Genomic DNA, 57,671 nt, shown 5'->3' on the forward strand with positions numbered 1-57,671 from the left:
CAATCGTTATAATGTTAACGCCAGAAGGCACCCTCGAGCCTAACTTTGGCACTGGCGGAAGTATCATAGGCTCAGCCTTTGAGTACTATAACCGCGTACATACCGACAATGCAGATATTTTCATTGGTGGTAAATCAGTATTAAGTGGCACTTCAAAGCTAATTGCATTGAAGCTAAGCTCAAACGGTACTGAGGTCTTTAAATATGTAGGTGAAGAAACCACAGATACCGACAATAAAATAGTGCGGATTTTAACTGACACAACCGGGAAGTTATATTTAATAGCAAACCTTATTGATTCGCCAAATAAAGCCAATGTTATTAGGTTGCTTGTTACGGGTGCGCTTGATACTAGCTATGCTGTAAATGGTGTCGGTGAATATACCTTGGCATCCAGTGGTGACACTGAGCTAAATGGTGCAGCGCTCAATAGCAGCAATCAACTTATTTTAGCCGGCAAGGCTAACGATAAAGGAATGTTAGCGCGTATTTTAACTAACGGTACTTTAGATAATACGTTTGGAGCCAGTGGTGCCGGATTTTATGAAGCAAGCCAATGTGCTAGTACACATGTATTTACTTCAATCATTCTGCAAAATGATACCCAAGTTGTTGTAAGCAGCACCTGTAATGATACTAACTCTAGCAATGTTAGTATTTCTAAATTCAATTTTGTAGAAGATGGAGCTTAGCCTTAAATTATGAAAGTTGAATTTTTTGGTGTTAGAGGCTCAATGGCTTCAGCTGGAAGTAATACCCACATTTTTGGGGGAAATACCTCATGTGTGTACATTGAACAAAATAATGGCAAAGATCTTATTTTAGATTCTGGTACCGGTATTGTAGAACTCGGTACACGTTTATTAGAAACACAAAGCCCTATCAATATTTTGCTAACACATAATCATTGGGATCATATTCAAGGGTTTCCTTTTTTTAAACCTATATACCAACCCAATCGCGATATAACTATTGCTGTGGGTAACGTTGATGATAAAAAAAGCCAAGATGCCATATTAAAGCAAATGAGTGGTTCGTACTTTCCGGTGTGTTATCAAGATTTACCTGCCAACATTACGCTTAATACTGATTTATCGTCTCAAAAGCAATTTACACTTAATGGTTTTTTGGTTTCGACTGCTCCACTAAATCACCCAGGTGGTGGTACTGCTTATTGTATTAAAGCGGATGAAAAAAAGGTGGCTTACGTTACCGACAATGAGCTAAACCCGCCAGAAAAAGCAAAAACAAGCATTAGCGAATGGGTCAACTTTATTGAAGGCGCTGATTTACTGATTCATGATGCTCAATTTATAGATGCAGACTTGCCTCTTAAACATGGTTGGGGGCATAGCACTATAGATCAGGTTGCTGAGCTGGCTATAAAAGCGAGTATTAAAAATGTGGTTATTATTAGCCACGACCCATCAAGAACCGATGAGCAGTTATCAGCTATAGAAAAATACCTACAAATAAATTACGCAAAACAAGTAACGATTGAATGTGGTCGAGAAGGACGAGTTTTTGATTTTTAGCCTATCAAGGAGCGTTACTCATTAGTTCCTTAAAACCAATTACTTCAAAGCACTTTTTCATTGGCGCTGTTATTACATTATTAATCGCATCAATAGAGCTATTTTCAACTGGGTCGCTCGCAAAGTTAGTTAACCGCGTAGAAGGTATAATATACGACTCTCGGCTTTTACTAACACTTTCAGAGGCGCCTAGGCGTATTGATGAAACCGTTGTAATAATTGATATCGATGAAAAGAGCATGCAAGAACAAGGACGCTTTCCTTGGAGTCGCTCAAAAGTAGCTGACCTTGTTACAAAGCTTACCGATGCAGGTGTTATTGTTATTGCATTCGATATATTTTTTTCTGAGCCGGAAGAAAATCCTGTTACAAAAATCATGTCCGAAATACCCAATTTATCAAAAAAGTACACTATACCCTTTGCTGAAATTACTAAACAAGTCGATGCAGACTCAAAGCTAGCAAGCGCATTATCTAAAAATGATACTGTTCTTGGTTTTTTATTAATTGATGAACAACTCACAAATCAAAACTTGCCAGCTAAAAGCAGTGTTGTATGGGCAAATGCGGATCATACTAATTCACAAATAAACCACTTCCCTGGTGCTATTGTAAATATTCCTCAGTTACAAAATGCGACAACGGGTACCGGTTTTATCAATGCACATAGCGATGAAGATGGTTTTATACGTAAAGCAGCTCTTGTAAATCGAGTTGGCGATAAGCTCTACCCTTCTTTAGCACTTGAAGTTGCTCGGCTGTATACCCTTGCTGAAAACATAGAAACCCGTTCCAATATGTTAGATGGTATAACCTTATTCGAAGGTATAAAGTTTCAAGATAAGTGGATTCAAACTGATGAGTATGGGCAAGTATTAATTCCTTACAAAGGCCGTGCGCATAGCTTTCCTTATTATTCGGCTACCGATATTTTGACCCAGCGAATTGGCTCAGAGGAATTAGAAGGCACTGTAGCGTTTATTGGCACATCGGCAATTGGGCTTGCAGATTTAAGATCAACACCGGTTGGTTTGCAGTACCCTGGTGTTGAAGTACATGCCAACATATTTGAAGGGTTAATGCACCCAGAACTACTTCCATCTAAACCTAATTGGTCACTGGGAGCAAGCTTACTCATCATTGCATTAACTGGTAGCGTATTGTCGTTTTTTAGCCACGGTAAGAGCGCACGTTTTATTATTATTTTGTCTCTTATAGTCACAAGTGTCGTTATATTTTCAAACGTTTATTTATGGTCAGTACAAAAAATTAGTTTACCTTTATTAATGCCTCTTTTACTCATCATTATATTAGCGGGTTACTATATCATTGTTGGATCTATCGCTGAGATGAAGCACAGCCGAAAAATAAAATCGATGTTTGACCAATATGTACCTCCTGAGCGTATAGACCAGATGATATTACAAGGCAAAAGTTTATCTCAAAAAAGTGAGCGAAAAAATATGACGGTACTATTTGCCGACATCCGTAGCTTCACTTCTTTATCCGAAAGTATGTCACCTCATCAATTAAGCGACTACTTAAACGAATACCTTACAGCTATTACCAAAATCATATTTGATCATAACGGAACTATTGATAAGTACGTAGGCGATATGGTGATGGCATTTTGGAACGCCCCACTAAAAGATGAAAACCACGCTCGCCATGCTGTTGAAGCCGCAATGGCTATGATAAACGGGTTAACGCAAATAAATCAGTTATTTGCAAAAAGCAGCCAGCCTGCAATAAAAATTGGTATAGGCTTAAGTACTGGCGACATGAATGTAGGTGATATGGGATCGGTTTACCGTAAAGCCTATACAGTTCTTGGTGATACTGTTAATTTAGGTGCTAGAGTAGAAAGCTTGACCAAATTTTACGGCGTAGCTATTCTTGTTACAGAAGAGACTATGAAGGAATGCCCTCATATTTCATTTCGTTTAATAGATAAAGTGCAAGTTGTCGGAAAAACAACGGCGGTACAGTTGTTTGAGCCTATAAATTTTATAGATAAGCTCGATGAAGAGCAGTTAAATGAAGTTGAAAAATCACAGCAAGCCATAACTCTTTTTTATAATAAAAAATGGCCACAAGCACTTAGCTTATTTAAAGAACTACAAAGCACGACCGTATTTAGCTCTGACGTTTATAGTATTTTTATCGAACGTATTAAGGGCACTGATTTGCAAACACTCGCTAAGGATTGGAATGGTGCCTTCAAACATACTAAAAAGTAGTAAACATATGCGACAGCACATTATAGATAAAACAAATCTTCAGCATTTTATCGATATTAGCATTAGGCTAACAACAGAAAAAAATTCGTCTAAGTTACTTGATGAAATACTGCAAGTTGTGATGTCGATAGCAAATTCTGATGCTGGCAGCATTTACTCGATTACCCCAAACAAACAACTCAAGTTTGAAACGGTAATAAATAAATCATTGAATCTCTATTTAGGTGGCACTTTAGGGAGCCCTGTTGATTTTCCTAATATAGATCTTTTTATTGATGGCAAACCAAATGAAACAGCTATTGTTGCTCACTCCGCGAACTCTGGCGAAGTGATTAATATTCCTGACGTGTATGATGCCCTGCCCTTTGATATGAGCGCAGCTCGCAAAATGGATGCACGCACGGGTTATCGCTCTGAGTCCATGCTAACAATCCCCTTGAAAGATCATGAAGATGATATTATTGGTGTCATTCAGCTTATAAATGTTAAAGACGAGCAAAATAAAAATATTCCTTTTAGTGAAGAACTCGCCACTTTAATTCGATCTTTTGCCTCTCTAGGCGCTATTTCATTAACTAACTCAACACTGATTAAGGGAATGGAAGATCTTTTTTCTACCTTTGCTGAAACAATTGCAATGGCAATAGATGAAAAATCACCTCATACCGGCGGCCATTGTAAAAGAGTGCCAGCGCTCACATTAATGTTAGCTGATGCAGTCCATGATATAGATAAAGGTCCATTGGCTTCATTTTCGATGAGTGAAGCTGACCGCCATGAACTTGATATAGCAGGCTGGTTACATGACTGTGGGAAAATCGCGACTCCCGATCACATTATGGAAAAGTCGACAAAACTAGAAACTATTTTTGATCGAATAAAATATGTAGATGCTAAATTTGAAATAATTAGCCGAGATTTAAAAATAGCGTATCAGCAAAAAATCATCTGTGCGATGAAGCTGCAAAAACCTATCGAAGTTCAACAATTTGAACGACTACTTGATACCGAACTTAAACAGTTGGCATTAGACCGTGCATTATTACAGCGTGTGAATGTAGGAGGCGAGTTTTTAGGTGATGCAGAACTTGAGCACATTGAACGCATTGCAAACAAATACCAACTCGTTATAAATGATATTAATACACCATTGCTCTCAGCTGATGAAGTTGAAAACTTAACAATACGAAGAGGCACGTTAACCGAAGCCGAACGTGAAGTAATGAAGCGTCATATGGATGTAACTAAAAATATTTTAGATGCCCTACCGTTCCCTAAACACTTAAGCAATGTTACTGAATATGCTTTAGGTCATCATGAAAAACTTGACGGTACTGGTTACCCTAGAGGTTTAACCAAAGAGCAAATGTCGGTGCCTGCAAGGTTAATGGCTATTACGGATATTTTTGAAGCGCTGTCTGCGGTAGACAGACCTTACAAAAAAGCAAAACCGGTCAGTGAATGTTTGTTTATTTTGGGGTCAATGGTTGCTAAAAACCATCTTGATGCTGACATTTTTGCTATTTTTATTGAGTCACAAGTTTATAAAAATTACATCAATGAGTATGCAAATCCTGAGCAGTTAGATGAGATAGATTTTGATAACTTACCAGGCTACACACCTATAAGTTAATAGTTATAAAAGCGCATTTCCATCTAAAAAGCTTTATTGCAAACAAAACTATTCAAACAAAAAAATGCCACCTTACGGTGGCATTTACACACGGGGTTATTTCTACTTATAGAAATCCTTTTACTTTTTATTTGTTTTTTAGTGTTGTTTTATTAACAAAAAATATGGTCATAAAGGTAGCATTAAGCGCTTTATGTAGCAACCGTAAAAGAAAAAGTTCATTTTTCTGCCATATTTCTGAAATAAACCAAAACGCAATTAAATTCGCTTCTAAAAAATAGCTATATCTTTATACACACGTATTTTTCTTCTAGGTATTCATCAAGCCCTTGATGCCCGCCTTCACGGCCTAAGCCCGATTGCTTAACGCCACCAAATGGTGCAACTGGGTTGGATATAACACCTTCATTTACGCCGACCATACCAAATTCAAGCCCTTCACTAACTCGGTAGACTTGCTTAATGTTTTGGCTGTAAAAATAAGCTGCTAGACCAAATGGTACATCGTTAGCCAAGGCAAGCACTTCGCTTTCTTCGTCAAAAGGAATAACCGTTAATACTGGACCAAATACTTCTTCGTGGTAAATATCCATCTCGGTAGTTACGTTATTTACTATTAATGGGTTTTGAAAGCTGCCACCTAAGTCACTATTATCGCCAATCAACGTAGCGCCTTTATCGAGTGCGTCTTGTACTAACTGTTGTACTTTCTCTTTGGCTTTAGGATAAATGAGTGGACCAATATCGACATCGTCTTCAAAACCATTTGCCACTTTTAACGCTGCAACCTTAGGGGTGATTTTTGAAAGTACCTTATCGAGAATATTACGCTGTATAAAAATACGGTTTGCTGCAACACATGCCTGCCCACTATTTCTAAATTTAGCCGCCATTAATCCTTCAACTGCTTCATCTAAATCTGCATTATCAAAAATAATAAAAGGAGCATTACCACCGAGCTCCATTGATGTACGTTTAATTGTGTCTGCACATTGCGATAGTAACTGCTTACCTACACCGGTAGAGCCGGTAAATGTAAACTTACGCACGATTTCTGAATCAGTCAGCATTTTACCGACTGTTTTGGCATCTTGTGAAACCAATACATTAAATGCACCTTTAACAAAACCAGCTTGGTCGGCTAGATGAGCAAGCGCAATAGCACATAGTGGCGTGTGTTCAGAAGGTTTAAGTATAAAACTACAGCCCGCAGCGTAAGCTGGAGCTACTTTACGAGTAACCATAGCAACAGGAAAGTTCCACGGCGTTATACCCGCTACAACACCTACAGGCTGCTTAAAACTAGTTAAACGATGCGAGTTATCTGTTGGCGGAATTACATCACCGTAACTGCGCTTGGCTTCTTCTGCAAACCATTTGATAAAACCAGCACCGTAATCAATTTCGCCAAGCGATTCTTTGAGCGGCTTGCCTTGCTCTTTGGTCATTAGCTCTGCAAGAGTTTGTTTGTGCTTTATAACTAGCTCATACCAGCGCATCAACGTTTCGCTTCGCTCGGTCGCATTCGTAGTTTTTAACTTAACAAAAGCCCCTTGAGCTGCAGTTATTGCGCTATTTATCCCCTGCTCGTCAATATCGCTTACATCAACAATACTTTTTTCGGTCGCGGGATCGTTAACGCTAAAGTGCGTATCAGTTTTATAAAATTCGCCGTTAATAAATGAGTCTGAGAAAGTTAAATTATTCAAAATAGATCTCCTAAAGGCTACGTATAAAAATTACAGGTACGTGTTAATTTAGTAACAAGCGAGGTGTAAAACCTCACCTACATCAACACACGCCAAACTTGTAGGTGCGAATTTATTTCGCGCTTATGCAACATAGCGAGGTATAAAACCTCACCTACATCAATACATATACCAAACTTGTAGGTGCGAATTTACTTCGCGCTCATGTAATTTGGTTTTAATGCAGCTTTAATGCAAAATAAAGCGAGATATAAAACCTCACTTACAAAAATGAACGCATACAAACAAAAAAGCCGCTGTATCAAACAGCGGCTTTTAATATATACATCGTTAAAAACTAGTGCTCTTCATTAACGATATTGAGATTGTACTTAGGTATTTCAACCACCAAGTCCTCATCTCTTATAATTGCTTGGCAACCAAGACGTGACTCAGGCTCTAAGCCCCATGCTTTATCTAGCATGTCATCTTCTAGCTCATCACTTTCTTCAAGTGAATCAAATCCTTCACGAATCACTAAATGACACGTAGTACATGCACACGACTTTTCGCAAGCATGCGCAATGCTAATACCATTTTTAAGCGCAGCGTCGAGTACTGTTTGGCCTGTAGGTGCTTCGATTGCAGCGCCGTCAGGACATAATTCAGGATGTGGAAGAAAAACAATTTGTGGCATTCTAATCTCTCTTAAATGTTGTCTACTGACTGCCCTGTAAGGGCCTTTTTAATTGATGCATCCATTCTGCGCGATGCAAAGTCGCTACTCGCATTATCGACTTTTTCGATAGCTGCTTTAATTTCGCCAGGCTCTTGTGCATTTTCGCGCACTTTTACCAGTTCTGCAATTTCAGTGCGTAAGTTAGCTAGTTGCATATCATCAAGCAATGCACCATCAGCTGCAAGTGATGCATTAAGCGCTTCTATTACACGCAGTGCTTCTACTTGTTGCTCTTTAAGCATACGTGCTTGCATGTCGCCTTTCGCGTTACTCATTGACTCTTTTAGCATGTTAGCTACTTGGTCGTCAGATAAACCAAACGAAGGCTTAACTTGAATTTCAGCTTGTACGCCTGTTGATTTTTCCATTGCAGATACACTTAATAAACCATCTGCATCTACCTTAAAGGTTACACGAATATGCGCAGCGCCTGCCGCCATTGGTGGAATGCCTTTTAAGCTAAACTTAGCAAGCGATCGACAATCATCAACAAGCTCACGCTCACCTTGCAGCACATGTAATGACATGGCTGTTTGGCCATCTTTGAACGTTGTAAACTCTTGCGCGCGTGCTACCGGAATCGTCGTATTGCGTGGAATGATTTTTTCAACCAAACCGCCCATAGTTTCAAGGCCTAGCGACAACGGCAATACATCAAGTAACAACATATCAGAATCAGGCTTATTGCCAATTAACACATCAGCCTGAAGCGCAGCACCTAGTGCAACAACACGATCGGGGTCGATTGAAGTCAGTGGCTCTTTATCAAAAAAGCTTTGTACTTGGCTACGTACCAGTGGCATACGGGTTGAACCGCCTACCATAATAACTTGCAGTACTTCGTCGTTTTCTATGCCAGCATCTTTTACAGCACGACGACACGAACGCAGCGTTTTTTTAACGAGTGGCATAGCCATTTCGTCAAGCGTTTCGCGCGTTACTTCTACTGTGTATTTTTGATCGTCAAACTCAAGACCTACGTTTACTTTAGCGTATTGGCTTAATGCTTCTTTACAGGCCTTTGCTTTATTGATGAATAAACGTAAAACTGAAGGTGACAACGCTGACACACCCGTTTGCTGCTTAAAGTAATCAACAAGTAGTGAGTCAAAGTCATCACCACCGAGGCTTGAGTCGCCGCCAGTTGCCATTACTTCAAACACACCCTGGTGTAATCTAAGTACTGATATATCAAATGTACCACCGCCTAAGTCGTAAACAGCAATAATACCTTCTTGGCCAGAATCTAAACCATAAGCAACCGCTGCTGCTGTTGGCTCATTTAATAAACGTAGTACGTTAATACCAGCAAGTTCTGCGGCATCTTTAGTACTTTGGCGCTGCGCGTCATCAAAGTACGCAGGCACTGTAATTACAGCCCCTAAAATTTCTTGATTACCAAAGCTTTGCTCAGCACGTGATCTTAATGCAGCTAAAATATGGCTTGATGCTTTAATTGGGCTGATTTTGCCAGCCGCAGTTTCTATTGCTAGCGCACCATTGTCTTCACAAAACTCATACGGTAATTGGCCATAACTTTGCTCTATTTCAGCCTGAGTTTTGCCTAAAAAACGCTTAACCGAAATAAGTGTATTAGCAGGATCTTGCGTTGCTGCTTGTGCAGCCTCTGCGCCAACAGTAATACCGCCTGCTTGATAACGAACAACCGACGGTAACATAGCCGCGCCAAGATCATCAGTTAACGTGCGGGCTTCGCCACTTTGTACTGTTGCAACTAATGAATTGGTTGTACCAAGGTCAATACCAATAGCTAGTTTATGTTCGTGTGGTGCCGCGCTCTGCCCCGGCTCAGCAATTTGCAATAATGCCATAATGCTCTTTAAACTCGTGTTGCTCGCTTTGCAGCAAGTAATTAATCGTCAAATAAACTGTCTTCAATGCGCTCTAGTTCGTCACGCAACTTATAAACAAACTTCAGTTTACGAATATTATCTGCGGCAAGTTGATATTGCTGCTCATCGTTACTCGCTAGTTGCTCGGCAAGTTGTGCACTGTACTGCGCGTTTAGTTGCTTAATTTGTTTTTCAAAATTTGCAATCGCAGTATCAGGATCGCTTGATGATGTTAGCTCTTCAAGCTCTTCGCGAAGTTCCATTTGCTGCATTAAAAACATTGGATCTTGCAAGGTTTGCTGCTCTGCACGAATATCAACACCTAGCTCACTCAACATATATTCAGCACGCTTTACTGGGTGCTTTAATATTTGTAGCGCATCGTTAATTTCGGCGGCGCTTTGCACAGCCATTAACTTATCGCGGCTGCTCGCATTCGCGTGGCGATCTGGATGTACAGTACGTTGTAATTCCAAGTAGTGCTTGTTAACTGTTACTAAATCAATATTGTAGTCAACTGGTATTGCAAATAACTCAAAATAGCGCATAACTTCAACCAATAAAATTCAGAAATTAATTTCAAAAATAACAAAGCCCTACATTAACTGGCAGGGCTTATTTATACTACAAAGATATTTAAATCTTAAACGGTAAAGCTTTCGCCACAACCACACTCGTCTGCTTGGTTAGGGTTTCTAAATTTAAACCCTTCATTTAAGCCTTCTTTAGTGTAGTCGAGCTCTGTGCCGTCGATGTAAACTAAGCTTTTAGCGTCAACAATTAAGGTAACACCTTTAGCCGCAAAAGTTTCATCGTCTTCGTTTAAATCGTCAACAAACTCAAGTACATAAGCAAGACCTGAACAGCCCGTCGTTTTAATGCCAACGCGCAGGCCTAAACCTTTACCGCGGTTTGCTAAAAATGATTTTACGCGGTTTGCTGCCGCATCTGTCAATGTCACTGCCATGAGTTTCTCTTCTTACTTCGCTTGTTTGCTTTTGTAGTCTGCAATTGCTGCTTGAATTGCATCTTCGGCTAAAATTGAACAGTGAATTTTCACTGGTGGTAATTCTAGCTCTGCACTGATATCAGTGTTTTTGATTGTCGCTGCTTCGTCTAGCGTTTTGCCTTTAACCCACTCTGTTACAAGTGAAGATGAAGCAATTGCGCTACCACAACCGTAGGTTTTGAATTTTGCATCTTCAATAACGCCAGTGGCAGATACTTTAATTTGCAATTTCATTACGTCACCACATGCTGGTGCGCCTACCATACCCGTTGCCACTGACGGATCGTTCTTATCTAGAGTACCTACGTTACGTGGGTTTTCTACGTGGTCGATTACTTTATCACTATAAGCCATTATTCTATCCTCATTACCTGCTAGGGTATGTGCTCACACTATTAGTGGTGAGCCCATTCAACTGAATCTAAATCAATACCTTCTTGATGCATCTCCCAAAGTGGAGACATCTCACGTAGGCGACCGATAGAGTTTTTCATTAATTCGACGGTGTAATCAATCTCTTCTTCGGTAGTAAAGCGACCAATACTAAAACGAATTGAGCTATGTGCTAATTCGTCGTTACGGCCAAGTGCACGTAATACATAAGAAGGCTCTAAGCTTGCAGATGTACAGGCTGAACCTGACGATACTGCAATGTCTTTTACTGCCATAAGTAACGACTCACCTTCAACAAAGTTAAAGCTGATGTTTACAATGCCAGGTACTGATTGGTCTTGTGTGCCGTTAAAGTATACTTCATCCATATCAGCCATAATGCCGTCGATTAAACGATTGCGTAAGGCGCTGATGTGTGCGTGATCTTTTTCGAAATCTTGCTTAGCGATTTTAAACGCAGTACCCATACCCACTAATTGGTGAGTTGCTAGTGTACCTGAACGCATACCGCGTTCATGTCCGCCACCGTGCATTTGCGCTTCAAGGCGAGCACGTGGTTTACGACGAACGTAAAGTGCGCCAACACCTTTAGGGCCATACACTTTATGTGCAGAGAACGACATAAAATCAACTTTAAGCTGTTGCACGTCAATTAATACTTTACCCGCGCTTTGCGCTGCATCTACGTGGAACATAATTTTACGTTCGCGACACATTTCGCCAATAGTCGCGATATCTTGAATTACACCTAGCTCGTTATTAACGTGCATGATGCTTACAAGTACTGTGTCGTCACGCATTGTGTCGGCAAGTTTTTGTAAATCAAGTAGGCCGTTTTCTTCAACGTCCATGTAAGTTACTTCAAAACCTTGGCGCTCAAGCTCACGACATGTGTCGATTACAGCTTTATGCTCAGTTTTAGCGGTAATAACGTGCTTACCTTTTTTCTTGTAAAACTGTGCTGCACCTTTAATAGCAAGGTTATTTGATTCTGTTGCACCCGATGTGAAAACAATTTCACGTGGGTCTGCATTAATTAAATCAGCAATATCTGTACGCGCTTGGTCAACAGCTTCTTCTGCTTGCCAACCAAAACGGTGTGAGCGTGACGCAGGATTACCAAACTTACCGTCCATTGTCAGGCATTGCATCATTTCTTTAGCAACACGTTCGTCAACAGGCGTGGTCGCTGCGTAATCTAAATAAATCGGTAACTTCATTTCTCTCTCCGCTGCAGGTCAACCTTAAAGTTGACAGCTTACTTGAATGTTTTCCAACTGCTTAATTGCATTATTGATACTGTTATCTTGGCGCGATGCTATTTCTTTCACATCTGATTTTTCCACCAATTCAGCAAGGGTAATATTATTCAAAAATTCTTCTATGCGTGCGCTTAAGTCTGACCACAAATTATGTGTTAAACAGCGCATACCACTCTGACAGCCGGTATCGGCACCTTGGCAACGTGTTGCATCGACCGATTCATCTACGGCGCTAATAATATCGCCAACAGAGATAACGCTCGCTTCACGTCCTAGTAAATAACCACCACCAGGTCCACGAACAGAACTTACTAGGCCATTTTTACGTAAACGAGCAAATAATTGTTCAAGGTAAGACAAAGAAATTTCTTGTCTTTGTGAAATATCAGCAAGGGCTACAGGACCTACACCTGTGTGTAGTGCAACATCCAGCATAGCTGTAACGGCATATCTGCCTTTTGATGTTAACTTCATAACGCCCCCTGCACAAAAGAGTGCAAATTTTAATTACCAGAGTAAATTAGTCAAGTATTATCACTTGATAAAAATTTGATTTAGAAACTCATACTTTTAAATTGTAGAGTAAACAAATTTTCAATACTTGACCTCTTTGGTCAAGTATTACAGCTATTGTAATTACCTGAGTATTTTAGTCAAGTATTAGCTAGTTATTTACCTATTGGTTTTTATAACTAATAGCTATACCTAAGTTACTTAGGGATAGCCTTATTAATTGAGGTGAGAATACCGCGTAAAATATTCATTTCGGCATCTTCAGGGTGAGCTCGGTTAAACAAACGGCGTAATTTAGTCATAACTAAACCAGGGTGTTGTTTGATGATAAAACCTGTTTTGAAAAGTGTATCTTCAAGGTGATCATAAAACAGCTCTGTTTGCTTTGAGCTTGGGTAAACAGCATCGTCCTCTTCAACCTTTTTAGGTTGTTGATTTAAAAATGCCATACGCGTTTCGTAGCTAAGTGTTTGTACGGCCATTGCTAAATTAAGCGAGCTGTATTCTGGATTAGCAGGAATACATACATGGTAATTACAAAGCTGTAATTCTTCGTTAGTTAACCCACTGTTTTCACGACCAAATACTAGCGCTACAGGGCCATTTACCGCTTCAGCAACGAGTTTTTCACCACATTCACGTGGTTCAACCATTGGCCACGAAAGCGTACGAGAACGCGCACTTGTGCCAATCGTTAATGTACAGTCAGCGATAGCTTCTTCAACGGTACCTACAATAACTGCATTGCCTAAAACATCAGTTGCGCCTGCAGCTAATGCACTTGCTTGGCTGTCTATTTCGCAAGCAGGATCAACTAAATAAAGTTTTGATAAACCCATGGTTTTCATGGCGCGAGCCGCCGAACCAATATTGCCGGAATGTGACGTGTTAACTAAAACAATGCGAATATCATCTAAGATCATTACTGTGCTACTTTGCTATGCCAAAAAATTGCGCAAATTCTAACATGAAAGTGCAATAAGATCCTAGATTCAAAAGGCTAGATCCTAAGATCTAGCCCAATATAACAATTCTTACATGGATCAGTTCTCGGGATATAACGCCGATTTGTTTTGATGCTTAAACCATTGCTGCCTTTACATAGACATCAAAACGGTTCTTTTTGGTTTTGATCTGCATGCTTGGGGTTTTGTCATTTAAAAATGGGGCGTAATCGGGGCGTTTTACTACTACGCGCTTACTGGCGAGTGGGTAGGCGAATTCGAGTAAATCGTCAGCGTCGGTATCTGCACCAACAAGTTCTTGGAATACGCGCATTTCTTTTTTAACTAATGCTGATTTTTCGCGGTGCGGGAACATGGGATCTAAATAAACCACATCGGGCATGCTTTCACATTGCGATAGTAGGGTATGGCTTGAACCAAATATTAGGCTCATATTTTCTTTCATCCACAAACCAATTTCAATATCGCTATAGGCTCGCTTTAAGCCATCGTATAAAAGTGCAGCTACAACCGGGTGACGTTCATGTAATATAACTTTGCACCCTAGCGAGGCAAGTACAAAACCATCTCGCCCAAGGCCTGCGGTAGCATCGAGTACAACAGGCGTTGCACCTTTATTTAAGCCAACCGCTTTGGCAATTGCTTGCCCTTTACCACCGCCAAACTTACGCCTATGGGCGGCAGCACCGGTTACAAAATCAACGTTAATTGCACCTAGTTTAGGCTCGTCGGTTTTAAATAGGCTTAACCCTTTATCGTCGTAATGTAAGCTAAAGCCACTGCAATTTTGCGCCCATTGGGCTAAACCAAAGCGTGTTTCTAATTCATTTAAATAAGGGCGTAACTCTTTAAAAGCACACTGAATAACCACAATAAACTCCGACGATAAAATACGCCTGTAGTATATCAACCGCTTTACTTTAAAGCACTAAAATAGCTCTATATCACTATGATGATTAGTATTAACCTTTACTGCTTCCGCTTTAGTACGTAAATTAGATATAAGTTCATTGCGGCTTTCGGCAACCTGTTTAAGCTGATATTTGATAAAGGCTAAATCACTATTAGCCGATACAAATAACTGCATCGTTTGATCCAGTTGGGATATATATAAAGTGAGATCCGCGGGATTTGCTTGTGTTTGTTGTAGCTTAATGGCGCAGTCAAGTTCATGTAGCTGTTCTATAAATATTTTAGTACTTTTGTTTTGCTCTACATTTTGAGTAGTTAACTGCTTAACAATGTCTTGAAGGGCTGTACTTATTTGAGCTGCCTGCTCATAACTGCTTTCGCTTCTTTCCATGGTAACAACCTTCTCGTTGGTCACTTCTAATATATGCGGGAAAAGATCTTTGTAGCGCCCGTACAAAGCATCGTTATCAACAGGCATATTTTTTATCAAAAGGGATACTTTGGGATAATTAATAATAGTACTGCTACCAATATCAACAAATCGTTGAGCATGTCGATGCTGCTCTAGCAGCTCTTGCTCTAGCGGGCAAACACCACTTTGCTGGCTGTAAAAAATACCTTTGCTTTGATACCAAAACACAACCACAACATCTAAATTTAAAGGTGCAAAAAAAGTAAAAAAGTATTCACTCAACGATTGAAAGTTATTAGCGTGATAACTTTGTCCAACGTAGCGCATTATACGCCCCATATCGCCCGACTCTGTCATTGCTATTTCAGCTGTTTTATTCGCTTTTGCTATATCCAATTTAAGTTTTGCGCATTTTTGCCTATATTCGTAAAGTACCTTTATTCGCGCTATTAACTCTTCTGCGTTAAAAGGTTTTGTAATGTAATCGGATGCGCCGACGCTGTAACCTTTTACCCGATCGCTTAGCTCTATTTTAGATGAGAGAAACATAACGGGAATATCTTGAGTATTTTGACTTTGCTTTATTGTTTTACATACGTCATAACCTGACATACCTGGCATTTCAATATCGAGTAAAATAATATCTGGGTTGTATTTATTGGTTAGCCTTAATCCTTCATCGCCATCTTTTGCATGAATTATTTTACAAAACCCTGCTAAAGACTCTTCAATTATATGATGAACATACTTGTCGTCATCAATTGCCAATACCAACTTTGCCATGCCTTAGTCCATTTTATTAGGTGTGCTAAAAGCATAGTACGGTAGGATGAAATTACTAAAAATTATTAGATAATAATTTTAAAATAATAAAAAAGCGCCATTAAGGCGCTTTAATTTGGTTTGTGCTAAATATTAATTTTTAAACAGCAATACCGCTATGACGTAGTAACGCGTCGACATTTGGCTCACGACCACGAAACTTTTTAAATAATTCCATTGGCTCTTCGCTACCGCCTTTTTCTAAAATGTTTTGCATAAAGGCTTGCCCTGTTTCGGCGTTAAAAATACCTTCTTCTTCAAATTTAGAAAACGCATCTGCAGAAAGTACTTCAGCCCATTTATACGAGTAATAACCTGCACTATAACCGCCGGCGAAAATATGACTAAAACCATTTTGAAAACGGTTAAACTCAGGCGGTTTAACGATTGATGTGCGGCTACGTACATCGTTTAGTACTGCTTGAATTTGGCATTGCTCACCCACTTTGTAATCGTTATGGATTTTAAAGTCGAATAACGAAAACTCAATTTGACGTAGCATTTGTACGCCTGAGTTATAGTTTTTAGCAGCAAGTAACTTATCAAGTAACTCTTTAGGTAACGGCTCACCCGTTTCATAATGACCTGAAATAAAGCTCAGGGCTTCTTCGTCATAACACCAATTTTCTAAAAACTGACTAGGAAGCTCTACCGCATCCCATGCAACACCATTAATACCCGCAACAGGAGCAGCATCAACTTGTGTCAGCATGTGGTGAATACCATGACCAAACTCATGAAATAAAGTAGTTACTTCGTCATGAGTAAACAGCGCCGGTTTATCGCCAACCGCCTTATTAAAGTTACACACTAAATAAGCCACTGGAGTTTGTAGTTCGCCGTTAGCACGTACTTTACGACCCATACAGTCATCCATCCACGCACCACCACGTTTGTGGTCGCGTGCATATAAATCTAGATAAAAGCGTCCACGAAGCGTATTGCTACTATCTACAATTTCAAAAAAGCGTACATCTTTATGATAAGTATCAAAATCAGTAACTTCTTTTACGCTAATACCAAATAAGCGATTAACGGTTTCGAATAATCCACTTAATACTTTATTTGCAGGGAAGTAAGGACGTAGTACTTCGTCTGAAATTGCATACTTTTCTTGCTTAAGCTTTTCGCTGTAGTAACCAAAATCCCATGCTTCTAATTCAGAAATACCGTGTTTTTGCTCAGCATACGCCTTTAGCTCGGCCACTTCTTGCTCTGCTTGTGGTTTTGATTTAGCTGCTAGGTCTTCTAAAAATGAGAATACTTGTTCTGGTGACTCTGCCATTTTAGTCGCGAGTGACTTTTCAGCGTAGCTGTTGAATCCTAGTAACTGTGCAAGTTCATGACGAAGCGCAAGCTCCTCTCTCATAATATCTGAGTTATCAAACTCACCGGCGTTAGGGCCTTGATCTGATGCGCGCGTAGAAAACGCAGTGTAGGTTTCCCTGCGTAGTTCGCGGTTATCTGCATAAGCCATTATTGGTAAATATGATGGAAAATCGAGTGTAAATAACCAGCCATCTAATTCTTTACTTTTTGCGGTATCGGCTGCAAGTGCAAGAGCTGATTCTGGCAAGCCAGCTAAGTCGCTCTCATCAGTAATATGCTTGTGCCACGCTAAAGTCGCATCCATTACATTGTTGCCAAATTTTGAGGCAAGCTCAGATAAACGTGCGCTTATTTCACCATAGCGTTTTTGTTGTTCTGGCGCTAAAGCAATACCCGATAATTTAAAATCACGCAGCGCATTAGTAATTGTTTTTTGCTGTGCTGTAGTCAGCGTTTTAAATTCGTCGCTGTTATAAAGCGTATTATACGCGTTGTATAAACCTTGATGCTGACCTACAAATGTTGAATATTCAGATATTAACGGTAAGCATTGCTCGTAAGCTTCGCGTAATTCGTCGTTATTCATTACTGAATTTAAATGCGATACAGGGGAAAACATGCGCGATAATTTATCGTCAGCTTCTTCAAGGGGTAATACTAAGTCATCCCACGTGTACGAACCTTTAGCTAACACGTCATCAATGGCTTTACGACAAAGCTCAATACCGTCTTTTAGTGCGGGCACTACATACTCAGGCTTTATTTTTGAAAATGGTGGTAAGCCTTCAAGGCCAATTAGTGGGTTGCTCATAAATACTCTCTTTGCGTTAATGCATTACGTTTTAAATTGGGTCTAAAAGTAAAAAAACAACTCAACTGCTTTTAAGTTGTGTAATTTTAATAGGGTTGCTCCAGAGCAAAACACAAATAACCCATTAATGAGTCAGCCACTTTATAGCGCTCTAGTACCGTATCAACTAAATTATTGCTACATACTTGCTTTTGAGTCAGAGGGCTAATAGCTATAAAGTCTTTTCGCTTGAGCTCATTTATTAATGGGTGCTCTTTTTCAAAACCCCTTGGTGGGCGTTTTAGCGACTCTCCTGACATTTCAAAAATAGATTTAAATTGCTCATCATAAATTGCTTTTTTATAGCTATTTGGGTTTTCATCTATGCAGGTTCTAATTGCGTTAAGCGCCTTTGATTCTGGTCGCCAAATACCAGCACCTATAAAACATTCGTCATTTGCTAAGTGAAAATAAAAACCCGGGGCGTGTACGTTTTTTCCCATAAAATGGCGAAACTGAATCCCTACATTAATTTTATATGGGGTTTTATCTTTACTAAAACGCGCATCCTTATGGATTCTCATTAAACTACCGCCCACTTTTTTATCTGATGCGACAAAATGGCTAGAAACCTCAGTAAGTGGCGCTTGCATTTGCCTAATGAAATCTAAAGCAGGCTCTCTTACGTATTCCTCATACTGTGATTTATGGTCGTTAAACCAGTCTCTATTATTGTTTTGATCAAGCTGAGCAAGAAATTCGAATGTTTTTTTACTAAACATAGGTCACCTAAACACTCTTTATTTTTAAAACTTAATGTTATGCTAATGCGCATAAAACTCAACGCCTAAGGACATAAAATGACACAACACTTTGATTATATTGCAATCGGTGGTGGCAGTGGTGGTATTGCCTCTGCAAATAGAGCGGCAATGCGTGGCGCTAAAGTAGCACTTATAGAAGCAAAACACATGGGCGGCACGTGTGTAAACGTAGGCTGCGTACCTAAAAAAGTAATGTGGCACGGTGCTCAGGTTGCCGAAGCTATTAATTTATACGCCCCAGATTACGGCTTTAATGTTGAAGTTAAAGGCTTTGATTGGAGCAAGTTAGTAGAAAGCCGCGAAGCCTACATAGGCCGAATTCATCAAGGTTATGACAGTGGTCTTGCTAGCAATGGCGTTACTGTAATTAAAGGCTTTGCTAAATTTGTAGATAATAAAACAGTTGAAGTAAACGGCGAGCATTACACAGCCGATCACATATTAATTGCAGTAGGCGGGCGCCCAAGCATTCCGCATATTGAAGGTGCTGAGCACGGTATCGATTCTAATGGCTTTTTTGAATTAAAAGAGCAACCTAAACGCGTTGCAGTAATAGGCGCAGGTTATATAGCTGTAGAACTTGCTGGTGTATTACATGGTTTAGGTACTGAGACGCATTTATTTGTTCGTAAGCATTCTCCGCTTCGTAACTTTGACCCGTACATTGTAGATACGCTTGTTGATGTTATGGCTGCTGAAGGCCCTACTCTTCATACAGAGTCTGTACCCCATAAATTAGTTAAAGAAGACGATGGCTCAGTAACGCTTCATTTAGATAACGGCAAAACTCACAACGTTGATCAAGTTATTTGGGCTATTGGCCGCGAGCCAACAACCAATGCTATTAACGTTGCTGCAGCTGGCGTAGAAGTAAACAGCAGTGGTTTTGTAAAAGTTGATGAGTATCAAAATACCACAGCTAAAAATGTATACGCGGTAGGCGATATAATCGAAAACGGTATTGAACTTACACCGGTAGCAGTTAAAGCAGGGCGTACTTTATCTGAGCGTTTATTTAATAAAGAACTCCCAGATGATTTAAAAATGGATTACAGCTTAGTTCCTACGGTTGTATTTAGTCATCCACCGATTGGTACTATTGGTTTAACTGAGCAAGAAGCTATTTCTCAGTATGGCGAAGAAAACGTTAAAATTTATCAATCTGGTTTTACGGCTATGTACACAGCGGTAACTAAACATCGCCAGCCTTGTAAAATGAAACTTGTATGTGCCGGCCCAGACGAAAAAGTAGTTGGCCTACATGGGATTGGTTTTGCGGTTGATGAAATGATTCAAGGTTTTGCAGTCGCCATGAAAATGGGCGCAACTAAAGCTGATTTTGATGCCGTTGTTGCGATTCACCCAACAGGTTCTGAAGAATTTGTAACGATGCGCTAGGCGCTAAACTCTAAGTTCTTAATTATAAAAAGCCTTTGCTAAGTAATTAGTAAGGGCTTTTTAATGCTTGTTATATTTTGCACAACAAACCACTTAAAACGTCACATTAAAAACATCCATTCAACATTAAATAAATATCTAAGCCATTATTTTAACAGCAAAAATTTTAGACCAATAAAAATATTAAAAGTTTAAATTTTGTTTTGGCTTTAAGGCATTTTTACAATTAGAATCTCGCGCATTTATAGTTTCTCTTGGTTATTTATGTTTTTACTGCGATCTTTTATTTATTTATTATGCCTAGCCGGTGTTGCTTATTTAATTCAACTTGAAGGCTTTGAATTAAAACAGTATGCACTTTACAGTGAAGAAACTCTTACTGAACATATGCAAGATGTTTTAACTTTTTTAAGCTGTATTTTGTTTTTTTACGCTTCGCGAATTAACTTTCAACTCAAAATACCGGCAGTATTACTTGCTGCGTTATCGGCAATGATGTTTGTAAGAGAGTTTGATACCTACCTCGACTTATACTTTTTTGATGGCGCTTGGCAAAGTATCGTCTATTCAATTTTAGCTGGCGTGTTTGTTTATTTAATAACAAAGAGAGGAAGTATTTTTGACTCTTTAAAAGCCTATAGCCTCACTCCTAGTTATGGAATTTGCTTATCAGGCATGGTTACTTTACTCGCATTTTCGCGAATGATGGGCAAAGGTGCATTTTGGCATTCAGTAATGGGCGATGACTACGTACGTGCGGTAAAAAACATTGTTGAAGAGGGTATAGAAACGCTTGGCTATACTCTAATCTTTATTTCAGCCATTGAGCTTGTACTCATATGCCGAAAAAAAATGGCTAAAAATCACAAACATTGCACTGATGAAGTAACTCAATAGCGTCGCTCGATTTTTATTGGTTACTTTTTTGCGCTAAGTTTGCTAATTGGTTTAATAAATCAATATACTTAGCCTGTTTTTATCAACTCGCGTTTAATTGGATATTATGACTAAAGATATATTGCTGCATCCGTTTCTTCTTTCAATTGTAATGATCACAATTGCATTTGTACTAAAAGTGCTTGTTGATAAGCTCGCTAAAAATCGCGCAGAAAAAAAAGAAAAAGATATTCGCTACATCGCACACAATATTAAGCACTTTATTAATTTTGTAATGATGATATCGCTGCTATTTGTGTGGTCTACCGAAATTCAAAACTTTGCACTTTCTATTGCTGCCTTTGCTGTGGCGATTGTGCTTGCAACGCGCGAGTTTATTCAGTGTGTAATAGGCTTTTTTTACCTCGTAACAACTCGCCCGTTTAGAGTCGGTGATTGGATACAAGTAGGTGATTACTTTGGTGAAGTAGCTGAAACTGATTGGATAAAAACAACCATGCATGAAATTGATATACATACTTATCAATTTTCAAGAAAAACCATATACATACCTAATAATAAGCTGATTACCAGCTCTATTAAAAACTTAAACTTTGTAAAACGCTTTGTTACACATCATTTTATTATTGTTCGTCGAGAGAGCTTTAACCCGTACCCTATTCACGACACACTCACTGAACAAGCTAAACTGTACTGTGAAGAATTTCAAGAAGTAGCAAGTCGTTATAATTCAATGATTGAGCGTAAACTCGATGCAAAAATATCTGGTCCAGAGCCGGTAATTCACTTTGGTACAACCGATTTAGGTGAATTTAAAGCAAGCTTCACCTTGTTTTGTCCGACAGAAAAAGCGCTTGAGATAGAGCATAAATTAACAGAGTGCTTTTTTGCGTTATGGTATAAAGAAGCTGAAAAAAATAAAGAGGATGAAGGAGAAGTATAAACCCCGCCTTCATTAAAACAAAAAGCGCGAATTTACTTCGCGCTTGAGTAATATTTAAGCTGTACCACCGACCGTTAACTGATCAATTTTAAGGCTTGGTTGGCCTACGCCTACCGGTACGCTTTGACCATCTTTACCACAAACACCCACACCTTTATCAAGTGCTAAGTCGTTACCAACCATAGATATTTGCTGCATTACTTCTGGGCCATTACCAATAAGCGTTGCGCCTTTAATTGGTTGGGTAATTTTACCATTTTCGATTAAATACGCTTCTGATGCGCTAAATACGAACTTACCTGACGTGATATCAACTTGTCCGCCGCCAAAATTAGGCGCAAATACACCTTTTTTAACTGAGCTGATAATATCGGCTTGGCTGTGCTCACCACCTAACATGTAAGTATTAGTCATGCGAGGCATTGGTAAATGTGCATACGACTCACGACGTGCGTTACCGGTAGGATTTACACCCATTAAACGCGCGTTTAGCTTATCTTGCATATAGCCTTTTAAAATACCGTTTTCGATGAGTACGTTGTAAGCGGCTGGTGTGCCTTCATCATCCACATTAAGTGAGCCACGGCGATCAGCCATTGTGCCATCATCAACCACAGTACACAGCTCAGATGCTACTTTTTGGCCCACTTTACCACTAAACGCAGACGCGCCTTTACGGTTAAAGTCGCCTTCAAGGCCATGCCCTACCGCTTCGTGTAAAAGCACGCCAGGCCATCCATTACCAAGTACAACTTCCATCGTGCCTGCAGGTGCATCAATAGCCTCAAGATTTACTTTAGCTTGGCGTACCGCTTCTTCTGCAAATTCCATCCAACGCGGTTTACCATCAACAAGCTCTTTAAAGTAACCATAATCTAAACGTGCACCACCGCCTGCGCCACCGCGTTCACGGCGACCATTTTTTTCAAGCAGTACTGAGCAGTTTAAACGAATAAGCGGGCGAATATCGGTGGCAAACGTACCATCACTTGCTGCGATTAATACTTCTTCGTATACCGCTGACATTGAACTAATTACTTGCTCTGCATCGGGTGCTAGTTCACGAATATAGTTTTCAAGTTCGCGTAATAAACTCACCTTGTCGGTATCGCTCATACTCGAGATTGGCTGATGCGGTGCAAACTGCTCTTTAGCTTTAACATCACTAAATACTTTAATCGCTCTATCTTCACCAGCATCTGCAATGCTACGAGCCGCTGTAGCCGCTTTATTAAGCGCTTCAAGATTTATTGCATCAGAGTAAGAAAAACCTGTTTTTTCGCCGCTTACAGCACGTACACCAACGCCGCGCTCGACGTTATAAGAGCCTTCTTTAACTAAGCCGTCTTCAAGCACCCATGATTCGTGGTGGCTAGATTGAAAATATAAATCGGCGTAATCCACTTTATGCTGATGTATATAAGCGAGCGTTTTTTCGAGCTCTTCTCTATTTAGCTGGCTGTCGTGTAGTAAATGCTGTTCAACCGAATTCATAATAAATGCTCTCTAAATCGTTGATGAGACTGCACGGGCATATCTCGTCTAATTTTTTGTAACTGGTCTAAGTCTGCGTTGCAACTTATAAAACCGGTGCCTGTTGGCAATTCACTCAGGATACTTCCCCAAGGTGAGATAATAATACTGTGGCCATATGTTTGTCGGCCATTTTCATGTGTACCGTCTTGAGCCGCTGCAACCACATAGCATTGTGTTTCTATTGCGCGCGCTGTTAATAACGGCTGCCAGTGTGCTTGCCCTGTGACGACTGTAAATGCACTTGGTACTAAAATAATATCGGCGCCTTGGCGTACTAGTTCGTTGAATAAGCCACTAAAGCGCAGATCATAACATACTGTTAGGCCTATTTTACCAAAGGGAGAATCAACAACAACCACATCGCTACCTGCTTGGGTAAAATCTGACTCTCGATAGCTACCTGTTTGATCATCCACGTTTACATCAAATAAATGTATTTTGTTATACGTTGCAACCAGCTCGCCCTGATTATTATATAAGTGCGATGCTGCATAATATTTATGTTCGTTAAATGGCTCAGGCATTGTTCCTGCATTTAACCAAATATTATGATGTTGGCACAATTCACTAAGTTGTAGTTTGTATCGCTCAACTTGCTTAGCAACACGTAACGTATCGTTACCACTTTTACTAAACACTAAAAAAGCCTCAGGCAAACAAACAAGTAATGGCCTTGTTGTTGGGAGGGTTTTAAGAGCACGCTTTAAGCTTGCTAAGTTGTCATCAGGGCTTAGCCCTGAACACATTTGTAGGGCAACTATTGTAGGTGTGCTTATGCTTGCTGTTTTGTTCATTGCGTTGCTGTTACTTGTGCATCTTTAAGCTTTAAATCGACTGATGCTTGTGGCTGATTTTGCGCAGCTTGCGGTAACGTAACTTCACGACTTTTTCTGTCGAGTTCTTGAACTATAGGATCGTTCATTTTACCCGTTACTTTAAAATTTATCTCTGAGATGACGCGTGCAGAGTGAATAACTTTATCAATTGCTAAGGCAGCAAGCCCTGTTACTGGATTTACCATCCATGCAACTATAACCGGAATGCTCGAGGTTACTTGTGGCGCTACAGCAAGGTCATAGTCTATATCTAGCGTATTTAAATTTGCATAACCTTTAATGGTTAAATCGGCGGGTACGCCGTCCATTTTGGTATCTTTAGTGTAAGCAATGCCGTTTTCTAACTGCATAGAGCCTTGCATGCTGTTATAAAAAAAGCCCTTTGAAAAGACATCTCTAAAATCAAGTTTCAGTTTGCGTACTAGTGAATCAAGGCTCAACAGCGAAAATACGCGTGCACCACCATCGCTTATTTCAGTTAAATGACCTTCGCCTAAATCCCAAATAACCTCACCACTTAACGTTTTCACATCAAAATCATAAGGAGCAGCTTGCCAAGTAAGATCATAATTTAAATCGGCTTTTGAGTCCTTAATTGCAGAGGTAATATCAAACTCACCAAACAATGCGCCTATGTCATCACTTTTAAGCTCGCCACTTAGCGTTGTTAAGCCATTTTGCCACTGCCCTTTAGTGCGCAGCACATGATCGCCTTTATCGACCACAAGCTCTGATATTGATAAGCGCTCGCCATCACCTAATAATGACGCACTCACTTTATCAAGCTGGTAGCGGTCAATTTTGCAATCACTGCATTCAAACTCAATGGCAGGTATTTTAGTAAGCCAGCTCAAGTCTTCCTCGGGAAGTACATCTGTTATTTCAAGTGCTTGTACATTGTGCGGTGCAAAATTAAGCCTTAAGTAATCGGCATTAATTCGTATTGGCTGGCTAGGCTGTGATGTAGGAATAAACACCCCAGCTCTAAGTTCTTTAGCATTTAGCTTTAGATATAAATCGTCTTTTGATGGTGCTAAACGCATTTCAAAGTCATTAAAAATGATGTTACTCGCATCAAGCATACCTATATTTGCGACCACCTCATTGAGCGGTGGCATAATCCCTTTTGATTTTTTATCTGGGTTTGCTTTACCGGCTTTAATTATTTGATCAATCAGATCAAACCAAGGCACTAATTCACTCTGTTCAAGATTTATATTTACGCTTAAGTCTTTTTGGTTTAATCCTAAATCTTGTTTTCCGAGCACAAAATGGACATTGCTAAACTGTGATTTACCGTTTTCTAAAATAGCATTAAAGTAAAACTGTTGATTAGCGTTTGCTGTAATGAGATTAGAAATGTCATCACCTTGTACAACTGCATCAAGCGCCCACACTTGCTCGCTATTTTTACTATAAGGTGCGGGTAAGTTGCTCGTTAAGCCAAGTAGTTCTGAGTTTACCTGTGCACGGTAATTAAAGCCTTGCTCGGTAAAATTAAGTACTAAGCCAATATCAACATCACTTTGCCCGCTTAAATAATTTTTTAATATACCTTGTCCACTATCTATTAGTGTATCGGCGTCAATTTGGGCGTTTATATCTATATTTGCTTGGTAATTTTTTGCATCACTTTTACTGCTGTAATTAATAGTTAGCGGCATGCCCAGCCACTGCGCAGTCGCATTTTCAAGTGTGATGTTGTCGTTTTTAAAATTAAGCTCGCCAGTTAAGTTTTTAAGCTCAATTCCTGGCGTTGCTATAAATACTGGCAAGTCATTTAAATTAACTTTACCACTAACACTGGCTCCGCCTTTAAATTTTGAGCCTACTAAAAGCTCAATACTGGCATCGGCTTCCCCTTTGCCCTGCACAACTTTAAAAATTTCAGCAAGAGGTTTGGCAATAGGTGTCGCTGCGAAAAAGTCATGTAACTTTTTCATTTGTGCTTTTTTATCAATTTGCACAATAAGTTCATCTGCATTCATTAAATCTGCAATGCTTACCTGTACACTATTACCAATATCTAAATTAACCAACTTACCTTGCTGGCTATATATATCCATACGCTCATTATCAAAATGTAGCTGTACATTGGCATTAGTGACCAAAGGCCAATCAGGATCAAACTCATAGGTTGCGTTGTCTATTTGCGCTAATACATTAAACTGACCGCTACCATCGGTGAATGGAAAACCAGATAAAGGTCCTGCAAATAAGACTTGTGCTTTAGACACTTCTCCGCCTTTAATTGCGCCATTTAAATAGCTAACGAGCTCAGGGCTCATAGCTTTTAATGGGAAGTAATGACCTGCAATGTTGGCATCTGGGGCGAACGCTTCAGCGTAAAGATCTAATCGAGGATCATCTGTTAGACTAATTTGTAATTCTGCAGCAAGAGTAACTTCATTATTATCAAACCATATATTGTCACTACTTATATGCCAGCCATCATCTCGTTTAGCTAAATCTAGCTCTACATTTAGCTGATTATAATTTATGTCGTTACTAAAGCTTTCGCCTGTAACTAATGTGCCGTTTTCACCAAATAAATTTATTCGCCCACTACTTTGATTAAGTAAACCACTTACTCTAAGTTCTTGTGCTGCAGGTACCGACCTTAATTCTTGCCAACCAATATTGTCAGCCTCAAACCATAATTGCCATTGCTGTGCATTAGAAAAATTTAAATAAGCTTGATCTATTTGCCCGCTAGGTTGGCGCTCTAAAAATGGTTCAAGTGCATTAAAATTACTTAGCCCTGCTAGGTTACTCAGTAATTCAAAATCAACTTGATGGAGCCACACTTTATTTTGCGACCCTAGTTGAGCTTCAAACTCTAAACTTGGCCATGCTTTATCGTTACTATTAAATGTTAAACCAGTGCTTTTTAAGTGCCAGCTATTTTGTTCTGGATATAAATGGAATCCACCTTCACTCAGGCTGACTTGTTGGCTTTGCTCTTCTCGCTGCCAACGAACAAAGCTTGGTAGCCACTGCATTTTTATATCGCTTACAAGGCCTTTATCTAGTTTTAGCCACGCTTGTAAATTAATATCGCTATGCAGTTGTTGCTTTTGCGTATTTATATATTGTGCTAACCAGTTAGATACATCGACCTTATTAGCCTGCACATAAATGTCGCCCGCAACTTGCTCTAGGGTATCGCCAGTAAGTGCAATGCGCGCATCAAAGTCACCAACCGAAATACCCGGCAGTGCTAAGCTCCCACTGCCAAGATGTTGCTCATCTTCATTTTGCCAAACAATATTTTTGAGGAGTAACTTACGTTCTTTACCATCTTCTAGAACAAAGTTAATACTGGAATTTTCTATTGCAAAATGACCCGTTTTACCCAAAAACAGTTCTTCTATTAGCTCTTTTTGCTCAAAAGAGACTTCGTCGTTGTCAGCGGTTTTAAATAAGTTGGTGATATTTACACTGGTATGAAACCCATTAATAACAAAATAATTAGATCTAAGTTGCAGTGCTTTTAAGCTTTCCCATAAGTTTAGCTCTAAGCTGGTTTTAGCAATGGTGAGTGATATTGGCGCGGTTTCGTTATCTTTAAACGATAAATTCTCTAATACTAATGCAGGACCACTGCCCTGCCAACTAGCTGATATTTCACCGATAGATAAGCTTATTTCAAACTTTTCGTGTAAATAGCTTTCTATATTACCTTTGTATTCGTTTGCATACGGGAGGGTATATTTTAAAATTGAAACAATAACGGCCAGTAATACCAAAATTATGGCGCAGGTCTGCCATAACTTTCTAAAACAAAAAAAACAGACCGCTTTTGCTTTCATTACATCATTACCACATCAAACTGTTCTTGGCTGTATAAGCTCTCTGTTTGAATATTGACTTGCTTACCAATAAATAGTTCAAGCTCGGCAAGGTTATGATACTCATCGTTTAGTAGGGCTTCGCTCACAGCAGGCGCTGCATATACCATAAACTTATCGGCAGCGTATGCTCGGTTAACACGCACTATTTCACGTAGTATTTCGTAGCAAACCGTTTCAACTGTTTTTTGCGAACCACGACCAGAACACGCAGGGCATACATCACATAAAATATGCTCTAAGCTTTCGCGTGTACGTTTACGAGTCATTTCAACAAGCCCAAGCGCTGAAAGCCCATTAATATTCGTTTTAGTGCGATCTTTTGCGAGTGCCGATTCAAGTGAATGTAATACTCGGCGCTTATGATCCTCACTGACCATATCGATAAAGTCGATAATGATAATACCGCCTAAGTTACGCAGCCTAAGCTGGCGCGCAATTGCAGAGGTTGCTTCTACGTTGGTATTAAAAATCGTTTCTTCTAGGTTACGATGTCCTACAAATGCACCAGTATTAACATCAACAGTCGTCATCGCTTCTGTTTGATCAATAATAATATAACCACCGGATTTGAGCGTAACTTTACGATGTAGTGCTTTTTGAATTTCGTTTTCAACGTCAAACAAATCAAATATAGGTCGCTCACCTGGGTAGTATTCGAGTACTTGAGACAGTTGTGGAACAAACTCTTCAGTAAATAACTTTAGCTCTTCATGAGTAAGTTTAGAGTCAACGCGAATGCGCTCCATATCTTCGCCTACGTAGTCACGTAGGGTTCTAAAGGCGAGCGTTAAGTCTTCATGTAGAATACTGGCTTTACTGGTTTTTTTGCGACGAGCTGTAATTTTTTCCCATAGTTTTCTTAAAAAACCGGCATCGTGTCGTAATTCTGCTTCGCTAGCGCCTTCGGCTGCTGTGCGAACAATAAAACTGCCATTTTCATCGCCATATTCTGCGACTATTTTTTTAAGGCGTGAGCGCTCTTCTTCAGTTTCAATACGCTGACTAACCCCTACGTGGGTCGCATCTGGCATAAACACTAAATAACGAGAAGGAATGGTAATATCAGTGGTAAGTCTTGCGCCTTTAGTGCCTAGCGGATCTTTTACCACTTGCACCATAATGTACTGGCCTTGACGAACTAACTCTCTAATATCTTGTACTTTTTTTATTGGTACGTCGTCTACACCTTCAACAATGGAGGCACTATTTACAATATCGGATGCATGCAAAAACGCCGCTTTTTCAAGGCCGATATCAACAAAAGCAGCCTGCATACCCGGAAGTACACGACTTATTTTTCCTAGGTAAATATTGCCTACAATACCTAGATTACCAATTCGCTCTAGCTGTATTTCTTGCAGTACACCGTTTTCTATTAGGGCAACACGGCTTTCGCTCGGTGTGACATTGATCAGTAATTCTGTACTCATGTTACCTTCTTAAGAATGTTTTTAATAATTGTTCGGTCTCATATAAAGGTAAGCCTACAACGGAAAAATAGCTACCTGCAATGTGGGTAACAAAACGCCCGCCTAAGCCTTGAATGCCATAGCCACCGGCTTTATCTTGTGGCTCTCCTGTCTCCCAGTAGGCATTAATTTCTTCATCTGTTAAGGCTTTAAAAGTAACATCAGTGCTTACAACACAGCTAATTACATCATTTTGCGTCGCAAGTGCAACAGCGGTGAGAACTTGATGTGTATTACCTGACAGGCGTTTTAATGTGTTTGTAAAATCGTTTTTATCACGAGGTTTACCCAGTGATTCGTTGTCGATAACAACCACGGTATCACTACCAAGCACAGGACGATCAGTATATCCAAGCTCAACACCGCTTTGTGCTTTTAAGCGCGCTAAACGCTCAACAAGAGCTCTAGGTTGCTCGTTTGGAAGTGGGCTTTCATCTGCATCAACACTAAACTGTGTAAATTCGACACCTAATTGGCTTAATAACTCTTTACGGCGGGGAGAGGCTGATGCCAAATATATTGAGGTAGTCATTACCTGATCCTAAAATGTCTGCGATATTTACGAAGCAGTAAAAAAACCCAAAACCAGCTAACCATTCCGGTTGCTACTGGCCATAAATACTGTGGATTAAAGTAAACATCTAACAAAAAATGATTTAGCCAAAATTGCATTAAATGGTACAGCGTTAAAAATAAACCAACTAATAAGCTTTGTTGCCAAAGCGAAAAGTTACGAATTTTTTGAAAGTTACTTGCGGTTATAAATATACATACTGAGAATGTAAGCGAGTTCACACCTAGTGGTGAGCCAGATGCTAAATCTATTAATAAACCAACAACCCATGCAGTACCAATATTTAAACGATGCGGTACTGCCAATGACCAATACATAAGTACAAGTAAAACCCAATCAGGCCTAAATGGTTCAAATGAAAATGGCAGTGGCATTAGTGCCATTATTAACGCAAAAAAGATGCTTAGCGCAATTAACAATGAATAACGGTTAATCATCGCTGATTTGCTCCTGTTGATTACGCCATAAAATAACCAGCAAACGAATGCGATCTAACTGTGCAATTGGCTCTGCAAAAACTTGTGCAAACGGGCGGCCTTCATCACGATTTATTTCGGTTACTACAGCCACAGGGTATCCTTCAGGAAATGTGCCACCTAAACCTGATGTAACAAGTACATCGCCAATTCGCACATCTAAACTGTGTGGAACGTGCGAGAGCTTAACTACATTAATTTTACCTATGCCTTCAACCACTGTTCGTACATCGTTTCGAAGTATACGCACAGGTGTTGCGTGTGTGGTGTCGGTCATTAGTAGTACGCGTGAAGTAGTTGAGCCAACTTTTGTAAGTTGCCCTACTACACCCATCTCATCAATTACAGCTTGGCCTTCACTGAGCCCATCAGTAGTACCACGATTAATAACAACCTGATGACTATATGGATTTGAATGTACAGAAAGTACTTGAGCAATAATTTTACGATTTGGTTGCTTTGCTGATGAGCCTAATAAGGCGCGTAGTTTTTGGTTTTCTCTGGCTAGAAATTGATACTGCTGAAGTTGCTCGCTTTGTAGCATTTGCTTTTTTTTCAGCGCTTCGTTTTCGGTAAGAAGTTGATCCCGCGTATGTAGACTTTTAGCACTTAAGCTAAATAGTTCGTAGGGTAAATTAGCAACATAAATGAGTGGGCTAACTAAAGTATTTAGGCTGGTACGAACAACGGTACCACCTTGCGTATATCTGTCTCCAACTATGAGTACGATACTCAAAAGCACTGCGACAAAAAGTCGCAGTTGCAAAGAGACTGTGCGTCCAAACATTAATTTCATTAATCGTAACTAAAAACGTCACCACCATGAACATCGATCATTTCAAGTGCCTTACCACCACCACGTGCAACACATGTAAGTGGATCATCGGCAACAACAACCGGAATACCCGTTTCTTCCATTAATAAACGGTCTAAATCTTTTAACAATGCGCCACCGCCAGTAAGTACCATACCGTGCGCAGAAATATCTGATGCCAGCTCTGGTGGTGATTGCTCAAGCGCAACCATTACTGCACTCACAATACCCATTAACGGCTCTTGTAGAGCTTCTAAGATTTCGTGTGAGTTGAGTGTAAATGAACGCGGAACACCTTCTGCAAGGTTACGACCGCGTACTTCAATTTCGATTGGCTCATCAGTTTTAAACGCAGAGCCAATTTGATGCTTAATATTTTCTGCTGTCGCTTCACCAATTAAGCTACCAAAGTTACGGCGTACATAATTAATAATAGCTTCGTCAAATTTATCACCACCAATACGAACAGATGATGAGTAAACAACACCATTAAGTGAAATAATAGCAACTTCAGTTGTACCACCACCAATATCAACAACCATAGAGCCTGTTGCTTCTGATACTGGTAAGCCTGCACCAATAGCCGCTGCCATTGGTTCTTCAATTAAGTAAACTTCACGAGCGCCTGCACCCATTGCAGATTCACGTATTGCACGTTTTTCTACTTGAGTAGCCCCACATGGTACACAAATTAGTACACGCGGACTTGGGCGCATAAAGTTATTGTTGTGAACCTGTTTAATAAAGTGTTGTAACATTTTTTCTGTTACAAAAAAGTCGGCTATAACACCGTCTTTCATTGGACGAATCGCTTTTATATTACCCGGTGTACGACCTAACATAAGCTTTGCTTCTGTACCTACAGATGCAACGCTTTTAGGCCCACCAGCACGTTCTTGGCGGATAGCAACTACTGAAGGTTCATTTAATACAATGCCTTCGTCTTTTACATAAATTAGGGTATTGGCTGTACCCAAGTCGATCGATAGATCGTTAGAAAAAATACCACGGAGTTTTTTAAACATGAGGCTGGATGACCTTTGAAATACGTTCTTATATTAGCTGCCTCACTTTAACATGCTCAACTATATGAGCAATATAAAGCGCAGCGCCTTTGTGAATTTATGAAAAAAGGAAGCAAAGCTTCCTTAATTGAATTTTATCGTTCGCGAACTAAGCGAAAACCAATGTAGTTAGATCTAAAATCAGGCGCTAAAATTAAACGCGTAGATGCACGAGCAAGGCTTGGTGCAAAGTTCCACGCTCCGCCTCTTACTGCTACATCAGACTCACCTGATTCTTTATCGGTCCATTCCCATACATTGCCTACGGTATCGTATAATCCAAATGCATTTGGAGAAAAAGAACCTACTGGTGATGCACGTCTGTTTGACCATTCACTACCACACCAACCACAGTTAGCTAGGTTTTTACCAATTTCGTTACCCCAAGGGTATTCTGTTTCAGTTCCTGCGCGTGCTGCGTATTCCCACTCAACTTCGTTAGGTAAACGAAATTGCTGTCCTGTTTGACCAGATAACCACTCAGCGTAAGCTTTTGCATCGTTATAAGTTAAACATACAGCAGGAAAGTCACTACCTTGCTCAAAACCAGGATTACGCCAATTTAAATTTGCTTCCCATACTGGTTCGCCATTTAAATAATACGCACACCCTTTATTTTTTTCCGCTTGAGTTTTATAACCTGTATTTGCTACAAACTTTTCGTAGGCACCCACGGTTACTTCTTTACTTTGCATAGCGAAAGAATTCGCTATTACTTTTTCAATTACTGGACGTTCATTAGCTAAACCATTACCGTTGATATCGCCCATTTTAAATTTGCCTGCAGGAATAACGACAACCGGCGTTTCAACGTTTGCATTTAATACATTAACGTTTTCACTAACCTGGCGTGTTGTTACTTCTGGTTGCTCTCGAGTATAGGTCGGTGCAGCAATCGACTTAGGCTTTTTTACTAAATTTGCATTAATTGTTTGCGCTTTATTCAAATCAACACGTGCTTGATAAGGTTTATAACCAAGTTTACGTATTTCAATGTTATGAATGCCCGGCGGTAAACGTGTAATCAAGCGTGTTGAGCCAAAGCTTACACCATCGATAAACACTTCATCGTCGTATACGTTTGATCGTAATGTCAGCTCTACTGATTGATCCTTCTTCTTATTAAGGATAGAAGGGTAATCTTTTTTTACCGATGCAGGTTTAACTGAATAATCACGTATTGGCTGCTCATTTAAACGAGAAACCGAAACCGTGTTGCTATTATCCGCGCTATTACTGAATGTTAACTGACTATCAGTAAATGTATTGTTATACGCTGGTTGATAAGCAGCCGTAAGCGGCGTGCCATACTCAGAACAATAGCGGTTATCTATGCTTAATAAGCTACATAAACGGCTGCTATTAACTTCGCCACGCATAGTTACGCTTAAGTTAACGTTGTAATTACCTTGGCCGCTAAATGCACTGTTAACTACATGGCTACTTAATATTTGTACTTGAGCGCCCGCCAAATTACGTTTTGGCTCAACAATGCGCTCTTCTGTTAAGTTTGCAAAAATTTGATCAACAAAGCGTTTAGTTGCTTTTTGTAGACCCATTTGCTGACCGCGTTGCTCACACGCTGCTAGCGTTTCTGTTCGCTTACAGTTAATAGTGTGGTTAACCTCAAGCGTACCTTCACGTGTAAACTCGTTACGTAAACGCTCTACGCGGGCTGTAGTTAACTGCTCTTTTAAACTTTCTAATGTATTTAAAAGCGTATGCTTAGCAACACGAATCTGTTCTATATCTTTACGGTGGGATGCAATTGCCGCCAACTGCATAGAAATATCATCTTTATTTTGCTTATGATCAATCACCGCTTTTTGATAGCGTGATTGAGCCGCACTAATATTAATAGTGGGATCATCAATTAAACGACGGTACATTTCGTTCATCGCATCGAGCGCTTGGTTTTTTTCTTTATCTAGCTCTGTAGAACGAGAACGAAGTAGCTCTAATTGATTTTGTAACTGACTTTCTTCTTTAAGATGTTTTTCAAGTATTCTTGTCGAGTTATCGTATTCTGTCTGTTTAACACTAATCTCTGAGTCAATTCCAGTCACTGTAGCTGTGTCTTGTGCAAATGCACTACTAGCTAACAAACTAGCTGAAATTAACAGAGATAAAGGAGTAATTCGCATATATTCCAGTCCCAAAAAGCGGCAATTATTTGGTCGTTATTATTTTTTATAATTAAAGCCTTATGCTATGTACTTGCAGCACAAAACACAAGCTTTGTTCAATTATTATATTAGTTTACAACTATTCGCGTGTTTCACGCCAGTAAATAACCCGATCATTTCCTCTAAAGCGTCCAAATTGTAAAATAGTACGAGGATCAAGCTGTGTTCCATCGCCCTGCCAATCCCACTTTAACCAATCATAAGTATTATATTCTAAGGTAAATTCACCCAAACCATTTGGCTGTGCATAAATACCGTTATCTGCCGGATACACTCCCGCCTCTAGCTGGCCAGATGCATCATTTCCGTATTTATAGGTTAATTGTGGGCTGCTAGGTGCTATTTGAGTGATTTGGGTATGATCAAATACACTACAATTATCTTCAGCGTTATTTACAAATCCACTGCCGTTGTAATACTGAGCCTGCATAGGAATAAGTAAAGGGTCGAGATCGGAGCCTGCGTTATTACCAAGTACTAAGCGTCCAAATCTAAACTCTATTGGTAATGCATTTAGCCGTACGCTATTACAACCACCCGAGCATGCTGTTTGTGTATTAGGTTTATCGTTTGCATCAATAAGTGTTGCTCCTTCTATATCAGAAAGCGTTGCCATTAAGCTCACCATAGCGAACGGTCCGTCTGCTTGCCCTACACCTAATCTTTTAAGTGTCGTGTTGAGTTGGCTCATTTGCCATTGGCCGTCGCCTATATCTCCCCAGTTGTTATTTCCTAGGTTTACTAAGCGGCTAGCAAAATTAGTTGAAGGTACATAGTTACCTACTTCATTATTTTCGGCATTAACGTCTACACTCGATTTATCAAAGCCCTCTTTATAATTAGCCATTAGCACACCATTTTGATTTTGTGCTTGTACTGTAAAGCCAAGTTCAAAAGGTTGATCAAGGTAAGTTAAATTACTGCCGTATTGCGTGCATTGCGCGGCAGCTTGAACCCCCACTACCTGAAACTGCGAAGGTGCAAAGCGACCAACGTTGTAAAGCTCACCTTTTACGTCTCCGGCACCAAAGTAATCGGCATCTTGAAGACCTGATGTTAAATCAATTATGCCAACTTGGTCGTAACTATATTGCGATATAGATTCACTCAAACTACCTGTGTCACTAAAAGGTGATGTAATCATCGCTTCAAGCGTACCTTGAGTGCCTGGCGTAGGCGCTTTAAGTAATGGCTCTACAAGCGGTTGCTCTGTAATAAAATGCTTAGCAATGGTGTTATTTGTAATATTGCTGTAGTTGTCTGGGAAACCATCGTTGTTAGTGTCTTGCCCTGTTTGCCACTGCACCGCATTCATTTTTAAATCAAATGCTTCGCCCGTTAGTCTAAATAAACTCCCATTGGCATCTGCTGCATAGCCATCACTTGCAACTTCCATCGCTAATCCAAATGGCTTTACAACATATTCATTTGAGCTACCCGTTAAATTTACTGATAAATTAGTTAGTGGGTCTAAAATTAAGTTGGTTTTTACATTTAAGCTCAACCTTCCTGCATCGGGATAATTTATAACAATCGGGGCTTTAGACTCACTATCAAAGTTAAGTATGAATGATTTAGAGGCTTGCTCTACCGCAAAGGTATTATTGTTATTACTGAGTGAAACCGTATCAGAGCAACTTGCACCAGCACTGCATGTGTACGATAAATCTAAGCTTACATCGCCACCCGCAGGAAATGCGGCTTCGCATACACCTGTTGTAGTACTTGTTTTTACCGCTTGAATAGATAGCGCTTTTGCATTAAATCCAGTATTTGAAGGCTTTGCTGATAACTGAGTAGGAATTGTAGTATTACCATCGGTTTCGTTATTAAAAATAAACCCTGCATCAGAAAACGTAACTTTACAGCCGCTTAATCCAACATTATTACCTGCAATATAACAACGAAGCGGTGCAGAAGGATCCGCAGTGTTATATCCAAATGTAACACTGCCTGTGGTGCGTTTAGCAAATTCGACAACTGCTGAGCCTGTAAAATTAATATTCTCCCCTGTAACCCAGCTTTGTTGCCCACTATTATCTGGAGAAAGATTCAAACTAGAGGGCTCTGCAAATAATAAATCGCAGGCGTCATTTGCGCACGCTGTGAGTGTCATCTCTTTAGCTTCACACGTTAGACCTTTGTTATCGCTGATTGTTAAACGATAATGATCTAGGGTTTCTGGTGTATAAATTCCACAAAAACCAGGGATGCTTTCTGGTACTGGCAGAGCGTCAAACGTTGAGCTCCCTTCGGTAATAATTTGAGTACCCGATGTAATTGAGCCCTGATACGTTACATTTTGAGCTATTCTTACCTCACCAGTGGCAACAATATAGCCCGCAATATTTGCATCGGCAGCAATAGCAACCGCACCATCCACATAAATAGCCAAGTACGCGCCAGTTTCTACTACTATATTTGTTTTACCTATGTTCAAAAATGAAGTTGATAGAAGTGAGGTTGTGTCTTTTAAAAAAATACGTGTTGGCGCTGTTACTCTGTACTCTGTTTCCAGCATACTTAACTGCAACTCATCGTAATAATAATCGCCAGCTAAAGATGTAGGTACGGGACCTGTTGAACTACCATCGTTTGTAACCGTTGGCACCTGCGCCGCTTGATTAGGCTCTAAAGAGTTATAACCACCAGCAACACACGCCTGACCATTACATAAAGGAGGGCTCGTCAGCGCTGTAGAAATTAAATTTGTGGTGGTGACAAACTGCGCATTACCATCGGTTATTTCTACCCCCTGGACCAGCTGCACTTCACCGTTGTTATAAGTAGAAATAGCGCCCGGGAATAACGTATCACAATCTAAAATATCACCATTAAATACAAAGGTACTGGTCATGGCGAGTATTGATGCTTCCTCGTTTACGTGACGGCGCTCGTTATCGCCATCACGATCTTCGTCAACAACAAGCCCTAGCCTGTCAGTTCTTAGGTTACAGCTGCGTAGCCACCCACCATCATCTTCTTGGCGTGAGTTTTTACTTGCAACCACCAAAGGGGCCACACTAAAGTTATTAGTAAAACTAAAGTAATTACAGCCATCGCTCCAACCGTCAATTTCAAAGCCTGTGAAAAAAGTTTCCCACGATACCTCAACGCCATTATCGTCAGTAAATGTGCGGTTACTTCCTGGCTCCACTGCCATGTAAGCAACAGTTTCGTTTTTTATGAGCCCAAGTGCTGTTTCAGATGCCTCTAAAGCAATATTAACGCCGCTGGCAGATAACGAATTACTTTCTACTGCAACTGTTAAAAACGGAATTAATGCCTCAGAAGGTGGATTGCTGTCTATGCTATTGAGTGTTTGTAACGAATGGAAAAAGTTTGGCCTTTGAGTAAACGGTTCAGCAAATGTTAAAGACTTATAGCCTTTAGGTGTCAGTGGAGCAAAGCCAGACTTAGAGCCATACTGTAATTCGAGCAATAAGTCTGTACTGCCCACTTCCATAATTGTGCCGTCTGGAAATTGATGCACACCATACTCAACAGCTAAATAGTGCGCCCCCATACTAATATGTCCACCATCTTCTCCTGAAGGTTCAAGCGGTAAGGCCTCAAAGCTAGTTGTGGTTATATTACGTATTCTTATTATTGCAGGGTTTCCACCTTGGTTTGTTGATAGCATAAAGACAGCAGGAGGCGTTATATATTGCTGTTGAAAATTAACTTTTGTCCAAACAGGCGATGTATATGTATCTTGCAGTTCTATATAACGGCCTTCGATTTTTGGAGGCACTGCATTTGCGTAATTACAAAGTAACACGCAGCTAAAAAATATAATGGCCAATGCATTTTTCATCATGGTAAAGTTTTAGCCTCCACACTGAGTGTTCTTTGTGTTTCCCAATAGTCTTTTCTGCAATCATTTCCTGCAGGGCAATCAATTGCGGCGCACGTTGCACTACTTTGTAAGTAATAAATATTCACAAGCCCGTTGGCTGTACTGCTATCGGGTAGGTCTATATATTCATCGCAACTCACCAGCACGTTACAATTAGCTAAATATGCAGTTTGAAAGGTTAAATTAGTTGTAACTGATGCACAGCTTTGCACTGAGTTGTTTACTGGAAATAGTTGCGTTAAGCCGCTTTCTAGGCCGCTTTGTGCTGCCATAAAAGCGCGAGCCCCGTAGTACTCAATCGTATTTTGTTGAGATGCACCAGAAAGCACTTTAACTAATGCTAATCCTAGTGCTAATAAAGCAACAATAATTACCAAAGAAACAATTATTAAGTTCCCTTTTTGTTTACTGGGTAAGGCTTTTCCGTGATGATTTTTTTTAAGGTACATTAGGAATATGCACCTCATGGTTAAAATTCATTACTTCAGTATCGTTAAATTGCATTTGCGCATTCACATTAAGCACAGCGTTTCTTTTTAGGGAGAGTGAATCAAGAGTAAAAAACAAATCGCTAGCTAAATTATTGGCAATGTAAATACCTAATAAATCACGTTTAACACCACTGCTTATTTGTAAGCTCACGGCATCTAGTTGATTAACAGTAAAACCGTAATTGGTATATCTATATAAATACTGCCCTTCAACGCAAAAACTTACAGGTTCTGAAAGTAAATAAAGGCGTTTACTCGGCGACTCTTGGGCAAATGCTTTGCTAAATTGCCACTCATCAATTTCGCTCGCTGAACTATTAAATGCTGATACTTGCAAGCGCTTACTATTATTCTCATCGTATATATCAGCACTGCTTAATGGGTAAATAGTTGCCCAATCTCCAGCTTGCGGCTGCGTTAAATTATTAAGTTCAAAATCAACAGCGCTAACATTAAAAGGCGCTACGGTAGGTAGGTAATTTGTATAGTGAGTCGCCGATAAAAACGGCGTAAATTCTAAGCACTGCTGAGCACTGCACGCTCCGCTAGTGCTGTTATCACAAGAAAGCCTTAACGAATTTGGTGTAGCGTGGCGAAGTTCTTTACTAAGTCGCGTTATTAAAAATCTGGCCTGGGCTACTGCTTCTTGGCGTTCAACACCTTGCGAATAAATACTGACCCCAGCACCAATAAATGAAAATGCACTTACGGCTAAAATACCAATAATAACCATGACAAGTAATAGTTCTATAAGGGTAAATGCATTTTGGTATTTAGCTCTTTGCATTAGTAATTCCCTTTATATGCACTAAATCCGTAAACTTCCCCTAAGGGTGATGTTACTTCAATAGTAATACGCTTAAAGGTTGTGCCATCGTTAATGGTCAATTCGTTAAAGTCGCTATCGTACTCAACTTTAATAACTAAGTTAAAGTCACTGTACTCGCTTAACAACTCACCTAAGCTATTAGTAATAGGCTGATTAGAGAGTGCAATATAGTCATCTACATCGTTATAACTAGTTCGGGTTTCTAGGCCTGTACTTAAGTCATCCGCGCCTAAATCATCTATTGCGGTACAAGGCTCTGCACCTAAGGTTGTTTCGCCGCAACGTCTAAAAGGTGCGCTTCTATCACTGTGCTCATCAAACGACTTACTTTGGATTTCGTTCATTAATGATTGACCAAATTCAGAGGCTCTTAAAGCAATAATTGGCTCTGCACTTTTTTTTGCTTGCGGGGCAATGAGCGCGGTAATAATGCTCAATGCAATCGCAAACATGACGATGCCAATAATAAGCTCAATTAAAGTAAAGCCTTTTACTTTAAGGGCACGCATAGATAAGCCCTTCACCACTTATGCATACGCCAGCTAATCCAACATCTATTCGACACTGCGAAGTGCAGGTTTGATTTGATTTACCTAAAGGATCAAAACTAATTTGGGTAAATATATTCGCGTTACTATCTAAAGCACTAAATGCTATATCACTTCTTTGCGTGTTTATTTGTACCACTAAATGATCGGTGTTATTAGCATCGGCTCCACCGGTACATGTATCGGGTGTGGGGGGAGCAATAAGTGTGGAGGTAATATAAAGAGTATGGCAACTTGTTGTCGCTGTATTTTGCATTGCACGTAGCTGCACTGTTCTCAATGCATTTAAAGTACGATCTCGATACGAATATGCATCTTCTGTTGAACTGCCCAGAAATTTGGGAACTGCCGTTACCGACAGTATTCCCAATATCACTAGAGTAATAATTAACTCAATGAGTGTGAAGCCACGCAATCGTTGCTTACTACTGCTTATCATTTATGTAATTAACAATCGCTAACATCGATAGCAACTGTTGCTGGAGTATCTTTGTTTAAAGCTGGAGTATAAGTAACTTTACAAGAGTCTGTGACTAGGTAGCTATTTGGATAAATAATGACTGGAGTTGTAGCATCATCCCCTCCTGACAAATTGAAGTCAGTACTATCAGCGATAGTAGGATCATCGGTTACATCTGCAAAATCTATATCTAAAAATGCTTCAAATGCATCAATAGTCCCCACAGGGTAGCCAAATCGGATTGCTACGCCTTCAACAATAGGTGTTGGAGTATCTGTTTCTGCTTTATTTTGTATATTAGCAATAAGTGCCTTACCATTCACAATATTCATACCACTGCGAATCGACCCTTGTACACCCTCAAGTGTTGAAGCATTTGCATCACCTTGCAAGTTTAAAAAACGAGGTGCGGCGGTAACAGCTAAAATGCCTAAAATAACAATTACGATGATCAATTCAACAAGTGTAAAACCAGCTTGTTTATTCATTGGTAAACTTTTTAACGATTGCGTTTTCATAAGTAAGCCTCTTTTTAATTACTTAATTTTTAAATATTTTTACTTTGCCTGTTTTAGCAAAGTATGAAAAACCTGTTAAACCTGATATTTCACTCGTATTAGTAGGTATACTTTTAATATCAATGGTATGAGTTAAATAGTAGTCGCATTGCGTACTTTCTGCATTGTACCTAACTAAAAAACTTACACTTTTTATTCTTGATATTTCATTACTTAACGTACTACTGGGTGCGTCTTGTAAAATTACATTTAAAACTTGGCGACATTTATTAGCATTTATAGCTTCTGCACGAGTATCTTTTTTTTCTGTTTCATCGCTTGTTGGTGTACCTAACACTCCATCAATACCAACTATTACACCTCCATAATTAACAAATGTTTTGTTTGACCTACTGCTTGGTCTTCCTTCTAATTCCCATTGACCCCTAACCATGCCAACGGCCGATGAGAAAGCACCTGCAATAGCGTCTACGCTCGCATTATGCGCTTGATTTTTAATACCTATATATTGAGGTATAGCAAAGCTCAAAATTACTGCCAGTAAAATAACAACAATAACTAACTCAAATAATGAGAAACCTTTTGAGTAAGCCTTTGACGCAATCACTTGGTTAATTACCTTTAATCGCTGACATCATGTTCCACATAGGCATAAAAATACCCAACGCTAAAATCAGCACCATAATGGCAACAAACACAGTTAAAATAGGTTCAATTTTTGCAGTTAAACTACGTAGATCGTAATCAACTTCACGCTCATAATAATCAGCAGCCTCTTGTAATAGCTCATCAACCCGACCAGTTTCCTCTCCCACCGCAACCATCTGTAATACAAGCTGAGAAAACAGTTCAGAGCTTTTTGACGCTCTAAGTAAACTATCGCCCTTTTCTATATCTTGGCGCATAGTAACAATCGCTTTTTCCATATAACTATTATCTACTGCATGCGCAGTAAGCGATAATCCAGTGGTCATGGGAACACCAGATCGCAATACCATAGCTAAACTTTGGCTGTAGCGAGCAAGCAAAGTACGTTTTAGAATATCGCCAATAAAGGGAATTTTTAATTTATATTGATCCCACTTAAAGCGCCCAGTATCTGTATTTAAATAACGCTTCCAAGCGAATACCGCGCCAATACCCATGATCAACAACAACCACCAAAAATTAACAAAAAAACTGCTAGTCCCAATGAGTATTTGTGTCATTAACGGCAATTCGGCATCAAACTTGGCAAACATGCTCGCAAATGTAGGTATTACAAAAATATTCAAAATAACCATTGCTGCTACAAGAGCCAAAATAACAAAAGTGGGGTAGCGCATTGCTGCTTTTATTCGTTTGCGGGTTTCTTGCTCTTTTTCAAAATAAATAGCGAGTTGGTAAAATGCATCCTCTAATCGACCAGAACCTTCACCAACCATAACCATTGACACGGTTAAACGGCTAAATACTTCGTTATGTATCGCCATTGCACTGGATAAGTCACGGCCCTGCTCAAGTTGCCTGGTAACTTCCATCAATACATTTTTAAATTCTTTATTTTGTGTTGTATCTGCCAGCCCAATCATTGCTCGTATAATTGGAATACCTGCTTTTAATAGCGAATACATTTGCCTAGAAAACATAATCATGTCGTCTAGTGTTATTTTTTCGACAAATAAATTATCAAAAATTTTAATATTATTTTTTGTTTCAACTAAAGAGATTGATATTGGTATAAATTGACGCTTCATTAAACTATCAGCTACGCCAGCTTGGTTACTTGCTTCTAATTGGCCTTTAACCAATACACCTTTGCTGTCTTTCGCTTTATAGTTATATAGTTGCATCAATATCCCCTACTATTTCTGGGATATATTCAGCCACTTTAAATACTTCATCTAAAGAGGTAATACCTTGCTTAGCGTAATTTAGTGCCATTGTTGAAAGTGGTGAAAAGTTAGCACTATTTTTAGCTGCCTTTGCAAAACCTTGTGTGTCGTTAACCCGTAATGCATCCATCATCGCATCATCCATTTCGAGTAACTCAAAAATACCTACACGCCCTTTATAGCCACTGTGATTACATGCGGTGCAACCTTGCCCTTTAGAAAATTGAGCATCTGTAATCTCTTCGCCTAAATATTTTAACCAACTTAATTCTTGGCGATCTGGCAAGTACGGTACTCTGCAGTCATTACATACTCGTCTTACTAATCGCTGAGCAATAATCGCGCGCAGTGAACTTGCAACTAAATAGGCTGGTGCGCCCATGTCGATTAAGCGCATAGCACTGGTAATTGCATCATTGGTATGTAGCGTTGATAGTACGAGGTGGCCTGTTAAAGCGGCCCTTAATCCAATATCTACGGTTTCTTGGTCACGCATTTCGCCAACCATTATAATGTCAGGATCTTGCCTTAGAGCGGTCCGTAAAATACTTGCAAAGCTCAGCCCTATTTTATTATTTATTTGTACCTGGTTAATACGGCCAATACGATACTCAACGGGATCCTCTACTGTAATAATTTTACTTTCTTGTTGGTTTAACTCACTTAATGCACCGTATAGTGTGGTTGTTTTACCCGAGCCTGTTGGCCCAGTAACTAAAACCATGCCATGAGGACGTTTTATAATGCTGCGTACACGTTTTAATATATGTACTGGCATGCCTGTTTCATCTAACGATAATAATCCTGCTGATTGATCAAGCAAACGCATTACAACTGATTCACCATGCTGAACGGGCATGGTAGATAGGCGCACATCAATACTATGGCTGCGCACTTTTATATTAAAGCGACCATCCTGAGGGAGGCGTTTTTCAGATATATCTAATCCCGACATAAGCTTTAAACGTAGCACTAGTGCCGATGCTATTTTTACTTGGTTAAGAGTGTGCTCTTGTAATATGCCATCTACACGTTGACGAATGCGAAGCAAACCTTCATCTGGCTCAATGTGAATATCGGATGCGCGAACTTGCACAGCATCTTCAAATATTGATTGCAGTAGCTTTACAACGGTTGCATCAGATGTTTCATCACCTAAAGAGTTTAAATCAAACTCTTCTACGTCTTGATATTCTTCATGGAGTTGTGCTGCAAAGTTAGTAATTTCATCTGTACGACGATATACGTTGTCAAACGCAGCCATTATTTGACTTTCTTGTACAACAGCTAAATCTATTCGTTTAGGAGCAATCATAGTTGCAAGTTGATCAAGCCCCCTTAAATCAGCAGGATCGCTCATCCCGACTAAAACAGAGTCACCATTGTCTTCAATTACTAATGCTCTGTAGCGACGTGCATAAACCTCAGATAAAAGCTTAGATACATCAGCTGATATTTTTCGCTGTGATATATCTAAAAAAGGTACTTGTAATTGCTGCGCTAAAAAACGTAATAGTTGTGGTTCACTAATAAACTCAAGTGTAATAAGCGTCGAACCTAATTTACGACCCGTTGCAGCTTGAACGTTTAGCGCTTCGCTTAGTTGCGCTTCGGTGATCATGTGCTCATGAACAAGTAAGTCCCCTAAGCGCATTTTTAAACTAGGTCTCATACGGCCTCCTTTAGCGCAACTAAACGCTGTAATGCATGCTGTGTCATAGCTGTATTTAATCCACCTAAATCTAGAGCCACTTTGTAAAGCTGTTTAGCATCGAGGTACTCTCCTAATGCATCTTTTGAGGTTGCAAGTGCCAGCCACCACTTAGCTTGACTAGGCTGTAGTTGTGTAAGATGTTTAAAGCTTTCAAGTGCTTTATGGTGCTTACTCGCACTTTGTGCTGCAGTACCTTGCAACACCCAAAAATCAAGATTCGCTTGAGTCTCAAATTCATCACTTAAAAGCAGTAATACTCCTTCATACTGTTGTTGCATAATGAGTATTTTGCTTAGCATTACACGCCATTCAAGTACGTTAGGGTTTTGGCGAATACCTGATTGCAAAACCTGTTGTGCTGAATTTATATCTTGTTGTTTAAAGTAGGTTGCAGCTAGTAAATTTCGAGCCTCTACGTGTAAAGGCGATTGCGCTAAAATAATATTTAAATCACTAATGGCTTCGTTGTATAAGCCAAACTGTATTGCTTGTTTAGCTGCGGCTAATTGCTCAATCAATAAAGCCTGTGGCGACTTAGCTTCTGCCACGCTTTTAGTCATAGTATTTTGAGACTTAGTTTTAATCATTGGAGTAATTTTTGGTTTGCTGACAATAGCTTCGCTAGTTACCAGTACATTATCTTTAGCTAGTGCAGGGCTTTGTTTAACCTCGGCAATTACAACTGGCTCAGCCGTTGGTTGAGAAACCAGTAATGTTGCTTCACTCAACTTGGATTCAGCTAAATCATTCACTTCTGGTTTTATTTGCTCAACTTGCACAACCGTTTTCACAACATCTTGCTCAACTAAAGGTTCTACATTGCTTTTTTCATCTTGATAATCAGATAAATTAGAGCTTAGAACCGCGACCATTTTTTGCTGTGGTAACACAGACTCACGTTGAGTCTCTTTTTTGTCGGCGGTCGGTAAATATAGGTATGCTAAAAAAATGACACTTAGCATAATAAGTAAAATTACGGCTTTAAATGCAATATTTTTTACATCATATATCGGCTTTAAGCTTATACCTCCTTGAGTACTTACTTGTTTAGCTTCTCGTTGCTCAATATTTTTAAGCATATTATTTATAACGCTCATAACCACTGCCTCCATACCCATATGGCAGCAATAGCTAAAACACTAAACATTAAAGCACTGTAGCTCCAATATTGTCCGGTTCGATACTTTGCGCAGTCTTCAGTATCTTTTATGGCAAGTTGAATATGGCGATTTGTTATTGTATTTAACCCTTCACCGTAAGCTTGTAATAGTGCTTTGTGGCATAAAATATTAACTAATCTAGGAATTCCACGGCTAGCTCTAGCAATTTTGAGCCCCATACTATTATTAAATAAAGGAGGCCTATTAAACCCTGCAACTTGTAAGCGGTGATTAATATAATAAACAACCTCAGCGCCAGTCATCGCCCGTAATTTATACGAAAAACTGATACGTTGGCGTAATTGCCTTACTTTGTTGTTTGCCAGCTTTTCATCAAGTTCAGGTTGCCCAAATAACACAACTTGAATTAGTTTTTCACTTTCTGTTTCTAAGTTTGTAAATAATCTCAGCGCCTCTAGAGTCTCCCAACTCAAGCATTGCGCCTCATCTATCAAAAGCACTACACGCTCATTATCTTCTTGTAAGTCGAGTAAGTGATGATTTATAAGCTGCCCTAGTGCTTGCTGATCTAATGCTTTATCTACATCCATACCCAGCTCAATGGCAATCGCCCATCTAAGCTCTTCTGGGCTTAAATAAGAGTTAGGTAAATAAGCCACAATGTAATCTGGCTCAAGTTGGTTTAATAGCTTTCTACAAAGTAGCGTTTTACCAGTCCCAACTTCACCAGTGACTTTAATAAACCCTTCACCCATTTCAATAGCTGTTGTTAACACTTGCATCGCTTCATGGTGCGGTTCAAGTGCACAAAAAAACTCTGTGTTAGGGGTTAACGTGAAAGGCATTTCACTTAAATTAAAAAAGCTTAAATACATAGTTAGTTTTCATACCATGTTTTTAAAAGCTGACGGCTTTCACCTTGTTGTTTTTTCCAAGTATCTGGCATAACAACCGTTGGTTTGATTAGAATAATCAGTTCTTTTTTCTCTTGGCGTTTACGAATACTTTTAAATAAATTGCCAAATAGTGGGATATCCCCCAACACGGGGGTTTTTGATTCTTCATCCTGTGTTGATGTTTGCATCAAACCACCAATAACCACTATTTCGCCACTTTGAGCGCGAATAACAGTATCTGATTCTCGAATGTTACTTTGTGCTAGAGGCAACTCAAAACGTTGATCGTCTAATGTAATTACTTTTAGCTGCTCTTCTGTTTCAGTTACTGAAGGGTGAACATGCAAAATAACTGAGCCGTACTTGTCAATTTGCGGCGTTACATCTAGGGCAATACCAGAAAAGAACGGCGTTAAATCAATTTCAGGCGAGGTCGTTGTAGCAGTACCCGTTACCGTCGTACTTGATACATTAGTAACAAAATATTCGTCTTGCCCTACTTTTATAACTGCTTTTTGATTGTTTGTAGCGGTAACTCGAGGGTTAGATAGCATTTGCACATCACCTTGCGTTTCAAGCAAATTAATAACCCCGTTAAAGTCTCCTTTTTGAATGGTTAGCGATGACGCTCCACCAATTGCGGCTGAAATACTATTACTAATAGTAGAACCCGCTGTTGTAGCAAACGAAATACCGCCTTCTAAACCACTCGCTATACGCTCCCAGTTAACCCCCTGTTGGTACTCATCTTTTAAAGTTACTTCTATTATTTTTGCTTCTAGAATAACTTGGCGTTGCAGGTTTTCTTGGCTTTGACGCAAAAACTCTTTTAGCTGACTAATTTCGCTTGGTAGTGCATTTACGGTTACCAAACTAGCTTGTGGGCTTGCAACAACATAGCGCCCATCGCTTGCGCCAATTAAAGACTTAAGGGCGACTTCTAATTCTTTCCAAAAATCATTTTTATTAATTGTTTGGATTCGAGAACCGTTTAAATCTAAGCTTTGATTATCGCCGCCAAACTCATTATTTTGCTGGTTACTATTACCTGAACTTGAACCACTCGAACTACTGCTACTTTGTGCAAATTGACTAACCCCACCAGCAACCACACTCACTGTAGACTGACCATGGCGCTGCATCATTAAATAATTTACAGGTATTGTTTCTGTGCGCATTTTGGCTGGCAGTACTTGTACTATTCGTCCTTCATTAACAATATCTAAAGGATACATACGCTTAATAACTGCAATGACTTCATTAAAAGTAACGCTTTTAAGATTTAAACTAATTGTACCATTTACCTCTGGATGCACAGCAACACTAAAAGGCGTATCGTCTGTTAAGCCTGCAAAAAAGGCGCCTATTTCAACGTCATTAGCGGCTACATCAAAACGCTTTATAGATAAATCATCACTTATAGTTTGCTCATTATTTATTGATGATAGTAGGCTTTGGGTAAGCTCACTCGGCATCTGTAAAGGCGCAATCGCTTTAGCTTCTACAGGTTTTTCAGCCAGCTCTTGTTCTATATGAGTTTTAACTTCTTTACCAGGCTTAAAGCTATGGCAAGCCGTTAAAAATGTAGGCAATAATAGGAGAACAAGCCACGGGTAAGATAAATTATTTTTTAATTTCATAGTCATATAATTCTAATTTTATTTGTTTATCGTCATTTGCTAGCACAACCTGTTTTGAGTTTATGCTTAGCACCCGAAAATCGTCTACAGCATCACCCACTCGATAAATATGGCCAGAAATAATAGCCTTAAATGCTGTACTGTTTTTAATAATAGATTGCAATTTAAGTTCTGTGTTTTGAGTTACACTCTTGTTGTTATTTACATACATATTTGGTTGAGTAGGATCGCGTAATTGCGCTAATGCACTGGGTGCGAAAGTGAACAAAAGTAATAAAAAACATAAATTATAATGCGATAAATTTTTCATTAGCGCTCACTGTAGCAATTTGTAAAGTTAATTCAGCTTGAGGGTACTCTAGTACCTGATAACTAAACTCCTGTATTAATAACTTATCTTGATTATTTTTTAATGCGGCTAAATATTTTTGTAAGCTAAAGTAGCTACCTTCTAAAGTAACGACCATCTGATGCTCAAAAAATAATGTTTGCGTATCATGTTCACCTAGTTTTTCTACATCGATAGCCTGTGCTGGTTTGACATTAAAGTTACTCACTTTTACGTCGCTACTATCTACGAGCAAATCTTTTAAAACGGCAGGTACATTTTTAGCCGCTACAAAGCCTTGGCTAAAACTATTAAGTTGATTATTTATTTCTGCTAACTCATCTCTGGTTTGTGCAATTTGACTGCGTAAAACCTTAGTGTAGTCGTAGTTTAGTGCTTGATTTAACATGGAGAGTTGCGCATTTATCTGCTGTAACTCCTGCAATGCTGCATTTTGTTCAGAGCGAATATGAGCAACTTCATCTTGCTGTGGAAAAATAACAAACCACAGGCCGAGGTAAATCACCATGAATAAGCCTACAAATACAGTGGAATACTTCTCACGCTTTTGCAGCGATGCAAATTGAGCTCGATACTTTGCCCAAATAGGCCAACCTTTGTCTTTCTTGTTGTTCATGGTTTAGCGCCTTTATCAGCAAGGTCGGTCGCCACATTAAATTCACTCAGACCATCTTTTGTTGACAGTTCTAAAACTGAAAATTCTTTATCAATAAAAAAAGGTGACTGCTTTAAATTATTAAACCACATAGGTAAAAATTTTGACTGCGATACTTGCCCTTGAAACGTGACACTTTGCCCTACAAATTTAATATGGGTAAGCCAGATATTAGGCTCGTGATACTTGGCTAAATCTTGCATAACCTGCGCATAGTCGGTTGCGGATTGATCTGAGCTTTGCTCTAAATAACTAAATATTTGCTGCTTATGCAAAACCTCTTGCTGAAGTGTTTTTAGCTCATTAATAAAAATTGTTTTATTTTGCTTCTCTGCTAGCTGCTGTTTTACAACTTCTAACTGAGCTTTTCCTTGTTTGAGATATTCCTTTTTTTGTTCTAAATCAAGCTCACTTGAATAAGTTTTATAACTGTAAAAAGCCCACGTGATTGCAATAATTAATAGCGCACCTAACCACAACGTAATCATTCCAGACAAAGGGACTGGGTCTCGGCGTACTCGTAAGGTTTTTTGATAAAAATTAATCCGGGTTTTCATAGCACAGACTCCGGATCTGTTAATTGATAGGCTGCTCCGAGCGCATAATAAAAGTTTGGCTCTAATTGCTGCGCTAATTCTAAGTTAGGCGCAAAATCTACAACTTTTACTTGTAAAAACTCTGCAAGACCGGCTCTAAGAGTTAATGAAGATAAATCATCGCACTGTAGCTGTATGCTGCGAATTGGCGGTTGCTTGAGCTGGCTTTCAAAAAAGTCCATCGAACGCTGAATTTCTAACCCTAACGCCTCTACTAATTCTTGGTTTTGATCCTTATCTGAAATACCTAAAAAACCATTTAATCGCCTAGCTAATACTAATTGTCCATCACGAATAATTAAGATTCGAGGTTCATGATTAGCATGCTGCACAATCAGCATATGCGCCTCTTTGTATGAGCCAAATAAAGTTACTAAAACCATTTCTTCAGAGGTCATTGCACGCAAAACTGGTTTAGTTTGTTCAAAACTGTCTATAAACGGAAGTAGCTGCAGCTTATTGGTAATAAATACATTCATTTTGCTGCTTTGCATTGGTAACGTTATTGGATAATCGATAAAGTCAGCTACAATGTTTTCAGAGGCTATATCAACTAAATCTTTTGTAGTCCAAGGCAGCGACTGAATGATTTCTTCATCACTAAGGTTTGGTTTATCCATTTGCACTATTTGATAAAAGTAGTGCGGTATGACTAAATTAACTGCACAAATATCAGTAGACACCTCATTTGTACAAGCAACAATTGCAGCGGTATAATCGGTTTGCTCAGACACATTTACACTGTGAGAACTGTGAACCATCCATTGGTCGCGTTGTTTTTTTAAACATACCGCGTTAACAGTATCTGCGTAAGTTGCAACACCAATAGCTGTATTTGGATCTAAACTACGATTTAACCATGAAAACAGCTTTTCTTTCATATAGCTACTATTGTTAATTGAGTATGAAATAAGTGTCGTACATTTTAACTACTTTGCCAAATTGAAAACCAATAAAATGCATGAAACATTCAAAATAGATGAAAATAACTATATTCAACAATTAGATAGCTCGTTTCTAAAAAAGAGAAATATTTGTTTAGGTATAAAACGTGATGATTTACTCCATCCGCTAATAAGTGGCAATAAATGGCGTAAATTAAAATACAATTTAGCGCATATGCAAAAGATAAATAAAACAGAGCTTCTGACTTTTGGTGGTGCGTTTTCAAACCATATTCACGCCTGCGCAGCCGCAGGAAAAGAATTTAATATAAAAACTCACGCGATTATTCGCGGACCAGAACTGGATAACAACAACCCAACAATCCAATTTGCAAAACATTGTGGTATGAACCTACATGTTGTTAATCGTATAGAGTATCGAAAACGCCAAGACACCGATTACCTTAATGCTTTGCAAGAGCGCTTTCCAAATGCTTATATCATTCCTGAAGGTGGTACAAATGAGCACGCCTTATTAGGATGTAAAGAGTTAGTACAAAGCTTACCCGAACATAACTACTTAGCTTGCCCTACAGGTAGTGGTGGCACGCTTGCTGGATTAATAGAAGGCAGTGCTTCAACAACACAAGTTATTGGTATAGCGGTATTAAAACAAGCTGATTATTTAAATCAAGAAATAAAAAAGCTCAGCGCTAAAGCTAATAATCAAACTAACTGGCAGTTACTCACAGAGTTTCATGGTGGTGGTTATGGAAAATTTTCACCTGAGTTATGGCAGTTCTGCCAAGATATAGGCCGCACACACAACCTACCGCTTGAGCCTATTTATAGCGGAAAAATGGTGTATGCATTGTGGCAACTTATTGAGCAAGATTATTTCCCATCTGGGAGTAAGATTATTGCGGTCCATACCGGCGGACTTCAGGGGCTAAATGGTCTTAAATATAGAGGCTTAATTTAATGAAATACCGCTTGCGTAAACTCTTGAAGTGGCTCTGAAAAGTAAAACCCTTGAGCTCCCACCACTCCCAACTTGGCAAGCGTAAACAACTCTTTTTGAGTCTCTACGCCAACGGCATATACGGGTAAATTTAAAAGGTTTGCGGCTTCGACTATCTTTTTTATCTGCCTTTGATTTTGAGTTTTTTCATTTAACAAATGAATTAGATCGTATGATAATTTAAGCCCACATACTTGGTTATAATCAGCTAATACAGCTAACTTCTCACTGCTTTTTACATTATCAATTACCATTTGTGAACGGCTTTTTTTAATTATATTTAGTGCATTAGTTATCGATTTTCTATGAGTAAAAAATTCTGTCTCACTTATTTCAAATTGTAATTTAGCACTTAATTTAAGTTCAGCTATTTGACTAGGTAGCCACTCCCAAAATACATCGTTAAACCAATTTTTAGGGTGTAGATTTACACTAACTGTTTGAGCCGAAGATTCACTCAGCATTAGCTTTTTAACTTGTGTTATTACGGCTTTATCTAATATTAAAGCGTCTTGATTACTATAAACCTGATTAATAAAATAACGAGCAGCTAGTAATCCAAGTTGACTATGCCTAACCCTAATAAGCGCTTCATGTTCTAAAATCTCCCCACTAGAGAGCTCAAATAAAGGTTGGAAAAATAATATAAACTTATTCTTTTTAATATTTTCGATAACCTGTTTACTTGAGAGTGGTTTTTCTTGGTAATAATTTAACGCTAAGCGGTGATAGTGCTGTACTGAGCTGCTTTGCGATAGCATAAGTGCTGATTTTGCTAACTGATAAACCGCAATTTTATCTGCGCCTACTCGATAGTCGCACGCACCTATTTTAATGTTTTTATGAGTCATACTTTTTTGGTAATTTTGGCATAGTAAAAACACGCTCTGATGAAGCTTTTCAACGTAGCTGTCTAACTCGGGAGTAGATATATGTGGCAAGGTGATGGCTAAGTAATTGGAATTTAGTATTTTTACCGACACATCTTTAAATCCAGTCAATTTTCTAGTGATTAACACTTTAAAAATAACTTCTTTATCGGTTTTCTTATCAAAGTCACATTCAATGAGTAAAAATAAGCTATGTGATGCTCTATTAACCCCATACAAAGAACTTAATTCGCATTTTTTTACTTGTTTAATTAATCGTATTTTATTTTGTGTTTGTTTAATAATTTTAGTAGGTTGTATCATTGTATTTTTGGGCGTAATTTTACGACTTACATTCAATAAACCCCACCAGCGGTAAGACCAGCCAGCGGCGCCTGATATGATCAAGTTTAGCAATATAAATAAGTAACTTTGTGTTACCCAAGCAGGATAGTGATAGAGGCTCAAATTTAATGTTTTGTAAGAAAAAACTTCGCGCTCTATATTCACTAAATGCTTAAAATGCTCTGCAGGCTTTGGCACTTCCAACATAAAACCTTCACTTTTAGCCAATGCAGCCAACACTTCATTGTTTATAGAAGGAGATAAATTCAGCTCGTAAACGTGTTTAACGAACTGCTGACCAGAAGCATGAACTTTTTGATGTAATGCATCATTTAAAATAAAATTAAAACTAATAAGTATCATTAAAAATAAGACAAAAGAGATACCTTTGAAGTACTTGAAAAGCCAGATTTTACTCTTTTGCATAGCCTGCCACTCGTTAAATTATTAACTAAAGTGTTGTTCAATATCTATAGAAGTACAAGGCTATAAACTAAGTTTAAACGTTTATTAATAGTGCTAAACAAAAAACACTCAGATAAACGAGAACTTACACAAACAAACAACGATGCCCTTTATTTTATAAATAGATTAAATTGAATCCTCAAGCTTAAGCGCGTTTTGTTTGTACTATGTGCAGCGAAGCTGTTTGCTTTGTTTATAGTGCCCAACTCACTAACTTCTGACATTGATAATTCAACCTTTGCTGAAATAAACATATGGTAAAAGGATGTATGAGATCTCATATAGCAACCGGTGAGGAAAATTCTATTTTATGAATTGTCTTTTTAAGTTATCCAAAATAGGCTCAAGCCAACGGACGATATTACGATAGGTACTTAATATGGATAATTATTAAATCACTTTAACGGCTCAGTTATTTAAACAGCGGATTATAGTTTCACGTAGATTTTTAGCTTTAATAGGCTTTGCAACATGGGCATTCATGCCAATGGATAAGTATCGTGTAATATCATCTTTCATAACATTAGCTGTTAAAGCAATTATTGGAATATTTGCGATTGCTTTATCACTATCGTTACGAATAATTTTACTTGCCTCAACCCCATCCATAATAGGCATATGAATATCCATCAAAATAATATCGTACGATTGCGATTTCACGGCTTGAATACATTCTAGTCCATTGTCGACCAAATAAATTTGAGCATCCGCATTTTCTAGTATGTTTGTAACTATTAGTTTATTGATCGAGTTATCTTCCACAACTAATATTTTGATACCTGCTAGCGACTTTTCACTTACTGCATTTACCACAGGCACTTCATTCAGAGAGCCTACTACTTTACTTTCAATCGCCTCATACAAAACACTCGTGTATACAGGTTTCTGCAAAATAGTTTTTATACTTACTTTTTTGGCTCCATTATTTAGTAAACTTTCGTCACTCATTATAAGCACAATAGTGTTGGCATAAAGTTGAGGGTTAATATTAAAAATGCGTATTAAAAAAGTTTCGCTACTCATTGATGGCATTGTCCAGTCGACAATAATAACTTTAAATTTCTCTTTATTGTGTTCAATAATATCAATAGCTTGTTTAGCAGATTGACAGGCCGTACATGCTAGCCCCATAGCCGTTAGCTGATTTTCAATTACCTTAAGATCATCTTCATTATCATCTACAATTAGTACTTCAAACGCATCAGTAAAAGTTAGGTTAGGAGTATCATCAATTAACGCTTGGTTATTCAGTTTCACCTTAATTGAAGCTATAAATTCACTACCTACACCTTGAGTGCTTTTTACCGTTATATCTCCCCCCATCGATTGGCATAAACGCTTACTTATAGTTAAGCCTAAACCTGTGCCGCCAAACTTCCTAGTTGTAGAGCTGTCAGCTTGAGTAAAAGATTCAAATAAATCGGCAAGGCTTTGCTCGGCAATGCCAATACCTGAATCTTTAACAATAAAATACAAACAAACACTCTTAGGATCGGCTAATGATCTTTTTGATTCTATTAATACCGATACAAAGCCCTGTGTAGTAAATTTAATTGCGTTAGAGCATAAATTTAGCAGTACTTGGTTTATTCGAACTACATCACCAATTAAATTAAGTTTGACCTCTTCACCAATGACAATATCAAATGTGATCCCTTTGCTTTGAGCTAGCTCATCAAAAGTTGCTTTGATGTAGTCAACAACCGAATTTACAGAAAAAGGAAATTCTTCAAGGTTAATGTTTCCAGACTCAATTTTTGAAAAATCTAAAATATCGTTAATAACTACAAGGAGTTGATCTGAAGAATATTTAATTTTATTTAAATAATGCTCATATTCCCCAGGCAAACCTTTTTCGAGCAAAATGTTGGTTAAGCCAATAATCCCACTCATAGGCGTTCTAATTTCATGACTCATATTTGCTAAAAATTCAGACTTAGCGGATGTCAGCTTTTCGGCCTCGTCTTTGGCTTGCAACAGTTCTTCAGTACGCAGATCAACGCGAGACTCTAATCTTTGCTTTTCTTCATCAAGCTCTTTTAAAAGTTGGATGCGGCGTTGATTTAAAAACAATACGAAAACTAAAAAGCTGCTAAGAATACAGATAATCGCAGTAGCGCTGTAAATCAATGTTTTATTTTGCTCAAAATAGGTTGGCTCGTAATAAGATATAATCGACTTTTCTGGCAAGCTTTGTGAAGCTATATCGAACTTGTTTAATTGACGCCAATCGTAAGCATAAACACTTAGTTCTTCACCACTGATTGCACTTAGGCTTTTATTTTCATTGTATAAAATTATCGAATCGGCAATACGTGCGCCTATTTTTTCACCCGACAACACATACCCACCAACAACACCTGAACCTAATAGTACCTCCCAATAACTAAAAACGGGCGCTGAACTTGCTTCAGCTAATCGCTCTACTAGCTGATAAGGGCTAAGAGATTTATTATCGTAATACCTGAAAATGGGTGTAAACAATATAATTGAATCATCTGGCGCATTTTTTATTCTAGTGAGTAGCTCTGGCATTGAAAGATCAAACCACTTTTCTACGTCTAAATACGAAAAGTCACGGTTAATAACCGAAAATAGCCCTCGATAAAAGCTCATCCCAATATCATTTTTTGTATCTAATATAACGATTAATTTTTTAGGCTTCATTAAATTAACAGCGCTTGCTGTTGCTTGCGCGTAGTCTAATTTAGCTTGGATCACTGCTCCATTGGTGCTTTCAGGTAAACTAAATTGAGCGCCTGGTTCTAAATATATTCTTGGAGCATTTATAAAAAAATCATCTAATTGCGATAAAAGTACAGCTGCAGAAGGCGACTGAGTAACAATGATATCTATGTGCTTATTTTTATATTTTTGCTTAAGGTAGTCCTTCATTAACTGTTTTTGATTTGCTTCATCAAAGCGGTTTACATCCATATTTTCAACGAAGAGTTCATAACTAAAAGAACGTTCTATAAGTTTTTTACGCAGTCCAGAATCAACACTTTTGTGCCAAGGCATATCTTGGTTTGTTGAATTTATAAATAAAACATGAGTAACATTTGAAGAAGATTGAGCGTTTGAAATTGGACTCAAAAATAGAAAAACAAGAAATAAAAATAAGATATTAGTTTTCATGTTTCTCATTGTGTAATTAAGGTAAAAGTCTTTTAATGGTAAGTGTTAACGATATATATATCAATTAAAGATAATGTAAATTTCACCATAATTTAACATACTTACTAACACTATTTCATTTTATTGCTTAATGACGATATTCATTGATAGTTCTTGGGTGCCCTCACTAAACAACCCGTATAAAAAAGCCCCGTATGAACGGGGCTTTTCTATAATACATCTTTACACTGTAAAGGTTGGGACACTAGAACGGGATATCGTCGTCAAAATCAATGGTCGGTTCCATTGGGTTTGATGCACCACCTTGCGGGGCGTTTTGCGGTTTAGGAGCGAAGCCACCTTGCTGTTGTGGTGCACTTTTTTGCTGTGGTGCATAACCACCTTGCGGCTGATATTGATTACTTTGCTGCTGTGGTGCTGGAGCCGGTTTTGG

Annotated in this window: 49 protein-coding genes (2 of these 49 cut by a window edge); 8 read left to right on the forward strand and 41 right to left on the reverse strand. The window is 39.0% G+C overall.

What is annotated here, in order from left to right:
- The 4 genes in view from WNY79_RS08380 to WNY79_RS08395 are tightly spaced (at most 20 nt apart) and all read left to right on the forward strand, a layout consistent with a single transcriptional unit that may run on beyond the window.
- Positions 1 to 692 carry the final stretch of an Ig-like domain-containing protein gene (locus WNY79_RS08380; RefSeq protein ID WP_342875641.1) on the forward strand. 6,028 nt of this gene lie to the left of the window's left edge, so 692 of the gene's 6,720 nt are visible here — the last part of the coding sequence; the start codon falls outside the window, past its left edge; it ends in the stop codon at positions 690 to 692.
- A gap of 9 nt (positions 693 to 701) precedes the next feature.
- Positions 702 to 1,535, forward strand: coding sequence for an MBL fold metallo-hydrolase (locus tag WNY79_RS08385; protein WP_342875642.1), 834 nt, complete (start codon positions 702 to 704; stop codon positions 1,533 to 1,535).
- Positions 1,536 to 1,555: 20 nt separating this feature from the next.
- Positions 1,556 to 3,775, forward strand: coding sequence for an adenylate/guanylate cyclase domain-containing protein (locus WNY79_RS08390; RefSeq protein WP_342875690.1), 2,220 nt, complete (start codon positions 1,556 to 1,558; stop codon positions 3,773 to 3,775).
- Positions 3,747 to 5,408 (forward strand): HD domain-containing phosphohydrolase, encoded by a 1,662-nt coding sequence (locus tag WNY79_RS08395; RefSeq protein ID WP_024598030.1) that lies wholly within the window; start codon positions 3,747 to 3,749, stop codon positions 5,406 to 5,408. The genes WNY79_RS08390 and WNY79_RS08395 overlap by 29 nt, the downstream gene beginning before the upstream one ends.
- 281 nt (positions 5,409 to 5,689) lie before the next feature.
- On the opposite strand, the gene WNY79_RS08400 is transcribed toward WNY79_RS08395, so the two are convergent.
- The 13 genes from WNY79_RS08400 to WNY79_RS08460 all read right to left on the reverse strand — a co-directional run bounded on the left by WNY79_RS08400 (position 5,690) and on the right by WNY79_RS08460 (position 18,877).
- The gene (locus tag WNY79_RS08400; protein ID WP_342875643.1) at positions 5,690 to 7,117 is read right to left on the reverse strand and encodes an NAD-dependent succinate-semialdehyde dehydrogenase; all 1,428 of its coding nucleotides are present in this window, start codon (positions 7,115 to 7,117) and stop codon (positions 5,690 to 5,692) included.
- A 337-nt stretch (positions 7,118 to 7,454) separates the two neighbouring features.
- Positions 7,455 to 7,793, reverse strand: coding sequence for an ISC system 2Fe-2S type ferredoxin (gene fdx, locus WNY79_RS08405; protein ID WP_002958430.1), 339 nt, complete (start codon positions 7,791 to 7,793; stop codon positions 7,455 to 7,457).
- A gap of 11 nt (positions 7,794 to 7,804) precedes the next feature.
- Positions 7,805 to 9,667, reverse strand: coding sequence for a Fe-S protein assembly chaperone HscA (gene hscA / locus WNY79_RS08410; protein WP_342875644.1), 1,863 nt, complete (start codon positions 9,665 to 9,667; stop codon positions 7,805 to 7,807).
- Between the two features lie 41 nt (positions 9,668 to 9,708).
- Entirely contained in the window at positions 9,709 to 10,236 is a 528-nt protein-coding gene (gene hscB, locus WNY79_RS08415) for a co-chaperone HscB (protein WP_024598032.1), read from the reverse strand.
- A gap of 95 nt (positions 10,237 to 10,331) precedes the next feature.
- Positions 10,332 to 10,655, reverse strand: coding sequence for an iron-sulfur cluster assembly protein IscA (gene iscA / locus WNY79_RS08420; protein WP_342875645.1), 324 nt, complete (start codon positions 10,653 to 10,655; stop codon positions 10,332 to 10,334).
- Between the two features lie 12 nt (positions 10,656 to 10,667).
- Complete coding sequence (gene iscU, locus WNY79_RS08425; protein ID WP_002958426.1) at positions 10,668 to 11,051, reverse strand: Fe-S cluster assembly scaffold IscU; 384 nt, start codon at positions 11,049 to 11,051, stop codon at positions 10,668 to 10,670.
- Between the two features lie 41 nt (positions 11,052 to 11,092).
- A complete protein-coding gene (locus tag WNY79_RS08430; RefSeq protein WP_002958425.1) occupies positions 11,093 to 12,310 on the reverse strand; it encodes an IscS subfamily cysteine desulfurase in 1,218 nt (405 codons plus the stop codon).
- Between the two features lie 24 nt (positions 12,311 to 12,334).
- A complete protein-coding gene (gene iscR / locus WNY79_RS08435) occupies positions 12,335 to 12,826 on the reverse strand; it encodes a Fe-S cluster assembly transcriptional regulator IscR (protein ID WP_007586371.1) in 492 nt (163 codons plus the stop codon).
- Positions 12,827 to 13,062: 236 nt separating this feature from the next.
- Complete coding sequence (gene trmJ, locus WNY79_RS08440; protein WP_024589846.1) at positions 13,063 to 13,788, reverse strand: tRNA (cytosine(32)/uridine(32)-2'-O)-methyltransferase TrmJ; 726 nt, start codon at positions 13,786 to 13,788, stop codon at positions 13,063 to 13,065.
- A gap of 157 nt (positions 13,789 to 13,945) precedes the next feature.
- A complete protein-coding gene (locus WNY79_RS08445) occupies positions 13,946 to 14,701 on the reverse strand; it encodes a class I SAM-dependent methyltransferase (RefSeq protein ID WP_024598033.1) in 756 nt (251 codons plus the stop codon).
- Positions 14,702 to 14,758: 57 nt separating this feature from the next.
- The gene (locus WNY79_RS08450; protein WP_170072604.1) at positions 14,759 to 15,937 is read right to left on the reverse strand and encodes a response regulator; all 1,179 of its coding nucleotides are present in this window, start codon (positions 15,935 to 15,937) and stop codon (positions 14,759 to 14,761) included.
- A gap of 139 nt (positions 15,938 to 16,076) precedes the next feature.
- Positions 16,077 to 18,116, reverse strand: a complete 2,040-nt coding sequence (gene prlC / locus WNY79_RS08455; RefSeq protein ID WP_165742886.1) for an oligopeptidase A — start codon at positions 18,114 to 18,116, stop codon at positions 16,077 to 16,079.
- An 86-nt stretch (positions 18,117 to 18,202) separates the two neighbouring features.
- Positions 18,203 to 18,877 (reverse strand): DUF2461 domain-containing protein, encoded by a 675-nt coding sequence (locus WNY79_RS08460; RefSeq protein ID WP_076925402.1) that lies wholly within the window; start codon positions 18,875 to 18,877, stop codon positions 18,203 to 18,205.
- Between the two features lie 78 nt (positions 18,878 to 18,955).
- Here WNY79_RS08460 and gorA point away from each other — a divergent pair, with 78 nt between their 5' ends.
- The 3 genes from gorA (at position 18,956) to WNY79_RS08475 (ending at position 22,157) form a co-directional block, all read left to right on the forward strand.
- Positions 18,956 to 20,317, forward strand: a complete 1,362-nt coding sequence (gorA, locus tag WNY79_RS08465) for a glutathione-disulfide reductase (protein WP_342875646.1) — start codon at positions 18,956 to 18,958, stop codon at positions 20,315 to 20,317.
- Between the two features lie 264 nt (positions 20,318 to 20,581).
- Positions 20,582 to 21,214, forward strand: coding sequence for a hypothetical protein (locus WNY79_RS08470; protein ID WP_294120130.1), 633 nt, complete (start codon positions 20,582 to 20,584; stop codon positions 21,212 to 21,214).
- A gap of 106 nt (positions 21,215 to 21,320) precedes the next feature.
- On the forward strand, positions 21,321 to 22,157 hold the full coding sequence (locus tag WNY79_RS08475) for a mechanosensitive ion channel family protein (RefSeq protein ID WP_010553762.1): 837 nt from the start codon (positions 21,321 to 21,323) through the stop codon (positions 22,155 to 22,157).
- Positions 22,158 to 22,211: 54 nt separating this feature from the next.
- Here WNY79_RS08475 and tldD read toward each other — a convergent pair whose 3' ends face one another.
- The 25 genes from tldD to WNY79_RS08600 form a co-directional block, all read right to left on the reverse strand.
- Positions 22,212 to 23,651: a metalloprotease TldD gene (gene tldD, locus WNY79_RS08480; RefSeq protein WP_024589854.1), complete on the reverse strand. Its 1,440-nt coding sequence runs from the start codon at positions 23,649 to 23,651 to the stop codon at positions 22,212 to 22,214.
- Positions 23,648 to 24,487, reverse strand: coding sequence for a carbon-nitrogen hydrolase family protein (locus WNY79_RS08485; RefSeq protein WP_342875647.1), 840 nt, complete (start codon positions 24,485 to 24,487; stop codon positions 23,648 to 23,650). Before WNY79_RS08485 ends, tldD begins: the two co-directional genes overlap by 4 nt.
- Entirely contained in the window at positions 24,484 to 28,341 is a 3,858-nt protein-coding gene (locus WNY79_RS08490) for a YhdP family protein (protein ID WP_342875648.1), read from the reverse strand. Before WNY79_RS08490 ends, WNY79_RS08485 begins: the two co-directional genes overlap by 4 nt.
- Positions 28,341 to 29,813: a ribonuclease G gene (rng, locus tag WNY79_RS08495; RefSeq protein WP_007586345.1), complete on the reverse strand. Its 1,473-nt coding sequence runs from the start codon at positions 29,811 to 29,813 to the stop codon at positions 28,341 to 28,343. The genes WNY79_RS08490 and rng overlap by 1 nt, the downstream gene beginning before the upstream one ends.
- A 1-nt stretch (position 29,814) precedes the next feature.
- The gene (locus WNY79_RS08500) at positions 29,815 to 30,384 is read right to left on the reverse strand and encodes a Maf family protein (RefSeq protein ID WP_024598041.1); all 570 of its coding nucleotides are present in this window, start codon (positions 30,382 to 30,384) and stop codon (positions 29,815 to 29,817) included.
- Positions 30,384 to 30,863, reverse strand: coding sequence for a rod shape-determining protein MreD (mreD, locus tag WNY79_RS08505; RefSeq protein ID WP_024598042.1), 480 nt, complete (start codon positions 30,861 to 30,863; stop codon positions 30,384 to 30,386). Before mreD ends, WNY79_RS08500 begins: the two co-directional genes overlap by 1 nt.
- Positions 30,856 to 31,698: a rod shape-determining protein MreC gene (gene mreC, locus WNY79_RS08510; protein WP_171972332.1), complete on the reverse strand. Its 843-nt coding sequence runs from the start codon at positions 31,696 to 31,698 to the stop codon at positions 30,856 to 30,858. The genes mreD and mreC overlap by 8 nt, the downstream gene beginning before the upstream one ends.
- Complete coding sequence (locus tag WNY79_RS08515; RefSeq protein WP_007586338.1) at positions 31,698 to 32,741, reverse strand: rod shape-determining protein; 1,044 nt, start codon at positions 32,739 to 32,741, stop codon at positions 31,698 to 31,700. Before WNY79_RS08515 ends, mreC begins: the two co-directional genes overlap by 1 nt.
- Before the next feature lie 134 nt (positions 32,742 to 32,875).
- The gene (locus tag WNY79_RS08520) at positions 32,876 to 34,924 is read right to left on the reverse strand and encodes a formylglycine-generating enzyme family protein (protein WP_024598044.1); all 2,049 of its coding nucleotides are present in this window, start codon (positions 34,922 to 34,924) and stop codon (positions 32,876 to 32,878) included.
- 121 nt (positions 34,925 to 35,045) lie between these two features.
- Positions 35,046 to 38,786: an H-type lectin domain-containing protein gene (locus tag WNY79_RS08525; protein ID WP_342875649.1), complete on the reverse strand. Its 3,741-nt coding sequence runs from the start codon at positions 38,784 to 38,786 to the stop codon at positions 35,046 to 35,048.
- Positions 38,783 to 39,274 (reverse strand): agglutinin biogenesis protein MshP, encoded by a 492-nt coding sequence (locus WNY79_RS08530; RefSeq protein ID WP_342875650.1) that lies wholly within the window; start codon positions 39,272 to 39,274, stop codon positions 38,783 to 38,785. Before WNY79_RS08530 ends, WNY79_RS08525 begins: the two co-directional genes overlap by 4 nt.
- Positions 39,264 to 40,103, reverse strand: coding sequence for a type II secretion system protein (locus WNY79_RS08535; RefSeq protein WP_170072590.1), 840 nt, complete (start codon positions 40,101 to 40,103; stop codon positions 39,264 to 39,266). The genes WNY79_RS08530 and WNY79_RS08535 overlap by 11 nt, the downstream gene beginning before the upstream one ends.
- A complete protein-coding gene (locus WNY79_RS08540) occupies positions 40,103 to 40,654 on the reverse strand; it encodes a type II secretion system protein (RefSeq protein ID WP_342875651.1) in 552 nt (183 codons plus the stop codon). The genes WNY79_RS08535 and WNY79_RS08540 overlap by 1 nt, the downstream gene beginning before the upstream one ends.
- A complete protein-coding gene (locus WNY79_RS08545) occupies positions 40,641 to 41,132 on the reverse strand; it encodes a type II secretion system protein (RefSeq protein WP_342875652.1) in 492 nt (163 codons plus the stop codon). Before WNY79_RS08545 ends, WNY79_RS08540 begins: the two co-directional genes overlap by 14 nt.
- 8 nt (positions 41,133 to 41,140) lie before the next feature.
- Positions 41,141 to 41,671 (reverse strand): prepilin-type N-terminal cleavage/methylation domain-containing protein, encoded by a 531-nt coding sequence (locus tag WNY79_RS08550; RefSeq protein WP_342875653.1) that lies wholly within the window; start codon positions 41,669 to 41,671, stop codon positions 41,141 to 41,143.
- A gap of 22 nt (positions 41,672 to 41,693) precedes the next feature.
- Positions 41,694 to 42,278: a prepilin-type N-terminal cleavage/methylation domain-containing protein gene (locus tag WNY79_RS08555; protein WP_170072585.1), complete on the reverse strand. Its 585-nt coding sequence runs from the start codon at positions 42,276 to 42,278 to the stop codon at positions 41,694 to 41,696.
- A 4-nt stretch (positions 42,279 to 42,282) separates the two neighbouring features.
- Positions 42,283 to 43,503: a type II secretion system F family protein gene (locus WNY79_RS08560; RefSeq protein ID WP_342875654.1), complete on the reverse strand. Its 1,221-nt coding sequence runs from the start codon at positions 43,501 to 43,503 to the stop codon at positions 42,283 to 42,285.
- Positions 43,490 to 45,217 (reverse strand): ATPase, T2SS/T4P/T4SS family, encoded by a 1,728-nt coding sequence (locus WNY79_RS08565; protein ID WP_342875655.1) that lies wholly within the window; start codon positions 45,215 to 45,217, stop codon positions 43,490 to 43,492. The genes WNY79_RS08560 and WNY79_RS08565 overlap by 14 nt, the downstream gene beginning before the upstream one ends.
- Positions 45,214 to 46,356 carry a tetratricopeptide repeat protein gene (locus WNY79_RS08570; RefSeq protein ID WP_342875656.1) on the reverse strand — a complete coding sequence of 381 codons (1,143 nt, stop codon included), beginning with the start codon at positions 46,354 to 46,356 and terminating at the stop codon, positions 45,214 to 45,216. Before WNY79_RS08570 ends, WNY79_RS08565 begins: the two co-directional genes overlap by 4 nt.
- A complete protein-coding gene (locus WNY79_RS08575; protein WP_182752290.1) occupies positions 46,353 to 47,255 on the reverse strand; it encodes an AAA family ATPase in 903 nt (300 codons plus the stop codon). Before WNY79_RS08575 ends, WNY79_RS08570 begins: the two co-directional genes overlap by 4 nt.
- A 2-nt stretch (positions 47,256 to 47,257) precedes the next feature.
- Positions 47,258 to 48,922 (reverse strand): pilus (MSHA type) biogenesis protein MshL, encoded by a 1,665-nt coding sequence (mshL, locus tag WNY79_RS08580; protein WP_342875657.1) that lies wholly within the window; start codon positions 48,920 to 48,922, stop codon positions 47,258 to 47,260.
- Positions 48,900 to 49,226, reverse strand: a complete 327-nt coding sequence (locus tag WNY79_RS08585) for an agglutinin biogenesis protein MshK (protein WP_024594540.1) — start codon at positions 49,224 to 49,226, stop codon at positions 48,900 to 48,902. Before WNY79_RS08585 ends, mshL begins: the two co-directional genes overlap by 23 nt.
- Positions 49,204 to 49,881: an agglutinin biogenesis protein MshJ gene (locus WNY79_RS08590; protein ID WP_076925384.1), complete on the reverse strand. Its 678-nt coding sequence runs from the start codon at positions 49,879 to 49,881 to the stop codon at positions 49,204 to 49,206. Before WNY79_RS08590 ends, WNY79_RS08585 begins: the two co-directional genes overlap by 23 nt.
- On the reverse strand, positions 49,878 to 50,477 hold the full coding sequence (locus WNY79_RS08595) for a PilN domain-containing protein (protein ID WP_231616675.1): 600 nt from the start codon (positions 50,475 to 50,477) through the stop codon (positions 49,878 to 49,880). The genes WNY79_RS08590 and WNY79_RS08595 overlap by 4 nt, the downstream gene beginning before the upstream one ends.
- Complete coding sequence (locus tag WNY79_RS08600) at positions 50,474 to 51,397, reverse strand: hypothetical protein (RefSeq protein ID WP_024598058.1); 924 nt, start codon at positions 51,395 to 51,397, stop codon at positions 50,474 to 50,476. The genes WNY79_RS08595 and WNY79_RS08600 overlap by 4 nt, the downstream gene beginning before the upstream one ends.
- 76 nt (positions 51,398 to 51,473) lie before the next feature.
- On the opposite strand from WNY79_RS08600, the gene WNY79_RS08605 reads away from it, so the two are divergent.
- Positions 51,474 to 52,382 (forward strand): pyridoxal-phosphate dependent enzyme, encoded by a 909-nt coding sequence (locus WNY79_RS08605; RefSeq protein WP_076925414.1) that lies wholly within the window; start codon positions 51,474 to 51,476, stop codon positions 52,380 to 52,382.
- Here the strand turns inward: WNY79_RS08605 and WNY79_RS08610 are convergent.
- The 3 genes from WNY79_RS08610 to ssb all read right to left on the reverse strand — a co-directional run.
- A complete protein-coding gene (locus WNY79_RS08610) occupies positions 52,379 to 53,998 on the reverse strand; it encodes an EAL domain-containing protein (protein WP_342875658.1) in 1,620 nt (539 codons plus the stop codon). The two genes, WNY79_RS08605 and WNY79_RS08610, sit on opposite strands and share 4 nt — an antisense overlap.
- 510 nt (positions 53,999 to 54,508) lie before the next feature.
- Complete coding sequence (locus WNY79_RS08615; protein WP_342875659.1) at positions 54,509 to 57,238, reverse strand: response regulator; 2,730 nt, start codon at positions 57,236 to 57,238, stop codon at positions 54,509 to 54,511.
- 244 nt (positions 57,239 to 57,482) lie between these two features.
- A protein-coding gene (ssb, locus tag WNY79_RS08620; RefSeq protein ID WP_024598062.1) for a single-stranded DNA-binding protein crosses the window boundary here: on the reverse strand, positions 57,483 to 57,671 show its 3' portion. The gene runs 528 nt beyond the window's last position; the window shows 189 of its 717 coding nt (coding positions 529–717); the start codon falls outside the window, past its right edge; its stop codon occupies positions 57,483 to 57,485.

This window comes from Pseudoalteromonas sp. AS84, assembly GCF_038900255.1.
GTDB lineage: Bacteria > Pseudomonadota > Gammaproteobacteria > Enterobacterales > Alteromonadaceae > Pseudoalteromonas.

Excerpts from the sequence above, each read along its gene's own strand:
- WNY79_RS08605 (WP_076925414.1), top strand. The coding sequence starts at position 51,474 with ATGCATGAAACATTCAAAATAGATGAAAATAACTATATTCAACAATTA.
- WNY79_RS08520 (WP_024598044.1), bottom strand. The coding sequence starts at position 34,924 with ATGCGAATTACTCCTTTATCTCTGTTAATTTCAGCTAGTTTGTTAGCT.
- WNY79_RS08475 (WP_010553762.1), top strand. The coding sequence starts at position 21,321 with ATGACTAAAGATATATTGCTGCATCCGTTTCTTCTTTCAATTGTAATG.
- WNY79_RS08535 (WP_170072590.1), bottom strand. The coding sequence starts at position 40,103 with ATGCAAAGAGCTAAATACCAAAATGCATTTACCCTTATAGAACTATTA.
- WNY79_RS08460 (WP_076925402.1), bottom strand. The coding sequence starts at position 18,877 with ATGTTTAGTAAAAAAACATTCGAATTTCTTGCTCAGCTTGATCAAAAC.
- WNY79_RS08590 (WP_076925384.1), bottom strand. The coding sequence starts at position 49,881 with ATGAACAACAAGAAAGACAAAGGTTGGCCTATTTGGGCAAAGTATCGA.
- iscU (WP_002958426.1), bottom strand. The coding sequence starts at position 11,051 with ATGGCTTATAGTGATAAAGTAATCGACCACGTAGAAAACCCACGTAAC.
- gorA (WP_342875646.1), top strand. The coding sequence starts at position 18,956 with ATGACACAACACTTTGATTATATTGCAATCGGTGGTGGCAGTGGTGGT.
- fdx (WP_002958430.1), bottom strand. The coding sequence starts at position 7,793 with ATGCCACAAATTGTTTTTCTTCCACATCCTGAATTATGTCCTGACGGC.
- WNY79_RS08585 (WP_024594540.1), bottom strand. The coding sequence starts at position 49,226 with ATGAAAAATTTATCGCATTATAATTTATGTTTTTTATTACTTTTGTTC.
- WNY79_RS08485 (WP_342875647.1), bottom strand. The coding sequence starts at position 24,487 with ATGAACAAAACAGCAAGCATAAGCACACCTACAATAGTTGCCCTACAA.
- WNY79_RS08385 (WP_342875642.1), top strand. The coding sequence starts at position 702 with ATGAAAGTTGAATTTTTTGGTGTTAGAGGCTCAATGGCTTCAGCTGGA.
- prlC (WP_165742886.1), bottom strand. The coding sequence starts at position 18,116 with ATGAGCAACCCACTAATTGGCCTTGAAGGCTTACCACCATTTTCAAAA.
- WNY79_RS08575 (WP_182752290.1), bottom strand. The coding sequence starts at position 47,255 with ATGTATTTAAGCTTTTTTAATTTAAGTGAAATGCCTTTCACGTTAACC.
- WNY79_RS08500 (WP_024598041.1), bottom strand. The coding sequence starts at position 30,384 with ATGACTACCTCAATATATTTGGCATCAGCCTCTCCCCGCCGTAAAGAG.
- WNY79_RS08565 (WP_342875655.1), bottom strand. The coding sequence starts at position 45,217 with ATGAGACCTAGTTTAAAAATGCGCTTAGGGGACTTACTTGTTCATGAG.
- WNY79_RS08610 (WP_342875658.1), bottom strand. The coding sequence starts at position 53,998 with ATGATACTTATTAGTTTTAATTTTATTTTAAATGATGCATTACATCAA.
- WNY79_RS08450 (WP_170072604.1), bottom strand. The coding sequence starts at position 15,937 with ATGGCAAAGTTGGTATTGGCAATTGATGACGACAAGTATGTTCATCAT.
- mreD (WP_024598042.1), bottom strand. The coding sequence starts at position 30,863 with ATGATTAACCGTTATTCATTGTTAATTGCGCTAAGCATCTTTTTTGCG.
- iscR (WP_007586371.1), bottom strand. The coding sequence starts at position 12,826 with ATGAAGTTAACATCAAAAGGCAGATATGCCGTTACAGCTATGCTGGAT.
- iscA (WP_342875645.1), bottom strand. The coding sequence starts at position 10,655 with ATGGCAGTGACATTGACAGATGCGGCAGCAAACCGCGTAAAATCATTT.
- WNY79_RS08600 (WP_024598058.1), bottom strand. The coding sequence starts at position 51,397 with ATGAAAGAAAAGCTGTTTTCATGGTTAAATCGTAGTTTAGATCCAAAT.
- rng (WP_007586345.1), bottom strand. The coding sequence starts at position 29,813 with ATGAGTACAGAATTACTGATCAATGTCACACCGAGCGAAAGCCGTGTT.
- WNY79_RS08490 (WP_342875648.1), bottom strand. The coding sequence starts at position 28,341 with ATGAAAGCAAAAGCGGTCTGTTTTTTTTGTTTTAGAAAGTTATGGCAG.
- tldD (WP_024589854.1), bottom strand. The coding sequence starts at position 23,651 with ATGAATTCGGTTGAACAGCATTTACTACACGACAGCCAGCTAAATAGA.
- WNY79_RS08515 (WP_007586338.1), bottom strand. The coding sequence starts at position 32,741 with ATGTTTAAAAAACTCCGTGGTATTTTTTCTAACGATCTATCGATCGAC.
- hscB (WP_024598032.1), bottom strand. The coding sequence starts at position 10,236 with ATGCGCTATTTTGAGTTATTTGCAATACCAGTTGACTACAATATTGAT.
- WNY79_RS08540 (WP_342875651.1), bottom strand. The coding sequence starts at position 40,654 with ATGCGTGCCCTTAAAGTAAAAGGCTTTACTTTAATTGAGCTTATTATT.
- WNY79_RS08525 (WP_342875649.1), bottom strand. The coding sequence starts at position 38,786 with ATGATGAAAAATGCATTGGCCATTATATTTTTTAGCTGCGTGTTACTT.
- trmJ (WP_024589846.1), bottom strand. The coding sequence starts at position 13,788 with ATGATCTTAGATGATATTCGCATTGTTTTAGTTAACACGTCACATTCC.
- WNY79_RS08615 (WP_342875659.1), bottom strand. The coding sequence starts at position 57,238 with ATGAAAACTAATATCTTATTTTTATTTCTTGTTTTTCTATTTTTGAGT.
- WNY79_RS08395 (WP_024598030.1), top strand. The coding sequence starts at position 3,747 with ATGGTGCCTTCAAACATACTAAAAAGTAGTAAACATATGCGACAGCAC.
- WNY79_RS08560 (WP_342875654.1), bottom strand. The coding sequence starts at position 43,503 with ATGCAACTATATAACTATAAAGCGAAAGACAGCAAAGGTGTATTGGTT.
- WNY79_RS08595 (WP_231616675.1), bottom strand. The coding sequence starts at position 50,477 with ATGAAAACCCGGATTAATTTTTATCAAAAAACCTTACGAGTACGCCGA.
- WNY79_RS08545 (WP_342875652.1), bottom strand. The coding sequence starts at position 41,132 with ATGATAAGCAGTAGTAAGCAACGATTGCGTGGCTTCACACTCATTGAG.
- WNY79_RS08530 (WP_342875650.1), bottom strand. The coding sequence starts at position 39,274 with ATGTACCTTAAAAAAAATCATCACGGAAAAGCCTTACCCAGTAAACAA.
- mshL (WP_342875657.1), bottom strand. The coding sequence starts at position 48,922 with ATGACTATGAAATTAAAAAATAATTTATCTTACCCGTGGCTTGTTCTC.
- WNY79_RS08430 (WP_002958425.1), bottom strand. The coding sequence starts at position 12,310 with ATGAAGTTACCGATTTATTTAGATTACGCAGCGACCACGCCTGTTGAC.
- mreC (WP_171972332.1), bottom strand. The coding sequence starts at position 31,698 with ATGAAATTAATGTTTGGACGCACAGTCTCTTTGCAACTGCGACTTTTT.
- WNY79_RS08470 (WP_294120130.1), top strand. The coding sequence starts at position 20,582 with ATGTTTTTACTGCGATCTTTTATTTATTTATTATGCCTAGCCGGTGTT.
- hscA (WP_342875644.1), bottom strand. The coding sequence starts at position 9,667 with ATGGCATTATTGCAAATTGCTGAGCCGGGGCAGAGCGCGGCACCACAC.
- WNY79_RS08550 (WP_342875653.1), bottom strand. The coding sequence starts at position 41,671 with ATGAAAACGCAATCGTTAAAAAGTTTACCAATGAATAAACAAGCTGGT.
- WNY79_RS08570 (WP_342875656.1), bottom strand. The coding sequence starts at position 46,356 with ATGAGCGTTATAAATAATATGCTTAAAAATATTGAGCAACGAGAAGCT.